Genomic DNA, 57671 nt, shown 5'->3' with positions numbered 1-57671 from the left:
GATGGCAATCGCCATATCGGCAAGGCCGGCGGTGCGGTAATTGGCGCGCGGGCCGTTCGGGCTTTCCTGATTGGCAACACCAAAGGGATGCGTCCAGTCTTCCAGCGGCTGGATGTTCTTGTCGCGGCCGCTGGCCTCCACCACTCCGCCGAAGAAGTTCGGGTCCGGCACGTAGATCGAGCCTTCCGTGCCGTAAAGCTCCATATTGGCGTGGCGGTGCGACCACACGTCCCAGCTGGCCGAAAGCGTGATCGTCGCGCCGTTCACGAATTCCAAGAGCGCGTGGATATTGGTCGGCGTTTCCACCGGAATGATCTCGCCATTCATCGGCTGGCTGGTCACCGTGCGGGTGGGGTTCGCCATCGTCGTCAGCGCTCCCACACGTTTGACCGGGCCGATGAGGTTGATGAGGTTGGCAACGTAATAGGGGCCGAGATCGAGGATCGGCCCGCCGCCCTTCAGGAAGAAGAAGCCCGGATTGGGATGCCACATCTCCATGCCGGGGCTCATCACATGGCAGGTGCCTGAGGTGATGCGGCCAACCTTGCCGTCATCGATATATTGTCGGGCAAGCTGATGCGCACCACCGAGGAAGGTATCCGGCGCGCAGCCGACGGAAAGCTTCTTTTCGCGGGCGATGCGCCGCAGTTCTTCGCCTTCCTCCAGCGAGAGCACCAGCGGCTTTTCCGAATAGACGTGTTTGCCTGCCTCGAGCGCCGCTTTCGACACCGGAAAATGCGCGGCGGGAATGGTGAGGTTCACCACCACGTCGACTTCAGGGTTGGCGAGCAGTTCCTCGATGGACTGCGCGACGACACCGAATTCTTCCGCCCTCAGCTCCGCCGCGTTGCGGTTGAGGTCGGCGCAGGCGAGCACCTTGATGCCCTTGAAGAGCGGTGCCAGCGAAAAATATGCAGACGAGATATTGCCGCATCCAATGATGCCGACGCCAAGATCTCTGGCCATGATGAAACTCCGAAATGTGAGACTTAGTAGGTTTTGAACGAGGCGATCGAGCGGGTGATCAGCCGGTCGATGTCTTTTGGATTGTCGTGTTCGACCACGAAATGTTTCGTGGCGGATTTGGCCTTCAGCGCCGCGACAAGGCCCTTCCAGTCCACCGTGCCATGGCCGACATCCGCCCAGCCGTCCTCATCCGTGTTTTCCCCAGATGGGGCGATATCCTTTACGTGCACGGCGGTGATGCGCTTGCCGTAGCTTTCTATCCAGGCGAGCGGATCGGCATTGCCCCTGATAATCCAGGCGATATCCGCTTCCCATTTCAGGTCCGGTCCGCCGGCAAATATCTGCTCCTGCGGGGTGGAACCATCGGCAAGCGCCTTGAACTCAAAATCGTGGTTATGCCAGCCGAAGGTCAGCCCGGCATCGACGAAGGGTTTGCCGGCTTCCTGCAGCCGCTTGCCGAAGGCGAACCAGCCTGCGGCATCCGCCGGGCGCTGGTCGGGCATCAGGTACGGGCAATAGATCGCCTCCACACCCAGAACCTTGGCAATATTGAGCGCCTTTTTCGGATCGCCTTCCAGAAGGTCAAGGCCGAAATGGCCTGTTGGCATGGAAAGGCCATTGGCATCAAGTTCGGCGCGCAAGTCCTTCAAACCGGCATCATCCAGCGAGGCGTACATGGCGCCATAACCTTCGACCTGTTTGTAACCCGCCGCCGAAAGCTTCTTCAGAATGTTGGAAAAAGGCTGGAAATTGCGGGCGCTGTAAAGCTGGAAACCGAGTTCTGTCATTGTCTCCTCCATAGAGATGTTGGTCTTGGGATTGTGTGTGGGGGGGAATAACCGCGCGCTTAAAGCCGATCCTCGCTCCCGGCGTCGAACAACGAGGCCATGGTCAGGTCGAGGCCGAGGCGAACCTTGGTGCCGGGCGAAAACCGCCGGTGACCGCCGACGCGCACCGACATGGTGTGGCCGGCATGTTTCAGCCAGATCAGATTGTCGGCACCCATCGGCTCCTCGATATCGACGATCGCCTCATGCACCTCGCCACCGACGATATCGGCATCGACACGCACATGTTCGGGGCGAACGCCGAGAACCACGGCGCGGCCCGCGGTGAGCGGTGCTTCCGGCTGATAACCGTCCAGCGAAAAGGTGACGCCGTTGGTGGCGAAGGCCACCTTGCCGTCCTTTTCGATCAGCTCGCCGCGCAGGAAATTCATTGAGGGCGAACCGATGAAGCCGGCAACGAAGAGGTTCTTCGGCTTGTTGTAGATGGTGACGGGATCGGCAAGCTGCTGGATGACGCCGCTTTTCATGATGGCGATGCGGTCGGCCAGCGTCAGCGCCTCGATCTGGTCATGCGTCACATAGATCATGGTGTTCTTCAGCGACTGGTGCAGCCGCTTGATTTCCACACGCAGTTCCGAGCGCAGCTTGGCATCGAGATTGGAGAGCGGTTCGTCGAACAGGAACACGTCAACATCGCGCACCAGCGCCCGGCCAATCGCCACGCGCTGGCGCTGGCCACCGGAAAGCTCGGCCGGCTTGCGTTTCAGCAGCGGCTCGATCTGCAATATGCCGGCCGCTCTTTTGACGCGCCGCTCGATTTCCTCTTTCGGCACCTTGGCGACCTGAAGGCCGAAGGACAGGTTCTTCTCCACCGTCATCTGCGGATAAAGCGCATAGGACTGGAACACCATGCCGATGCCGCGATCCTTCGGCTCCTCCCAGGTGACGTTGCGGTCCTTGATGAATATCTGCCCGTCGGTTGGCTCTAGAAGGCCGGCGATGCAATTAAGAAGGGTCGACTTGCCGCAGCCGGAAGAGCCGAGCAGGACGAGGAATTCGCCGTCGTAAATATCGAGATTGAGGTCCTTCAGTACGGTGACGGCACCGAAGGACAGGGATAGATCGCGGATGGAAACGCTTTTGTTCATATAGCTCAACCTTTTACTGCGCCTGCGGCAATGCCGCGGACGAAAAGCCTGCCGGAGACGAAATAAACGATCAGCGGCACGGCACCCGTCAGAAGGGTTGCGGCCATGTTGACGTTGTATTCCTTCACGCCCTGCACGGAGTTGACGATATTATTGAGCTGCACCGTCATCGGGTAATATTCCGGCCGCGTGAACACCACGCCGAACAGGAAGTCGTTCCAGATGCCGGTCACCTGCAGGATCATCGCGACAACGAAGATCGGCAGCGACATGGGCAGCATGATGCGGAAATAGATCTGCCAGAAATTGGCGCCATCAATGCGCGCCGCCTTGAACAATTCTTCCGGCAAAGAGGCGAAATAATTGCGGAACAGCAGCGTCAGGATCGGCATGCCGAAGATGGTGTGCACGATGACGAGACCGGTCAGCGTGCCATAAACACCCATTTCCCGCAGTACGATGACAATCGGATAGATCATCACCTGATAGGGGATGAAAGCGCCGATGATGAGGATGGAGAAGAACAGCTCCGACCCCTTGAACTTCCAGTTGGCCATGGCGTAGCCGCTGACGGAAGCAACGACGATCGAAATGACTACGGAAGGAACGAGAATGCGCACCGAGTTCCAGAAGCCGCGCGAAAGTCCGTCGCAGTTCAGGCCCGTGCAGGCATTCGCCCAGGCTTTGACCCAGGGTTCGAAAGTGATTTCCACCGGCGGTGCGAAAATATTGCCGAGCCGGATTTCCGGCATGCCCTTCAGCGAGGTGACGACCATCACGTAAAGCGGCAGCAGGTAATAGGCGGCGGCCACAAACAACGTGCCGTAAAGAATGATGTTGCGGCGGGAAAAGGTTTTCCTCGGCTTCCTGCCGCGCGGGCCGGAAAGGTCTTTGGCAACCGCATCGGTGGCGGCCACGACCGTATTTAATGTGCTGATATTAGCCACGCTTCTTGCCTCCGAATTCGAGGTAGGCCCATGGAATGACGATGATCGCGACAGTCAGAAGCATCATGGTCGAGGCGGCAAAGCCCTGCCCCAGGTTCTGCGCCTGAAACATGTAGTCATAGACATATTTCGCCGGCACTTCAGATGCGATGCCCGGCCCGCCGCTCGTCTGCGCCACGACGAGATCGTAGACCTTGACAATGCCGCTGGCGATGATGACGAGGGTGGTGATGAAGACGGGCCGCATCATAGGAATGATGATGAGAATATACGTCTTCCACATCGGAATGCCGTCAACGCGCGTCGCCTTCCAGATATCCTCGTCTATGCCGCGAAGACCCGCCAGCATCAGGCACATGACGAGCCCAGTGCCCTGCCAGAGCGCCGCAATCAGGATGCCGTAGATGACAATCTGCGAATTATAGAGCGGATCGAAGGTGAAGCTTTCCCAGCCCATCGAGCGGACCACGGACTGGATGCCGAATTCCGGGTTCAACAGCCATTGCCAGACAAGGCCGGTAACGATGAAGGACAGTGCAAAGGGATAAAGGAAAATGGTGCGGAAGGTGTTTTCGAACCGGATTTTCTGGTCCATCAGCGCCGCCAGCACGAAGCCGATGACGAGACTGAAGATCAAAGACAAAATGCCATAGATCGCCAGATTCTGGATGGAAACGATCCAGCGTGGTGCTGCCCAGAGCCGCTCATACTGATCAAAACCGATGAAGCTCGCCCGTGGCAGAAGCTTGGAATTGGTGAAGGAATAAATCACCGTCCAGACCGTGCCGCCGAGGAAGATCACCATGGCGGTCAAGATCATGGGAATGGAGGCAATCTTGGAATTGAGATTGCGAAAAAGCTGATTTGGACGCCTGGAGCGCGTTTGACCTGCCATGTTACCTCCTCCTGTAACGTTACAGTAAACGGTCAGGCAAAAGCCTTACCGCATGAAACCTCTGCCCGCACTGGTGATTATCGCACGGACCGGACGTTGGAGCGGGGAGCGGCGAACCGCTCCCCAACCCGGAGAGATCACAATCAGTCAGCGGAACCGATGAGGTCCGCGAAGCGCTTCTGGCCATCTGCCGCCGACATCGAGCCAGCGAAGAATTCGGCCATCAGGTCTTCCTTCTGTTTCTGCGTATCGGCAGAAATCAGCTGGTCGGTGCTGGTGAGCGCATTGCCCTTGGCCAGAATTGCCAGCCCCTTCTTCATGCAGTCATTGGCGGCGTTGAGATCGACGTCGCCGCGGATCGGCAGCGAGCCTTTCTTCAGGTTGAAGGCGACCTGCGTTTTCGGATCGACGATGGTTTCAGCCAGCACGTCCTGCGCCTTGGTTTTCGCCTCGTCCTTCAGGACCGGGAAATAAAAGGCGTCACCACCGGTGGTGATGTAGTCATTGAGACCAAGACCCGGCAGGCAGGAGTAATCCGTACCGGCCTTCTGATTGGCCAGCTGGAATTCACCCTGCGCCCAGTCACCCATGATCTGGCCGCCGGCCTTGCCGGTTATGACCAGGTTGGTCGCCTGGTTCCAGTCCTGAACATTGGTGCCCTTGGCCATGTCACGCGCCTCGACGGCCGCCGCAAAAATCTTTGCCATATCAGGCCCGGCTGCCGCTTCGGCATCCTTGTCGCCATAGACTTTCTGGTAGAGATCCTTGCCGCCAATCGAAAGCGTCAGCGTGTCGAACAGGCCGTTGGCCTGCCATGCCTGTCCGCCCAGGGCGAGCGGCTGGATACCGGCCTTTTTCAGCGCCGGTGCGGCTGCAACAAATTCCGTCCAGTTCTTTGGAACCTCAACGCCCGCCTTCTTGAAGGCTTCATTGGAAAGCCACAGCCATTGCCAGGAATGAATGTTGACCGGTGCGCAATAGATCTTGCCATCAATGGTGCAGCTATCGAGCAGGCTTGCGGGCTTGATGACCTCTTTCCAATTGCCCTTTTCGGCAACATCGGAAAGGTCGCGCATCAGGCCGGCCTGCACCAGCTCTTCCGCTTGCCGGCCGTGGTTGAACTGGGTGGCGCCCATCGGGTCACCGCCGGTGATGCGGCTGATCATGATCGGACGGGCCGTACCGCCCGAACCGGCAATTGCGCCATCCACCCATTTATTGCCGGTCGCATCGAAAGCCTTGGCAAGCTCGGCCACCGCTGCGGCTTCGCCGCCCGATGTCCACCAATGGGTCACCTCAAGATCGGTAGCCCCGGCCATGCCCGCCGGAATCATGACACTGGCCAAAAAGGCCGCAGAAATAACACGCATTCGCATGAGTCTCCTCCCTCACTGAAACGTTGCAGTTGGAACGTATGCGAAGATTTTTGATTAGGCAACCGCCTAAAATACGAATCTATTCAGGGTCATTTCGGGGCTTTTACAGGCCGGGAAACCGTGCCGGCTAGCGGTGGGGAAATCCTCATCTCATCGCGTAACTTACTGGCAATGCTGGCTCTTTAAAGTCTGAGGCTGTGGCCGTCTCCCACATCGATACCGGGTCCGCGGATCAATGGGCAAAGCGAAAATGAAAAACTGGCACATTCTTTTGATCATCGGCCTGGCGGGGGTCGCCTCGCTATGGCTGGCAAGTTTCGCGCAGCTTGTGCCGGGAGAGCAGCTTTCACACATGATGCGCGGGCTGATACTTGTGCAACCGACGATACTGACCGTTGCTGCCGTTGCGGTCGGTCAGGCTTTTGCGGCAAAGGTCGGGCTCGGTACACCGTTGATCGACGCGTTGCTGCGGGGAAATAACCACCGCATCGTGCTGCAAAGACAGTTACCAGTCGCGCTGCTCACCGGGCTTACCGTCGGCCTCCTGATGATCGCCTATGCGCGGGTAATCCTGCCATTGGTGACGGATGCGGCCACCATGGCAAAGATGACAGCTTTTCCCGTTCCGTTGACGACCCGAATTCTTTACGGCGGCATCACGGAAGAGTTGCTGACCCGATGGGGCCTGATGTCGTTTTTCGCTTGGGTACTCTGGCGTCTGACAGGCAAGGGAGAAGTCCGTCCGTCGATTTTGTGGGCCGCTGTCATCATGGCAGCCGCCCTCTTCGCCGCCGGTCATCTGCCGCTTCTGTTCGCGATCGCCGCCCAGCCGCAACCGGCACTGATCGCCGCGATCCTGCTCACCAATTTCGCACCCGGCCTGTTGTTCGGGTGGCTGTTCTGGCGCCGGGGACTGGAGGCAGCGATGTTTTCCCATGCCTTTGCCCATTGCGTGAACGCACTGGCATCGTGAACGGGAAAAGGCGAGCCGGACAGCACTCCGGCTCGCCTTCGATCATACGGATTTCATACGGCCGGCAATATTATTGCCGCTTGTAGTCATCCTCGATGCGGATGACATCGTCCTCGCCGATATAGGCTCCGGTCTGGATTTCAACCAGTTCAAGCGGGATCTGCCCCTCATTGGCCAGCCGGTGCGGCTGACCGATCGGGATATAAACCGACTGGTTTTCCGTCAGCAGCTTGGTTTCTTCGCCAATCGTCACCGTCGCCGTTCCCTTGACGACGATCCAGTGTTCCGAGCGATGATAATGTTTCTGGAACGAGATGCGGTGGCCGGGATCGACCGTGATATGACCGACCCGATAGCGCTCGTCCACATACATGTGTTCGATATAACCCCAGGGACGATAAACGCGTTTGTGCGCCTGCGTCTGCGGCGCATGGTCGCCGTCCTTCAGCGTCTCCACCAGCCCCTTCACATCCTGCACCCGGTTTTTCGGCACCACCAGAACTGCATCCTTGGTGGCCACCACCACCAGATCCTTGGCGCCCACCACCGTCGTCAGCAATTGCGTGGAGTGAATGAGGCAGCCCTCGGAATCGATGAACACGCCATCGCCCTCGAGCGCATTGTCATTGCCGCGCTTGTCGGCAATTTCCCAGATCGCGTCCCAGCTGCCGATATCCGACCAGCGGAAATGGCCATGCACAACCGCCATGCGTTTGGTTTTTTCAATCACCGCATAATCGATGGAGTTTTTCGGCGAAGCCTCGAAGCTTTGCTGATGCAGGCGCACGAAGCCAAGGTCGCTTTCATATTGTTCGACCGCCTGTGTCACTGCCGAAAGAATCTCCGGCGCGAAGGCCTTGAGTTCGGCGATCATCACGTCGGAGCGGAACAGGAAGTTGCCGGAATTCCAGAGATACCCTTTTTCCAGATAGGAAATCGCCGTCTTCATGTCAGGCTTTTCCACGAAGGCATCGACGGTGCTGAGATCGGCCTCACCGTCGATCGCCTCACCTGGCTTGATATAACCATAGGAAGTGCGCGGCTCGGTCGGCACCAGACCGAAGACGACGATATTGCCCTGATCGGCAGCTTTTGCGCCGAGTTTCACGGCATCGGAAAACTTGTCGGCATCGAGCACCACGTGGTCGGCGGCAAGCGCCAGTACCAGGCATCCTGGCTCACGGCGCTCGGCCAGCACGGCGGCGGCAGCCATGGCGGCGGCGCTGTCGCGGCGGGCGGGCTCCAGCACCACGGTTGCCGGCAGATCGATCTCTTCGGCCTGACGGCGGGCGAAGAAACGGAAATCCTCATTGGTGATCACCAGCGGCTCGGCATAAAGCCCCTTGTCGCCCACCCGCATCAACGTCTGTTGATAGGTCGAAAGATTGCCGACCAGCGGCTGGAACTGCTTGGGCAGCTGGTCACGAGAAACAGGCCAGAGCCGCGAACCAGCACCGCCAGCAAGAAGAACCGGCGTGATCTTTCGAGAGTGTTCCTTCACAATAAAACCTTTCCAACTCTAAAAAATTTCCCGGCGCGCCGGACAATATACATATTTGCCAATGCTGCCATCATCGGTTCACGGGCACACAAGCGCAAGCTCATAAATTCGCCCTGTGAAAGCTTGGTGAATAGATGGCGGGGGCAGCTGGAGGGCATGTGTATTGCCTGCGGATCCCTTCCGCTAACGCAAGGTCGCTTGTGAGGTTCCATCCGATCCGGCACGAAAATATCGCGGAAAATGAAAAGCCCCATCGGCAGCGGGAGCACTGATTCACCGAACCTGCAGATTCCGCGCCAGGCGAAGAATATTGACTTAATCGATTGAATCGGCCGCAAATTTCATCACGCTTAAATTTGCTGCACTGAACAACATTCAAGGCTTGGCAGGCGTGCAAAAAATACCATAACAACAACGAATATTTTTATACTGATAACGACAGGAAAGCGCACACAGCCCATGTCCGATACGCCAAAAACCGCCAGCACCAGAACATCGGTTACGGATCAGGAAGCCCTGGATTTTCACTCTGAGGGCAGACCGGGGAAACTGGAAATCACCCCGACCAAGCCGATGGCGACGCAGCGGGATCTGTCGCTCGCCTATTCGCCGGGCGTGGCTGTTCCGGTGAAAGCCATCGCCGAAAATCCGGCAACGGCTTACGATTACACAACACGCGGCAACATGGTGGCGGTCATCTCCAACGGCACCGCGATCCTCGGTCTCGGCAATCTCGGCGCGCTCGCCTCCAAGCCGGTCATGGAAGGCAAATCGGTCCTCTTCAAGCGCTTCGCCGATGTCGATTCCATCGACCTCGAGGTCGATACCGAAGATGCCGATGAATTCATCAATTGCGTGCGTTACCTCGGCCCATCCTTCGGCGGCATCAATCTGGAAGACATCAAGGCGCCGGAATGTTTCATCATCGAAAGCCGCCTGCGCGAATTGATGGATATTCCCGTTTTCCATGACGACCAGCACGGCACCGCCATCATCGCCGCCGCCGGCCTCATCAACGCCATTGAGCTGACCGGCCGCGATTTCAAGACCACGAAGCTGGTCTGCAATGGCGCGGGCGCTGCTGCCATCGCCTGCATGGACCTCATCAAGGCCATGGGCTTCAACCCCGAAAACATCACGCTTTGTGATACCAAGGGCGTGATCTATCAGGGCCGCACCGAAGGCATGAACCAGTGGAAATCCGCCCATGCGGTGAAAACCAATGATCGCACGCTGGCGGAAGCGATGAAGGGTGCAGATGTCGTCTTCGGCCTGTCGCAGAAGGGCGCTTTCAGCGAAGACATGATCCGCTCCATGGCGCCGAAGCCGATCATCTTCGCCATGGCCAATCCGGACCCGGAAATCACGCCGGAAGAAGTCTCACGCATCCGCGACGACGCCATCATGGCGACCGGGCGTTCGGATTATCCCAACCAGGTCAACAACGTCCTCGGCTTCCCCTATATCTTCCGCGGCGCGCTCGATGTGCGCGCCCGCCAGATCAACGACGCGATGAAGATCGCTGCCGCGCAGGCGCTGGCCGATCTTGCCCGTGAAGACGTGCCTGATGATGTCGCAGCAGCCTATCAGGGCAACCGCCCGCGTTTCGGGCCGCAATATATCATTCCGGTTCCGTTCGATCCGCGTCTGATCTCGGCCATTCCGGTGGCCGTGGCGAAAGCCGCCATCGAGACCGGCGTCGCCCAGCGCGAATTGCCTGATCTCGACGCCTATGCCCGCGAGCTTTCCGCCCGCCGCGACCCGATGGCCTCGACAACGCAGCGCCTTTACGAGCGCGTGCGCCGCTCGCCAAAGCGCGTGGTCTTTGCCGAAGCGGAAGAAGAACAGGTCATGCGCGCGGCGATTTCGTTCACCGCTCAAGGTCTTGGCACCGCCATCCTGCTCGGCCGCGACGATATCATCAAGGCCAATGCGGAACGTGCCGGCATCGATCTCGACCGCGCCAATATCGAGATCACCAATGCCCGCCTCTCCAGCCGCGTCGATGCCTATGTCGATTATCTCTATGCGCGGCTGCAGCGTGGCGGCTTCCTGCTGCGCGATGTGCAGCGCCTGATCCACAATGACCGTAACCACTTCGCCGCCTGCATGGTGGCGATGGGCGATGCGGATGCCGTGGTGACAGGGGTTACCCGTAACTATTCGACGGCGCTCGAGGATATCCGCCGCTGCATCAACACCAAACCCGGCCACCGCGTCATCGGCGTTTCGCTGGTTGTCTCGCGCAACCGCACCGTATTCGTCGCCGACACCGCCGTGCATGACATGCCGTCGGCCGAAGACTTGGCTGATATCGCCGAAGAGGCAGCCGGCCTCGCCCGCCGTTTCGGTTACGAACCGCGTGTCGCCATGCTTGCCTATTCCACCTTCGGCCAGCCGACCGGCGAGCGTTCCGACAAGGTGCGCGAGGCGGTGAAAATCCTCGACCGGCGCAACGTCAATTTCGAGGTCGACGGCGAGATGTCGGCCGATGTGGCGCTGAACCATCATCGCATGCAGAGCCAATATCCCTTCGCCCGCCTTTCCGGCCCGGCCAACGTTCTGGTCATGCCGGCCATCCATTCCGCCTCCATCTCCACCAAGATGCTGCAGGAACTGGGCGGCGCAACCGTCATCGGCCCGTTGCTCGTCGGCCTCGACAAGTCGGTGCAGATCACCTCGATGGGTGCGAAGGACAGCGATATCGTCAACATGGCCGCGATCGCGGCTTATAACGCCGGGAGATAAGCACAGGGCGTGCCGCTTGTTTCTTCTCCCCGTCGGGGAGAAGAAACAAGCGGCATTCGTTCGTTTTCCCATTGGCCATTCGGTCGACAAACGGCGTCCGGATTGTCCTGCGCGCCCTTACGGCAGACGCAGACACAGAACAGGATTCTACGATTTAAAATTATTAGGATATTTTTTCGCCCTCAAAGCTTTATTGGAACACGATTTTATTCATAGTATTTTTTGCGCAATGCCAATTCTCGCTCTTGGCGGGTGCCTCATGTAGTTTCCATCTACAATCAAAAGGAAATACCCATGGCCCTCTCTTTTTCCAGATTTGCCGCAAAACTCATTGCCGGAACCGTCGTCATCGCTTCGATGGCCACTGCCGCCCATGCGGATGCAACGCTTGACCGTATCAAGGGTCGCGGCAAGCTCACCGTCGGTGTCATCCTCTCTGGTGCGCCTTTCGGTTTCATCGATCCGAAGACGCAGGAGCAGAAGGGCCTCAACATCGATGTCGCCAAGGCGCTGGCTGCCGGCCTCGGCGTCGAGCTGGTCACCGAAACCGTGACCCCGCCCAACCGCGTACAGTTCCTGCAGCAGGGCAAGGTCGACATTCTCATCGCCAACATGCAGTACACCGAAGAACGCGCCAAAACCCTCGATTACGTGCAGACCCCCTATGACCGCCAGGGTGGCGCCGCCATCGGCCGCAAGGACAGTGGCATCAAGGACTGGCCGGACTTGAAGGGCAAGATTGCCTGCGTATCGCAGGGCTCCAACTACACCCAGCCGCTGATCGAGCAGTATGGCGCGCAGGTTAAGGCTCTGCCGAGCCAGCCGGAATCGCTGCTGGCGCTGAAGGGCGGCAATTGTGATGTCTCCGTTCACGTCAACGGCACGCTGAGCCTGATGCTGCAGGACCGCGCCGACGAGTGGAAGGATTACGGCATCCTTATCCCCACCGACCTCATCCCTTCCGATTCCGTGATCTGGCTGCGCAAGGGTGAGGCTGACACGCAGGCCGCTCTGGACAAGATCGTCAAGGAGCTGCACGCTTCCGGCAAGATGATCGAATTCGCCAAGGCGAACCGCCTGCCAAGCATCGGCTACATGGAAGAGCAGCAGAAGAAGCTTTCCGCCGCACAATAAGACAAACGCAGGGTCTATCCGTTTCATGCCTCTCCTCACCGCAGGGTGAGGATGATGCCGAACAGGCGGAGTGATTTCCCGTGACCATCAGGAACGGCCGGTTTCGCCTGCCGTTCTTTTCTGCTTTATAACAAGGCAGGCCATTCTGGCGCCGCCCGCCGGGCGGTTCCGCGATAACAGCATGGATTTCCGATGCAGGATTCATTTACAGCGCGCTTCATTGAACTCGCCGCGCATCTCGGCCTCAACTATGATTTTCTGAACAGCGGTTACGAGGTTCAGATCTGGCTTGACGGCATGAAGATGACGCTCATCCTCGTCGTCGTCACTTTGCCGCTCAGCCTTATCTTCGGCTTCATTTTTGCGGCCATGCTGACATCGGGCAAAGTCTGGCTCGCCGGCCCGGTGCGCGCCTATGTGGAACTGACGCGCAACACGCCGACGCTGGTGCAGCTGATGTGCGGTTTCCTCGTGCTTAACATGCTGATTTCCAACATGCTGGGCGGCGCACAGAACAACCCGCTGACGCCATTCTTCTGGGTCGTCGCCATCACCGGCCTGCATATCGCCGCCTTCCATGCGGAGGCCTTGCGCGGCGGCATCGAGGCGGTTCCAGCCACCACCATCGAGGCGGCACGCGCGATCGGTTTCAGCTCCTTTGAGATTTTGCGTTACGTGGAGTTTCCGCTGGCGATCCGTACGGCGCTGCCCTCGATCATCAATAATCTCGTCAATCTGGTGAAGCTCACCACGGTCGGTTCGGCAATTGCGGTCGGTGAAATCACCTATGCCTCGATCCTGATCTGGACGCAGCGCGACAATGTGGTCGAGCTGATGCTCGTCATCCTCCTTTTCTTCAGCGTCATCAATTTCATCGTCGCAAGGGCCGGTCTCTGGCTTGAGCGGCGCCTTGCGGTTCCGGGGTTCGGTCAATGAGCGCGGTGGTTTCTCAAACGCGGGCGGCAAAAAAGTTGCCCTTCGGCACCATTCTGCTGCTCGGCGTGCTGATATCAGTCATTCTGTGGCTGATCCTCGATCCGTCGCTTGGACAGGTGCTGCTGCAATGGCTGCCCTATCTGGCCAAGGGTTTCGCCATGAACGTGCTGATCAGCATCCTTGCGATCGCCATCGGCACCTTCATCGGCGTCCTGCTCGGCATCATGGAGCTTGCGCCCTATCGCCTCGTGCGCGCACCGGCGCTCACCTATGTGCAGATCTTCCGCAACGCCCCGCATCTGGTGCTGATCTTTGCCGCGACCTACATCTTTCCCTTCGAGATCGTCGCCTTCGGCAATTACATTCCGTTTCCGGACTGGATCAAGGCCGTGGTCGGGCTTGCCATTCCGGCCAGCGCCCATATCGCCGAAATCACCCGCGGCGCCATCCAGTCCATCCCCACCGCGCAATGGGAAGCCGCCCAGGGTCTTGGCTTTTCACGCAATCAGACCCTGCGCTGGATCATCCTGCCGCAATGCGTGAAACGTTCGCTGCCGCCATGGATGAACCTTTATGCCTCGATCACCATGGGCACGGCGCTTGCCTCACTGGTTGGCGTGCATGAGTTGCTGCATGCCGCAACGGACGCCAGCACCGCCGTGCAGCGCAACGATTTCACCGTCGTGGTCTATCTCACCGTTCTGATGGCATTCTTCCTGTTCTGCTATCCCGTCTCCCGTTTCACGCAGCGCCTCGAGCGGCGCTTCGCTTCCCGCTGATTGGAACAAGCCATGTCCGCACCCACACCACAAACCGCCCAAGCGCTTGTCGAACTTGAAGGAATTCATCTCTCCTTCGGCGACAACCAGGTCCTGAAAGGCATAGACCTCACGGTCAACAAGGGCGACGCCGTTTCCATCATCGGTCCTTCCGGTTCCGGCAAGTCCACGATCCTGCGCTGCATCAACGGTCTGCTCATCCCGCAATCCGGCAAGATCACCGTCGGTGGCACCCGCGTAGACCTGTTAAAGACCGAAGCGGAGCGTATCGCGCTACGCAAGCGCATCGGCATCGTCTTCCAGCAGTTCAATCTCTTCCCGCATCTGACCGTCATGGAAAACATCACCATCGCGCCGATCAAAATCCTCGGCACGCCAAAGACGGAAGCCGAGCGGCATGCTCGCGAACTGCTGGAAAAAGTCCGCCTGTCGCAGAAGGTGGATGCCTATCCCGGCCAGCTTTCCGGCGGCCAGCAGCAACGCGTGGCGATTGCCCGCGCTCTTGCCATGCGACCGGAACTGGTGCTGTTCGATGAGGTCACCTCGGCGCTGGACCCGGAAACCGTGGGCGAGGTGCTCGCCGTCATCCGCGATCTCGTCAATGACGGCATGACCAGCATTCTCGTCACCCATGAAATGCGCTTCGCCGAGGAAATCAGCGACAAGATCGTGTTCACCGAAAACGGCCTGATCGTTGACCAGGGCACGCCTGATCATATCTTCTACAAGTCGACCAATCCGCGCATCAACGCCTTCGTCAAAGGTCTGGGAGGACAGGCGGCACGGCTCAATGATGGCGAGGGGATCTGACGCCATGGCCACCGAAGAAAAACTCACCCTTCAACTGGCCGAAGCCATCGCCGCGTCTGATCCGCTGCGCGACGATGAGGCGGTGACGATTGCCCGCACGGCGTTGATCGATTTTTTCGCCTGCGTACTGGGCGGTGCTGCCGACAGAAGCACGAAAATTCTGATCGATACCTTCACGACAGGCACGCAAGGCACGGCCGGCATCATCGGCCATGACCTGCGCACTGACGTCTTTACCGCCGCCCTCATCAACGGCCATGCCGGCCATGTGCTTGATTATGATGATGTGCATGGCAGCGTGCGTGGCCACCCCACCGTCGCCATCATTCCCGCACTTCTGGCCGTTGCGGTCGAGGAAAATTCGACGGCGGACGCCTTCATCGCCGCCTATATTGTCGGGCTGGAGACGATGGCGCGGATTGGCCTGTCGCTTGGCACCAAACATTACGAAAATGGCTTCCACGCCACCGCCACGCTCGGCCCTATCGGCGCTGCCGCTGCCATCGCCCACCTTCTGAAATTCGATCCGCAGACCACAGCCGTCGCACTTGGCCTCGCCGCCACGCAATCGGCCGGGCTGCGTCTGCAATTCGGGTTCGATGCCAAGCCGCTGCATGCCGGGCTTGCCACCCGCGCCGGCCTCACCGCCGCGCGGCTGGCACGCTCAGGGTTTCAGGGCGCACCGGATTTTCTGGAAAACCCCATCGGCTTTTATTCCGCCTTCGCCTTTGGTGCAGAGCAACCCAAACGGGTCCTGTCTGGCTGGGGCGCGCCCTGGCAGATCGTCTCGCCCGGCTTGACGCTGAAGGCCTTTCCCTGCTGCACCGCCGCCCACCCCGTCGCCGTCGGCGCGCTGGCACTACGCAACACGCATGATCTGACGCCGGACGAGATCGAAACTGTTATCATCACCTTCCCGCCGGGCGGCGATGCCGCCCTTGTCGGCACCGCCACGCCCGCTACCGGCATCGATGCGCGCTTCAGCCCCGAATATGTTTTTGCCGCAGCGCTTGCGGATGGAGCACTCGGGATTGGCCATTTCGACGAGCGCCCTGTTCGTGCCGACCTGCTTACACTTTCGGCAAAAGTCGCGCGCCGGCATGATGAAACAGCCCGCCGCCTGTCCCCCGATCCGACCACCCGTTTCGTGGTCATCGATGTGACAAAGAAAGACGGAACATTGCTGTCACGCCGCATCGACGGCCTGCCCAGTATCGACGATCCGACGGAGAAATTCGCCGATGCCACCGGCGGCAATGAGAAATTCGCCGAAATTCCGGCACTGGTGCGGTCCATGAAAACCGCAGCCGATCTCAGGAAGCTCGAAACGCTTCTGGCAACTGAAATATAACACGACCGACATGAAGGCATGACCCCATGACCAATACGACCCGCAAAAGACAGATGCATCTCGGCCTTTTCCTGCAGGGCGCCGGGCACCACGTTTCCGGCTGGCGTCACCCCGATGCGGAAGCTGGCAGCGAGAATTTTGACCTGCTCACCCGCGTCACGAAAATGGCGGAAGCAGCGAAGTTCGACATGGTTTTTCTGGCCGACGGACTGACCAGCGGCGTTGACGCGCACCCTTCCATGATTGCCCGCTTCGAGCCGCTGACCCTGCTTGCAGCGCTTGCCATGGTGACGGACAAGATCGGGCTGGCCGCCACCGCCTCCACCACCTATGGCGAGCCCTATCACACCGCCCGCGCCTTCGCTTCCATCGACCATCTGAGCCATGGCCGCGCGGCCTGGAACATCGTCACCACGTCCTATGCCCGAACGGCGGCGAATTTCTCCAAGGACCATCCCGAGCATGACGAACGTTATGCGGTGGCGGAAGAATATGTGAATGTCGTTCGCGGACTGTGGGACAGCTGGGATGACGACGCCTTCGTCAAGGACAAGCAGGCGGGCCGTTACGTCGATCCGGAAAAGGTCCATATCCTCAACCATGAGGGCAAATATTTCACGGTCAAGGGACCGCTCAATATTCCGCGCTCGCCACAGGGACACCCGGTCCTCATCCAGGCCGGCTCCTCCGGCCCGGGACAGGATCTCGCCGCCCGCACCGCCGATATCGTCTTCACCGCCCAGCAGGCGATTTCCGAAGCGCAGGCCTTTTATACGAGCCTTAAAGCCCGCGTGGAGAAATTCGGCCGCAATCCGGCAAGTGTGGCCGTGATGCCGGGCTTCATGCCGATCATCGGCAGCAGCTTCGAAGAGGCCGGTGAAAAGCTGAAGGAACTGAACCGCTGGACGGACATCAAGAGCGCCATGCCGCTGCTTGAAGAACGCATCGGCCACAGCCTTGCAGATTACGATCTCGATGGCCCGCTGCCGGACCTGCCGATCTCCGACCAGCTGCGCAGCCGCGCCGAACTTCTGACCGAACTGGCGCGCCGTGAAAAGCTGACGATCCGCGAACTGGCTTTGCGTGTCGCCGCCGGTCGCGGCCACCACATTGTCATGGGTACGGCGAAAGACGTAGCCGACCGCATGCAGCAATGGTTTGAAAATGGTGCGGCCGATGGCTTCAACGTCATGCCGCCCTTCTTCCCCGGCGGGCTGGAAGAGTTCAACCGCGAGGTCGTGCCGCTTTTGCAGGAGCGCGGCCTGTTCCGCAGGGATTACGAGGGCACGACGCTGCGTGACCATCTCGGCATTGATCGTCCGGCATTGCGGGCATAACGGCTTACGGGTGCCTTTGACCAAAGGCACCCGCATCACCATATCTCATCGATAAGTCAGGGCGGGCAGAAGCCCCGCCTGTCACGCGGCAGCGCGTCCCGGCTGTTGATCGCGCCGGCCGGAATTTGAAAATTCAGACCGGACGGACGATCCGTCTTCACGCTGAATGTTACGACGGTTCAGTTTGAACAGGCTGACAAGCTGCGCGAGCACATCGGCACCCTGAGCCAGCGTGGCGCTGATTGCGGTGGTGCGCGCGCTCATCGCGGCATTTTCCTGCGTCATCCGGTCGAGCCGGTTGACCGCCTTGTTGATTTCGCTGATGCCGACAGCCTGTTCGTCGGCCGCCTTTGAAATCATCTCGACATTGCCGTCGATGTGCCTGACCAGCGCGTCGATCTGCTTCAGCGCCTCACCGGTTTCGCCGACCAGCCTGACGCCTTCCAGAACCTCGCTACCGGAATTGTTGATGAGTGCCTTGATTTCCTTGGCGGCATTGGCGGAACGTTGTGCAAGTTCGCGCACTTCCTGTGCGACGACGGCGAAACCCTTGCCGGCCTCACCGGCGCGGGCCGCTTCTACACCGGCATTCAGTGCCAGAAGGTTTGTCTGGAAGGCAATCTCGTCGATAACGCCGATGATCTGGCTGATTTCCCGCGATGCCGTCTCGATGCGCTGCATGGCATCCACCGTCCGTTCGACCACTTCCGTGGAGGCCACCGTGGATGTCCGCGCGCTCTGCACGAGTTTGCGCGTTTCCTTCATGTTCTCGGTGGAGGAGCGAACCGTCGCGGTTATCTCTTCAAGGGCCGCTGAGGTCTCTTCCAGCGCCACTGCCTGCTCGCGGGAGCGTTCGGCGAGATTGACGGAGGCTTCGCTGACTTCCTGGCTGCTGCGGGTCAGGTCGCCGGTCTGGCCGAGAACATTCTCCAGCGTCTTCTGGAATTCCGCGATGGACTTGTTGAAGTCCCGCCGCAGCCCCTCGAACTCGCCGACGAACGGCTTGTCCAGCGTGACGCGGATGTTGCATTGGGAAAGCCGCTCCAGCGCCGCGCCGAGCTCTTCCACGGCATGCACCCGATCCGACACGTCGAAGGCGAATTTGGCAACCTTGAAGACCTGTCCCCGATCATCGAGGATCGGGTTGTACGATGCCTGGATGAAGATGCGTTTGCCATCCTTGCCAAGCCGCATGAACTGGCCGGTGGAGAAACGGCCGGTTCGCAGGTCTTCCCAGAAGGTGCGGTATTCCATCGACCCGGCATAAGAGGGTTCGCAGAACATCGAGTGATTCTTGCCGATGATCTCCTGCGCCTGATATCCCATCGCTTCGAGGAAATTTTCGTTGGCGTTGAGGATCGTTCCATCCGGCGAAAATTCGATCATGGCCTGGGCACGGGAGAGCGCCGCAAGCTTGCCGTTATCATCGGCGCTCTGGCGCTTGATGGCCGTAATGTCGGTTGCGATCTTGACGACCTTGTAGGGTTTGCCGAAACGGAAGACCGGATTGTAGGAGGCTTCGATCCAGATATCCGCGCCGCTTTTCGCACGCCGACGATATTGACCCTTGTCGTGCTCGCCGCGGGCCAGTTTTTCCCAGAAAGTCTTGTATGACGCAGACGCTGCATCTTCGGCGGAAAGGAATGTGCGGTGATGGAGCCCGACGATCTCGTTTTGGCTATAGCCGATGGCCTTGCAAAAATTATCGTTCGCTTTGAGCACCTTGCCGGTCAGATCAAACTCGATGATGGCCTGTGAGCGGTTCAGGGCTTCCAGCACCGCAGATGCATCCAAACCAAATTTAGAAAAATGAGACATGCTTTCGAACCCCCAACAATGACCAGTTTGCGGACCTCCTCAACCCTGAATTAGACAAGAGATGAAACTGATCGGTCTGCCCGCACGCAAACTAGCTCGACACCGTTAAATAGCGATTAATGATGAGCTATAACCATCGTCTCACAGGTCTAATCTGCCGCTAAAAAACCGAAAGGCCCGAACCCCTCCGGCATGCGGCATCCCCCAGATGTGGACCGCTTATTTGCCACAGTGCTGATATTTCTGCGGCTGCGGCGCAATGCGGCCTTTCATTGAAACCGCATTCATTGTTATGGCGGGCCTGAAAGATTTGTGTTGCAGGAGCGCTAATGACCAAAACCCTGAAATGCGACGTGCTGGTGATCGGCACCGGCATTATCGGTTCCATGGCGGCGCTTTACCTGCAAAATGCCGGACGAGAGGTTGTGCTTCTCGAACGTGGCGAAGTTGCCGGCGGTGCAAGTTCCGGCAATGCCGGCATTCTGGCCTTTCCGGAAATCATCCCCATTCCCTCCCCCGGCATCATGAAAAAAGCGCCGCGCTGGCTTTTCGATCCGCTCGGCCCGCTCAGCGTGCCACCAGCCTATGCTGCAAAGATCGCCCCCTGGCTCTGGCGTTTCTGGCGTGCCAGCGCCGAGCGCAACTTTCGTCATGGGCTGAGGGTACTCAGCGAGATCAACCGGCTGGCAGCCAGTGAAATGGCGCATGTCGCCGCCATGCCGGAGCTTTCGTCCCTCGTTTCGAAAACCGGTACACTCGATCTTTATGACAGCGAAGCAAGCTTGAACGCCGCGGCGAGGGGCTGGGAAGAAAAACAACGCGCCGGTTTCTCCTTTGAGCGTGTCGGCCGCAGTGAGATAGACGAGCTGCAGCCGGGCCTTGCCCCGCAGTTCCGCCACGCCATGTTCTCCCCAGATGGCCTGCAGGTCTCCGACCCCCTTGATTTCACCCGCGCCATTTTCGATCTGGTGATTGCCCGGGGCGCAAGCCTGCGCAAGGGTGAGGCGGAACGCATCGACGCCGTTGGCGAAAGCACGATCGTCACCCTCGAAAATGGCGACAAGATCGATGCCGACAGGGTGGTAATCGCCTGCGGCGCCTGGTCGAAGAAACTTGCCGCGACGCTTGGCAATATCGTGCCGCTGGAAACCGAACGCGGTTACAACACCACCCTGCCCGTCGGCGCCTTCAACCTGACGCGCCAGCTCTATTTCAACGATCACGGCTTTGTCGTGACGCCGCTGTCTTCAGGCATCCGCGTCGGCGGTGCGGTCGAGCTTGGCGGGCTGGAGCTGGAGCCGAATTTCAAGCGGTCGGAAGCGATGCTGAAAAAGGCGGGGCGTTTCCTGCCCGGTCTCAAGGTGGAAGGCGGAACGCAATGGATGGGTTTCCGTCCGTCAATGCCGGACTGTCTTCCCGTCATCAGCACAGCGCGTACCACGCCCTCCGTCATCTACGCCTTCGGCCATGGCCATCTGGGACTGACGCAATCAGCAGCCACGGCCCGCCTCGTGACCCAGTTGGCAAACGGCGAGGAAACCGCGATTTCGGTCGATCCTTTCCGACCGGGGCGTTTTTCGTAAGTGAAGAGCGTGAAGCCCGCTTTGAAGCGGTGCTGACAACAATATGCGGGTTACTTCACCGGCTGCATGGAATCGTCAGGGAATTCCACCGTAGCGAAGGACGGATAGACTTTTCGCAGGATCGTAACCTGCTGCTGATCGCTCACGCGTAGCAGATACCAGTCCGTGCCATCCATCAAGGCGAGTGTATGGGATTTCGCCTCAATCGTCTGGCCGCCGGTTTCCATCACCGTCTTTGTCGGAATGAGCGCATAGGGCGTTCCATCAGGCGTCTGCTCAACGCTGATCGCCCCTTTATCCATGGTAAATTCGGTTATCTTGACCGCCGCGAGCGCCATCTGCATCTGCGTCGTCAGGGCGCTGCGCAATTGTTCGACGGTCACGCCTGCATCGCTTGCGATAAACTCGAAGATTTTGGGCGGCACCGTCTTGCCGACGGTGTCGAAATCCTGCCCGTTCAAGGCAGCGCTGAACCGTTCAATCTGCGTATGCAGCCTGTCTTGCTCAGACGGCAAAAGATCCCGCGACAGAACGGGCTGCGAAAGCGCCGCAAACAGGATGAGGCAGGATAACAGGCGCTTCATGACTAGCCTTTCCGATGTCCGGCGTCGCCCGGTTTCCGCACCGGGAAACCACTCGCGAAGGAGATCGTTCAGCGCAACAGAATGAAGCCTGCGGCCGAGAGCACCAGAAATACGATAAGACCACCAAGAAAACCCGCAGAGGTGAAGAAGCCAGCGACCATGGCCAGCATCAGCACGCACAGGAGCATGGTGCCGTATTTCGTCAAAGCCAGAAAGCCGTTATAGGTCTTTTCGTGCTCGACGTAATTCATCTCGGCGCCAACTTCGACCGGACCCGTGTGGTGTTCGCTCATTCCGCTTCCCCTTTGCTCCATCCGTCATGCCGTCATAAAAGACGATTTGTCCCGCCTATGATTACGGGCTCATGCCGGACTCTCCGTAGCCAGAGGTAACATGAAGTCGTCGAAAAGCGCAATGCGTTCTCTGTGAAAGAACATCGCGTAGCCAGGGCGATACGGAACAAACAGAACAGCACCGGCAATTAAACAATGGTCCTACGCCAATAGTCGAATAGAGGCGTTATTTGGACCGTTTTGTGGCGGTTTTGGTTGCTTTTCAAGCAGCCTGCCCATACACGGATTCCGTGGGGAGGAATCTGGAATTTGCAGGAGCGGACAGGCGTGGAAGCGCGGCCGCCCCGAGGAAGTTCCCGGCTTTCTTCTTCGCCATAACCCGCAAAGGGCCCGGCAAGGGAAGAGGGGAAAGTCATGAAATCGCTTTTAAAAATAAGTGCTTTGATAGACCTTGCGAGCGAAGCTCTGGGCAAGGTCGCCGGTTACCTGGTGCTCATCTGCTGCCTCGTCAGCGCCGGCAACGCCATGGTTCGTTATGCCTTCAATTATAGTTCGAATGGCTGGCTGGAAATCCAGTGGTACATGTTCGCCTTTATCGTCCTGATCGGCGCATCCTATACGCTGCGCATGAACGAGCATGTGCGTGTCGACATCATCTATGGGGCGATTTCGCCGCGCAACCGCATCTGGGTGGATATTATCGGCATCGTGCTGTTCCTGCTGCCCGGCTGCTTTTATCTTGCCTGGCTGTCCTGGCCCATGTTCACGCTCTCCTGGCATCAGGGCGAAATGTCCTCCAATGCCGGCGGCCTCATCCGCTGGCCCGTGAAACTCGTCATCTTCGCCGGTTTCGCCCTGCTGGTTCTTCAGGGGTTTTCAGAACTCATCAAGCGCATAGGCGCCCTCAACGGGCTTTATGCGCTCGATACGAAGTATGAAAAGCCCCTGCAATGATCGCGCCGATCTGAACCTTCAGGATATTTCCCATGTTTGAATATGGTATTCTTCCACCTCTGATGTTCCTCGGCATGATCATCTTCATGCTTTACGGATTTCCGGTTGCCTTCTCACTTGCCACTGTCGGCCTCGTCTTCGGTGTCATCGGCATCTTCACCGAGCATTTTTCGCCGGCCTTTCTGCAGGCCTTGCCGTTGCGCATCTTCGGCATCGTCTCCAACGACCTTCTGCTCGCCATCCCCTTCTTCACCTTCATGGGCGCAATCCTCGAGCGATGCGGATTGGCGGAGGATCTGCTTGAAGGAACCGGCAAGCTGTTCGGCGCCATTCCCGGTGGTCTCGCCTATGCCGTCATCATCGTCGGCGCGATCCTCGGCGCAATCACCGGCACGGTTGCCGCCTCCGTCATCACCATGGGCGTCATCTCGCTGCCGATCATGCTGAAATACGGTTATAATCCGCGGCTTGCCACCGGCGTCATCGCCGCATCGGGCACGATCACCCAGGTCATCCCGCCGTCCCTCGTCCTCATCGTTCTCGCCGACCAGCTCGGCAAATCCGTCGGCGACATGTATCTCGGCGCGATCGGCCCATCGATCCTGCAGGTGGCGATCTTCATGCTCTTCATCTTCGTGATGTCGATGTTGCGGCCGAAGGATTTGCCGGCGCTGCCGCCGGAAGCGCGTGGAGAACTCAACCGGGCGCTGGTGTTCCGCGTGCTGGCGGGCATGATCCCCTCCATCGTGCTGATCTTCCTCGTGCTCGGCACCATCTTCCTCGGCCTTGCCACCCCGACGGAGGCCGGCGCGCTCGGCGTCGTCGGCGCCATGGCGCTCGCCGCCGCCCACCGCCGCCTCACCTGGGATCTCGTCAAACAGGGCATGCATTCGACCATGCACATCACCTCTATGGTGGTGTTCATTCTCGTCGGCGCCACCTGCTTTTCCCTTGTCTTTCAGGGCATGGACGGCTCGCTGTGGATCGAGCATATGCTCTCAGGCATTCCGGGCGGCCCAATCGGCTTCCTGATCTTCGTCAACATCTTCATCTTCTTCCTCGCCTTCTTCCTCGATTTCTTCGAGATCGCCTTCATCGTCATTCCGATGCTGGCGCCGATCGCCCAGTCGCTCGGTATCGACCTGATCTGGTTCGGCGTGCTGATCTGCATCAACATGCAGACGAGCTTCATGCATCCGCCCTTCGGTTTTGCCCTGTTTTATCTGCGCTCCATCGCGCCGCGCTCGGTCAAGACATCGGACATCTACATGGGCGCCATACCGTGGCTCGGCATGCAGCTTATCCTCGTCGCCATCGTGATCTTCTGGCCGGAATCCGTCACCTACTGGCTCGACAAGGCGCCCGATGTGGATCTGAACTCCATCAAGATCGAAATCCCCGCCTTCGGCAATCAGGGCGGCAACACAATGCCCAATTTCGGCCTGCCTGGAGGCCAGCCGGGTGGATTGCCGGGCATGCCAAACCTCGGTGAACCGCCGAAGATCGGGCCGTAAGAGTCGTCTTGTAAGGGCTGGGCGAAACGCCTATGATTGTGGAGTGGAAGACAGGGTAGCAGCCCTGCCTTCCGTTTGTTTATCGTTTGAAATGAAGCCGGACAGTCACTGACCAGCCTGTCCGGTTTTTCCTAATGACAAACGTAATGCTCAGTGGTTTCCACATCACATCACCTCCACAGTTGAGAGCAAGGCCTTTGCCGAGGTCGGCGTGGCCAATCCTCGCCGACACTCCGGCTGGCCCCGGAGCCTGCTGCTTTTGCGCCCAACAGCCTTGATCGTAAATCACCCTTTCTTGTCGGGCGCATGAAGGCCGACACGCAAACAAAAACCCCGGAAACCGAAGTTTCCGGGGCCTTTGCCAGGTCCGCCGCCGTCACTGAATAATCAGAGCTTACCGTTACGTTGCTGGATCATCATGAACGTATCAAAGGTGTATTCCGCAAGCTGCATCCACAGGTAACCTTCGCGCTTGAACGCGACCTGGTCCTCGTAGATCTTCTTGAAGTCTGGATTGGTGGCCGAAATATTGGCGTAGACTTCCAGTGCCGATTTGTAGCAGGCCTCGAGGATTTCCTGGCTGAACGGCCGCAATACGGCACCTTCCGAAACCAGCTGCTTGATGGCGATGGGGTTCTTGGCGTCGTATTTCGCCATCATGCTGGTGTTGGCGAAGGCGCAGGCATCCTGCAGCGCCGTCTGGTAGTTCTTCGGCAGGCTGTTCCACTTGTCCAGATTGACGAAGGAGTGGATGACAGGGCCGCCTTCCCAGAAAGCCGGATAATAGTAATATTTCGCCACCTTCTGGAAGCCGAGCTTGTGGTCGTCGTAAGGGCCGACCCATTCGGCGGCATCGATAGTGCCTTTTTCCAGCGCCGGGTAGATGTCACCGCCGGCGATCTGCTGCGGCACGACGCCGAGCTTTTCCACCACCTTGCCGGCGAGACCGGCAATACGCATCTTCACGCCCTTGAAATCCTCAACGGTATTGATTTCCTTGCGGAACCAGCCACCCATCTGGGCACCGGTATTACCTGAGATCATGCCGTAAAGATTGTGCTTGGCGTAAAATTCGTTGAGCAGCTTGTTGCCGTTGCCTTCGTAGAACCAGGAATTGGTCAGGCGGGCATTAAGGCCGAAAGGTATCGCCGTGCCGATGGCGAAGGTCGGATCCTTGCCGACGTAATAATAGGAGCAGGTGTGGCACATTTCCACCGTGCCTGACGACACGGCATCGGCCGCCTGCAGGCCGGGCACGATTTCACCGGCAGCAAAGGGCTGGATGGTGAAATTGCCATCCGTTGCCGCGGCAACGTGTTTGGCTATGTCCTCGGCGCCGCCATAGATCGTGTCGAGCGATTTCGGAAACGACGACGTCAGACGCCAGTTAATCTTGGTATTTTGCTGTGCAATGGCGGGCGCGGCCAGAGCCGTAACGGCTCCCGCAAGCGCACCTTTTTTCATAAAGGAACGGCGATCCATCTATATCCTCCCAGATATGAACGCTGCCCGCAGCTTGAATTCCCCTCTTTGCTGTTCAGGCATCGCAGCAAAGTAAGCACGGTTACCGCCCGGCTGACAAGCACCCGCCCCAAGAATTAATCGCGGAAAACCGGCCTTTTCGGAAAGTCTCCTTCGTATTTTATTTGCAACTGAAATATCCTCGCGCCGCCTTATACTTTAGGCGCATCCACTACCGGCAAAATGCAAAACACCTGCTTGACTTGGCTCACCGGCAGTCGCACAAATTTCGAAGATTCGCCCCGGAGCCAACATGCCAAAACCCATCATTGCCGTTCCCGCCGACATCAGGCATTTCACCGGAGCCGACTGGCACGCCGCGCAGAACCAGTATCTTTCCGCAGCCCTGAAGGTCGCCGGTGTCATGTCCTTCATCGTTCCGGCCTTCGAGGACGGTAACGAGGTCGACGCCATTCTGGACCGGGTGGACGGCCTGCTCGTCTCCGGCTCGGCAACCAATGTTCACCCTGCCCTTTACGGAATGGAAGCACGGGAAAGCGATGGCCCCTTCGATCCCGCTCGTGACGCGACCAGCCTGCCGCTCATCGACCGCGCCATCGAGCGCGGCATTCCGATGCTGGCGATCTGTCGCGGCATTCAGGAATTGAATGTCGCGCTTGGCGGCACACTTGCTTCGGAAATTCAGGAACAGCCCGGCGTGTGGGATCACCGCAAGCCGGAACATGACGACCGCGACGTGGCCTTCGCCATTCGCCAGCCCGTGCAGGTGCGCGAAGGTTCGTGCATTGCGCAGCATCTTGGCATGTCGGGTGAAATCCAGATCAACTCACTGCACCGCCAGGCAATTGCCGAGACCGCGCCGCGCCTGCAGGTCGAAGCCACGGCGGCGGATGGCACCATCGAAGCCGTTTCCGTCATCGACGCCAAGGGCTTTGCGGTCGGCGTGCAATGGCATCCGGAATATTGGGCCGAGACGGATGCGCCGTCGCGCGCCCTGTTCGAGGCCTTCGGCAAGGCTGTTCACGAATACCGAAACAGCAAGGCGTAAAAATCGGCCCTTCCCTTCAAGGGTCGCCCCGGCCCTTCAAGGCAAGCCGCATCTCCGACGCTAGCGCAAAAAAAGGGGCAAGCCTGAAAGCCTGCCCCAAGTCCGGGAGGAGGAGTGCTTAGCGCTTCGCGCGTTTCTTCTGTCGGTAGACGTCGGCGACGACGGCAGCCACGATGATCAGGCCTTTGACGATCTCCTGGTAATAGGCATCGACCCTGAGGAACGTGAAGCCGGATGTCATGACGCCGAGAATGATGGTGCCGATGACCGTTCCGGTGATGCGTCCAGCGCCGCCGGCAAGCGATGTGCCGCCGATAACGGCTGCGGCGATGGCGTCGAGTTCATACATCACGCCCATGCCGGCCTGCGCCGTCTGTGCACGGGCTGCGGTGACGACACCGGCAAGACCGGCCAGCATGCCGGCAATGGCATAGACCTTGATCAGATGCGCCTCGATATTGATACCGGAAACGCGTGCCGCCTGCTGGTTAGCGCCGATCGCATAGGTGAACTTGCCATAACGCGTGTAACGCAGCGCGATATGGAAGATGATGGCGACGACGAGGAAAACGACGACCGGCCAGATGCCCGTACCGATGAAGTTGAAGCCATCGGTCAGGCCGGAGATCGGCTGGCCTTTGGTGTACCACTTGGAAAGACCGCGTGCCGTCACCATCATGCCGAGTGTTGCGATGAAGGGCGGGATTTTCGTTCGCGCGATAAGCTGCCCGTTGATGAACCCGGCCAAAGCCCCGGCCAAGATACCGACAGCAAGCGGTATGAAGAATGGCAGGTCGGTGAGGCCCGGATAAAGCGCCCGCGGCCAGGTCGAGGATTGCGCCACACTGGCAGACAACATCGCTGTCAGACCGACAACCGAACCGGAAGACAGGTCGATGCCGCCGGTAATGATGACCTGCGTCACGCCAACGGCGATGATGCCGATCACTGACACCTGCAGGATCATGATCGTCAGGCGCTGCTGGTTCATCAGGAAGCTCTGGCCGATGAAAATCCAGCCGAGAATTTCATAGACCAGCGCGATGCCGATCAGCACGAAAAAGATATTGGCTTCCGGCGGTATGCGCCTGTGCGGCTTGCGTCCGGATTTTGCATCCAACTCTGCGTTGGCGGTGGCGTTCGTATTCATAGTTGTTCCTCCTCGAGAAATCCCGGCGCGCCTCACCGCGATGCGAGATCCATCACCTTCACCTGCGTGGCTTCACTTCTGTCAAGGAAACCCGTCACCCGACCCTCATGCATGACCATGACACGGTCGCTCATACCCAGAACCTCCGGCATTTCGGAGGAAATCATGATGACGGCGACGCCTTGACGCGCCATCTCGCAAACCAGCTTGTGAATCTCCGCCTTGGCCCCGACATCGATGCCGCGCGTCGGTTCATCCAGAATGAGGATGCGCGGCTTGGTCAGCATCCAGCGGCCGATCAGCACCTTCTGCTGGTTCCCGCCGGACAGGTTTTCGATACGCTCGTATAGATGCGGCGTCTTGACCCGCAGCTTGCGGCACATCTCTTCGCAGGCGTCCGAAAGGGCGTTTTCCTGCACGAAGCCATTGGCGACATATTTGTCCTGCAGGACGGCGATCTGCATGTTCTCCAGAATATTGAGGATCAGCAGACATCCCGTATCCTTGCGGTCCTCGGTCAGGAACGCCATGCGGTGGCGGATTGCCTCGGTCGGGCTGTCGATCGCGACCTGTTTACCGTCGATTGCAACGGTACCCGAGGAGGCCGGCGTAACACCGAACACCGTCTCGGCAACATTGGAGCGTCCCGAGCCGACAAGACCCGCAACGCCTAAAATTTCGCCGGCGCGAACATCGAACGACACGTCATCGAACACACCATCAAGCGTCAGGTTCTTGACCGACAGCACCACATCGCCGATCGGAACCTCTTCCTTCGGGAACATCTGCGTGATTTCGCGGCCCACCATCATGCGGATGATGTCATCGCGCGTCACATCGGTGGAAGCATGGGTGCCGATATATTTGCCGTCGCGGAAGACGGAAAACTCGTCGGCGATCTCGAACAGCTCGTTCATCTTGTGGGTGATGTAGACGATGCCGATGCCACGTTCCCTGAGGTCACGAATAATGCGGAAGAGATGCTCGACCTCGCGTTCCGTCAGCGCCGATGTCGGCTCATCCATGATCAGAACGTCGGAATCGTAAGAAACCGCCTTGGCGATCTCGACCATCTGACGGCTCGCGACCGACAGCTCGCCGACGCGCGTTTCCGGATCGAGGTCGATGCCAAGCCTTTCCAGCAGCGTCTCCGTGCGGCGGTACATTTCGCCATGGTCGATGAAACCAAACCGGTTTTTTGGCTCGCGGCGGATCCAGATGTTTTCGGCCACCGTCATATAGGCCATCAGGTTGAGTTCCTGATGGATCATGGCAATGCCGTTTTCGAGCGCGTCGAGTGGGGAATCGAGGCGTATCGGAGCACCTTTAAGGCGGATTTCACCAATGTCCGGCTGATAGATACCAGCGAGAATCTTCATCAGCGTCGATTTGCCGGCACCGTTCTCGCCCATCAGCGCATGCACGGTGCCGCGCTTGAGGTGGAACGACACATCATCAAGCGCCACGACGCCGGGAAATTCCTTGCGTATACCATCCGCTGCCAGAAGAAATTCTGCATTCGGCACGGCGCCGCTGGCGCGCACGGCGGCCATTGTCGATGGACTGACGACCATCTCACCCTCCACAATAGACAAAAATGACCGGAAAATTGGCCTGCAAAATCGCGGCCGTCCTCCGGGGAGGCTTACAGCGCCGTGTCACCGAAGACAGGCATGGGCGCTGTAACACTTTGAATTCAATGAAATTATATTCTCTGCATCAGCCCGCAGGCCGCGCCTTCAGTTGCCGTCCGGGTCCGGCATCTGCTCCCGATATTATTTCAATCGAGCGCAAATGCCGGAACGGGATCGTCAGTTCTTGGCCACGTAATCCTTGACGTTCTCAGGCGTGACGAGCTGGAAGGGAATGTAGACCTTCTTGTCGACCTTGTCGCCCTTGACGAGCTTCAGTGCCGCATCGAGAGCGCCCTTGCCCTGACCAGCAGCGTCCTGGAACACCGTCACATCAAGATCGCCGGCGCGCATGGCGGCAAGCGCGTCCTGCGTGGCGTCCACACCGGCAACGACGTAGTCCTTCATGTCCTTGCCAGCGGATTTCAGCGCCTGAATGGCACCAATGGCCATTTCATCATTGTTGGCGATGACCGCGTTGAATTCGACACCACTGGAGAGCCAGTTGGTGACGAGGTCGGCGCCCTGCGTGCGCTGCCAGTTGGCCGTCTGCTCTTCAACCACCGAAATACCCTTGCATTCATCGGTTTTCAGAACATCGTGCACGGCCTGCGTGCGCATGCGCGCGCCCTGGTTGGAAAGCTCGCCCATCATGACAACGGCTTTGCCTTTACCACCGAGAAGGCGGCAAACTTCCTTGGTTTCCAGCGTACCGGCCACGGTTTCTTCAGATGCCACGAAGGCCTGACCTTCCGGCAGGCTGTCCACGTTCACCGGCTGGCGGTTAACGTAAACCAGAGGGATCTTGGCTTCTGCCGCAAGTTTCGACATGGCCGCCGTCGCGTCGGTATCGACCGGGTTGACGATGATCGCATCAACCTTGGACGCGATGAAATTCTGGATCTGGCTCTGCTGCTTGGCAACGTCGTTCTGCGCGTCTTCAACCTGCAGGGTAACGCCCTTCAGTTCCTTGGAGTAATCCTGCATGCCGTTGCGCAGCACGGTCAGGAAGTTGTCGTCGAACTGGGCCATCGAAACACCGACGGTTTCTGCATGTGCGGCCGTGCCCAGAAGCACAGACATGGCTGCACCAATAATAAGCTTCTTCATTGTTTTCTCCTCCACAGTGTCCGGCGCCACCTCTCCCAGCCGGAAGCGGACCCGAAAGCCCGCCGCTACCTCCACACTCAGAAAACGGAATAATGAAACCGATTTTCTGCTGTTCGATATATTTATTCCATTTTTGGTTCGAACGTCAATGTTTTCTTCGCAGCTAGGCGACGAAGCGGCACACAAGGCGGTGATGACGGGAGATTAAGGGAAACGGAGCTTCCTCCCCGCCCTTGCGGCGAAGAGAGATAAGCCATTGAAATCATGGATCCCCGGAGCAAGCCTGAGGATGACGCCAAGTTTGATGGCAGGTCGAATTCAATCGCAAGCTCGCATATCATCCAGCGAAATGGATGCTGGAACGGTACGTTCTATCTGTGCGAACTGGGCATGACATCTGCAGGAATCGGGCAGACGTAATCGCTGCCTTCGGTTTTTTCCTGCCATTCCTTCTTTGCGCTGGCGAGCAGTTCCGGTGAGGTCATCAGCGCAAGCCCGGTCGATGCAAGCGTCTTGGCGGCATGCGCCATGGCCTTGTGAGCGGCGGGGCTTTTGCCCTGCGCTACCACCTGCCAGGTATGCGGATTGGTCCCGATCGCCCAGGCCGGCGTCCAGCACTGCGCCGTCGGCGTGATCCAGCTGACGTCGCCGACATCGGTGGAACCCGCCCGGAAATGCGACTCGCCCTCGAAAGCGCGCAGGCCGAGATGCAGGGGCGTCGAACCATCAATCTTCCGGTTGGAAAAAACATCACCCTTTATCTGATAGAGCCGGATGCTGCTTTTGATCGCCTCGTCGGTGAAAGTATCCTGAATGCTCTTTGCGAAAGCAATATCCGCTTCGTCGAAGGCGATGGGGCCGAGCGCGACCATGTTTTCATGCATCGCCGTTTCCAGCGTGATGTTAGGCAGAAGGTTGGTGGAGGCGGTATCGAAGACGATCTCAACCTCGGTCTCGGTCATCATCGCCGCGCCGCGCGCCACCTTGTCCACCCGTGCAGCAAGATCGAGCGCCTGGCGCATTTCCGGGGCGCGGATCAGGTAAAGCACTTCTGCCTTGGCCTGCACAACATTCGCCGCTTTGCCGCCGGTATCGGTGATTGCATAATGCACCCGGCAATCCTGCGGCATGTGTTCGCGCAGGAAATTGACGCCGACATTCATGAGTTCGACGGCATCAAGCGCCGAGCGGCCGAGATGGGCGGCGTTGGAGGCATGGGCCGCAACACCCTTGAAACGGTAGAAATATTCCAGCACGGCAAGATTATTGGTGGAACGCACGCCGTTGAACGGGGCCGGATGCCAGGTCAGCGCCGCGTCGACATCATCAAACAGGCCGGCGCGCACCATGAAGGTCTTGCCGGAACCGCCCTCCTCACCGGGGCAACCGTAATAACGCACGGTGCCAGGCAGATTATTGGCTTTCAGATGCCGGGCGAGCGCGATGGCGCCCATCAGCGAGCCGACGCCGAGGAGGTTATGGCCGCAGCCATGGCCGGTGGCGTTCGCCTCGCGCGGCTGCACCTGCGCCACATCGGCCACCTGGCTCATGCCGGCCAGCGCATCGAATTCGCCGAGGAAGGCAATGACCGGCTGGCCGCTGCCGAATTCGCCAATGAACGCCGTTTCCATGCCTGCCACGCCGCGGCGAACCGCGAAGCCGTTTTCCTCAAGAGCGGTTGCCAGAACGCCAGCGGATTGCCGTTCTTCGAATTTAAGCTCGGCAAAATCCCAGATGCTGTCGCTTAAGGTGGTGAAGTCGGGCTTCATGGCCTCGACTTCGGCGGCAATCGACATCACGGCATCATGGTTCATGGCTTGTCCTCGCATTTCCGCCCTTTACGGGCACGCGCAAGCTCTTCGGCGGATGCACCGCCAAATCCTTGCACCCTATAATGGAAAGCCCGCGCCGGGGTCCGCCTCCGGCGCGGGCAACAGTGGATCAGTTGTCGACAGAGACTTCCCAGAGGCGGGCGTTCGACTGCCAGACCGGCTGGCCCTTGAGTTTCTTCGTGGCGCCCCAGACATCGACCATGTCGTAGAGGAAGATACCCGGCATTTCCTTCAGCATCAGCTCATGGAACTCGTCGAAAATCTTCTGGCGCTTCGTCTGGTCGGCCTCGACATAAGCCGCCTTCATCAGCTCGATCGCCTTCGGATCATCCCACATCAGCGAAGCGTTCTTGTCCTTGTTGCCGACATAGAAGGCATACATCAGCGCCGGGTCGAGACGCGGGGCGACCGACTGCGAGATCACCTGATAATTGCCGGAGCGACGGCGATCGACCTGAGTGGCATAATCCAGCACCTCGATCTGCACGTTGAGACCCGCCTGCTGCATCATGGCCTGCGCCATGACGGCGGCCGGGAAGCTCGGCACGTTGCCACGCTTGTTGGCGATGATGGAGATCGGCTCGCCCTTGTAACCGGCGGCCTCCAGTTCCTTCTTCGCAGCCTCGATGTCATAGGCTGGACGCTTTTTCTGGGTCTCGTCGAAATAGACCGAGTCCTGCGAGACCATCGAGCCGTTGGCTTCACCCGTGCCGTTCGATGCGGCAGCAACCAGTTCATCGAGATCGAGCGCCATCGCCATGGCCCGACGCACCCCGGGGTTGCTCAGCACCTTGTCGCGGGTCTGGATGTAGAACAGGTTCTTGCCGTTGTTGCGGGCAACGATGAGCTGCATCTTGTCATTGGTCTTGAATTCCGGAATGAGATCGGGAGAAATCTCGGCCGTGTCCAGCACGCCGGATTCAAGGCCCGCTTTCACCGTCGAAGCATCTGGAATGACCATGAATTTGATGCCGTCGGCCAGCGGCCGCTTGGAGCCGACCATGCCATCAGGCTTGCCGTCATTTGCCGGCGAAACATAATCGGCAAATTTGGCGAGGCGGATATATTCGCCTTTCTTCCACTCGTCCCACTGGAACGGACCGGTGCCGATCGGCTTGACGAAACTGCCGTCGGCAGCAACCGATTCCGGCGAGATCATGCCGGTATAACCGCATTCCGGCCGCGACATCAGGCCGAGGAAAACGGCGGAGGGTTTTTCAAGCGTGATCTCGACCGTGGATGCATCCGTGGCCTTGACGCCGGTGACGTGCGCTGCCCCGCCTTCCGCGAAATCGTTGAGGCAGGTCCATTTTGTTTCCGGCTTCAGATAACGTGTCCAGTTCCAGGCAACATCCTCTGCGGTGAGCGGCTTGCCATTGTGGAATTTCACGTCCTTGCGCAGCTTGAACGTATAGGTCAGGCCGTCAGCCGAAACATCGACGCTTTCGGCCAGAAGCGGCTTCACCTCTCCGGCATTGTTATAACCGACGAGGCCTTCGACGATGTGCAGGATCACGCCATCCGTATTGCCGTCGCGGTTAACGCCCGGATTGTTGCTGCGCAGATCCGAGCTTTGCGCGATGGTGATATCGCGGGCCGCCGCGATATTGGCCGTTACCAGCAGGGCAACGCCTGCAAGGAGAAATTTTTTCACTGTTCTACCCTCTTTGTTGTCGTTGATTGCAATTGATTAAAAACCGTCCCAGCAGGCCTGTGCCAGCCGGCCGATCGTCTCGAGCGCGATGGTGTATCCCGGCGTGCCGTCAGGCATGGTTTGCGGAACCTCATCGGTATAGGTGGTGATGATGAAGGACGGTGCGCTGTTTCTGTAGACGATGCCGGCATCCATGCGCCCACGCTTGCCGCGGCCACTCTTGCTGGCCACCACGGCCTCGAAAGGCAGGCGGGAGCGAATTCCATACCGCAAAATCTGGTTTTTCAGCGTCTGCATCGCCCACTCGCACAATTGCGGGCTGCAACCGAGCTTTGCCTGCGCCTCCGGCGAAGATTGCGCATCGAGAATGGTCTGCAGCAGAAGCACCTGATCCGCCGCCGAGGTGGTCGTAACTGTCTTCAACGGATGGTCGGCCGCCAGCGCCAGCGGCGGGATGAGGAAACGGTGGTGGGTATTGGCCATGCCGAGCGACTTGCAATAGCCGTCGACCTCTTCCAGCGTCAGCCGTTCCAGCACCATCTTGGTGCAGACATTGTCGCTCAGCACCATCATGCCGGCGACGGCATCGCGTAGCGAAATGACGATACCCGGCGTCATATAACGGAACATGCCGCTCGCGACCTCTTCCGCCAGCCGCTTTTCATAGGTGACGGGCTGATCGAGATCGATCCGCCCTTCGCTGGCGGCTTTCAGCACAGCCATCATGATCGACGTCTTGCGGGTGCTGCCCGATGGCGTCTCCTCGTTTTCTCCCCGGCCGATCTCTTCACCGGTCAGGAGATTGCGCACCATGAAGCGCGTCACGAAAGGCTGTGCATCACAGATCGCATTTAATTGGGCAGCCACAGTCATTGTCATCTTCCTGTTAAACTTCATCTTCCAGACGCCATTTCAGTGTCACACCGCCCTTTTCATTCTGGTCGAGGGCGGGAATGGCCGAGAGCAGCCGGCGCGTATAGACCTCTCTCGGACTGTCGAAAATCGTGTCGCGGTCACCCTCTTCGATGATGCGGCCGTCCTGCATGACGACGACACGGTCGGCCACCTGCTCCACCACGCCGAGATCGTGGCTGATGAACAGGCAGGAAAAGCCGTAACGTTTCTGCAGATCGGAAAAGAGATCGAGCACCTGCGCCCGCACCGTCACGTCGAGTGCCGAGACCGGTTCGTCGGCGATCAGGAACCGCGGACGGCGGGCAATGGCGCGGGCAATCGCCACGCGCTGGCGCTGGCCGCCGGAAAGCTCATGCGGATAGCGGGCGGCAAAATCGGCGCCGAGCCCCACTTCCTCCAGCGTTTCCAGCGCCCGCTTGCGCTTGGCGGCCTGATCGAGGTCAGGCACGAGGCGCAATGCCTCCTCCACCAGCGCCTGAATGGTCATGCGCGGATCAAGCGAGGAATAGGGATCCTGAAACACCATCTGGCAGTTGAGGCGATAATCCTTCCAGTCCTCGTTGCGCTCGCGGCCCTGAAAGCGGATATGCCCTTCGCTCTCCTGCACAAGCCCGGCAATGGTGCGGCCAAGCGTCGTCTTGCCGGAACCGGAACCGCCGACGAGCGCCACGACCTCGCCCTCGTGAATATCGATGCTGACGCCGTGCAGCGCACGCTTCGGTTTGGCTTTCTTCAGCAGGGATTTGCGGCCGGCATAATCCACAACGATATCGCGGGCCGAAACCATTGGCGCCCTGGAGGTGTCGATACTGCGCGGCTCACCACGAAACGGCAGGGAAGAAAGAAGTTTCTTCGTATAGGGGTGCTGCGGCGCGTCCAGCAGGTCCTCGGTGCGGCCCTGTTCGACAATCGTGCCTTTTTCCATCACCACGATACGGCTGGTATAACGTGCCACCATCGGCAGATCGTGACTGATGAGGAGAACAGCGGTGCCTTCCGCACGTGTCAGTTCCACCATCAGTTCCATGACATCGCGCTGGATGACCGCGTCAAGTGCCGTCGTCGGCTCATCGGCAATCAGCAGGGCCGGTTTCAGCAGCATGACAGAGGCCAGCATGATGCGCTGGCGCATGCCGCCGGAAAACTCGTGCGGATAGGCCGTCAGCGCACCTTCGGGATCACGGATGCCGACCCGGCGCAGCATGTCGAGAATTTTCTCGCGGCGCTCTTCGGGCGACAACTTCGTGTGAAGGATCAGCCCCTCTTCCAGCTGCCGGCCAATCGTCATCGATGGGTTGAGGGAGGTCATCGGCTCCTGAAACACCACGCCGATCTCCGCGCCGCGCAAACGCCGAAGCTCCCTCACCGGCAGGGACATGACATCCTGCCCCTTGTAGATGATCGACCCGCCGGTGACGGCGATGGCCGGCGGCAGAAGCGATATGAGCGCGCGGGTGGCAAGCGTCTTGCCCGAGCCGCTTTCGCCGACGATGCCGAAGATTTCACCCGCAGCAATATCGAAGGAGACATCCTTGACCACCCGGTGGCCGGTTCTGGCGACTTCGAGCGAAAGGCCGCGAACAGTGAGAAGTGTATTGTCTGTCATTTGAGACCTCTCATGCGCGGGTCAAGCCTGTCGCGAAGGGCATCGCCCAGAAGATTGATGCCAAGCAGCGTTAGCGCGATGCAGAGACCGGGGAAAAGCCCGAGCCACACGGCCTGCTGGATGAAGGGCCGGCCGGCGGCCAGCATGTTGCCCCAGGTGGGCGCCGGCGGCGGCACGCCGAGGCCGAGGAAGGAGAGCGCGCTTTCCGACAGGATGGCCCAACCGAACATGGAGGTGGCAAGAACCGTGATCGGCGCGATGCAATTGGGCAGGATGTGGCGGAACATGGTGTAGATCTCGCCATTGCCCATCACCAGAGATGCCTCGATGAATTCCCGCTCGCGCAGAGAAAGCACGGCACCGCGCACCACGCGGGCCATGGATGGCGTATAGGCGATGCCGAGTGCGAAGATGATGCCATACTGGTTTGCGCCGAAGACCGCGAGCAGGCCGAGCGCCAGCAGAATGCCCGGAAAGGCCAAGAGCGCATTGTTGATGGCCATGATGACGCCATCCACCCAGCCCCGCGCATAACCGCTGACAAGGCCGATCAGCGTACCGAAGATCGTCGCGAAGCTGACCGTCAGGAAGCCGATCCAGACACTGGCCCGTGCGCCAACCATCAGGCGGCTCAAAACATCGCGCCCGAATTCGTCGGTGCCGAGAAGATGGCTGGCGCTTGGGCCGGCCAGACGCGAGGCAAAGCCGAGCTTCATCGGGTCATAGGGGGTCCAGAACAGACCGGTTGCGGCAGTGATGAGCAGGAGGGCGATGAGAAAGCCGCCGATAAGCCCGTTAAGTGTGAACTTTTTCATTCGGCAACCACACGCGGATCGAAGAGGGGATAAAGAAGGTCGACGAACAGGTTGACCAGCACATAGGACAGCGAAACGAACAGCAGGCAGCCCTGTATGACCGGATAGTCACGGGCAAAAATACTGTCGACCATCAGCCGTCCGAGGCCGGGAATAGTGAACACCGTCTCGATGACGGCGATGCCGCCGAGGAGATTGCCGAGGATGAGGCCTATCATCGTCCAGGTCGGGCCGAAGGCGTTCTTGAAGGCGTGCCGCCAGAGCACGGCGCTTTCCGAAAGGCCCTTGGCACGGGCATGGGTAATGTAATCCAGCCGCAGCACTTCCAGTGTCGAGGCGCGCGCCATGCGGATCAGAACACCCATTTCATGGATGACAAGCGTCATGACGGGCAGGACGAGATAAAGCATGCCGCCGACGAGATTATCGCTGATCGACACATATCCCAGCACCGGCAGCCAGCCGAGCTTGAGGCCGAAAAACAGCAGAAGCAGCAGGCCCAGCCAGAATGTCGGGATGGAGAGGAGCAGCGTTGCCGTTCCCACCAGCGCAAGATCGGTCAGGCTGTTCTGTTTCCAGGCGGCGATCACGCCGGCCGGAACCGCAATCAGGCTGGCGAGAAGCACCGCGATCACGACGATCTCGGCGCTGACGAGGAAGCGCGAGACGACCAGCGGCAACACCGCCTCGTCATTAACGATGGAGCGGCCGAAATCGCCCTGCACCACATTGCCGGCCCAGATGAAGAATTGTTGCGGCATGGACTTGTCGAGGCCGAGTTCGGACCTCATGGCTTCGATCTGTTCCGGTTGCGCCATGTCGCCCAGCATCAGGGCAGCCGGATCACCCGGAATGAAGCGGATGAGCGCAAAGACCGTGATCGACACGAATGCGATCGTCGGCAGCGCCATCAAAAGACGGCTCAGTATGAATCTTATCATCGGTTCCCCACGATTGATGGCCGGGAATGACATCCCGCCTCTATCGGTTTCGTTGCTGGTGACTATGACGGATTGAGAAATATCACGCAATATTATGCGTAAATGTCATATGTCTATGCAGAATGGCGGCGCGTTTCATCCTGATGAAGGCAATGAGATTTCCCGCCCAAAATCCCGTTTTCAGTCGATTTTTTGCGAAAGCTGGATTTCCCGCTTCAGGGCATCGCTCAGTGCCTGCGCCGCGATGGACAGGGGTGCACCGGAAGCGCGGGCAAGACCGAATTCCTGTGTGGCCTGCGGAACGAATGGTCGGGCGACAACGGGAAGGTGCCGGTAGAGGTTAGCATAAAAACTGCTGATGATCGTTACCCCCAACCCGTGCGCCACATAGGCGCAGGCGGAACTGTTGGTATGGGTCTCGATCTTCACCATCGGCTTGACGCCGGCCTTCTTGAACACCTGATCGAGCGCCATACGGTTCGGCCGCTGCCGGCCGATCAGGATGAGCGGAACATTGCGCAGATCCTTGACGGTGATTTCGGTGAGTTCAGCCAGCGGATGATCCTGCCGGACCACGCAGACGCTCTTGCCGGTTGCAACACGTTCGACATCGATGCCCGGCCCGATCTCGCCTTCCATCCGCAGGAAACCGAGATCGATCACCCGTTCGCCCACCAGCTTGTTGATGGCGGTGGTCGTCTCGAAGAAGGTTTCGATACGCACGCCGGGAAAATCCCGGACATAATCGATCAGCATGGCGGGCGCGAAATTTTCCCACATGCTGCTTGGCAGGCCGATGCGAACAATTTCCGGGCCGGCAGCACCATTGCGCAGATCTTCGGCGTGGCCGGACATGCGATCGACGGCGAGCAGCACGTTTTCGGCATCACGGGCAAGAAGTGCAGCCTCCGGCGTCGGAATGAGCCGCCCTTTGTCACGGGCAAACAGTGTCAGCGACAGATCCGATTCGAGCTGCGCCAGAAGCCGGCTGACACCGGACTGGCTGAGACCCATGGCCTTGGCCGTGGCAATGGTCGAGCCGGTGGAAAGAAGCGTGCGCAGGACTTCGAGCTGCTTGATGTTCATGAGGCCAGCACCATGGATGAAAAACGCGCCTGTATCGGTTCAAACCTTTTGCCGCCGATAGCGCTTCCTGTCACCGGTTTTTTATCCTACCCGCGACAGCGACCTACAATTTCACCTCATAGACCATGTCATGGGTGGCCACGCGTGCCTCTCCCGATGGCGTCACCCAGCCGCGAAACATGCCGGATGTATTATAGGGTGCGGATATGCCGCCTTCGGCATCGATCGCCACTAGCCCGGCACCGATATTGTAGGGAGCCAGATCCTTGTGCACGAGATTGCCGGCGGCGGTCTCCAGATCTTGCTCAAGATAGGCAACGCGGGACGCGATCTCGTGGCCGACGACATAACGGATGAAAAACTCGCCCTTGCCGGTGCCCGAGACCGCACAGGCGCCATCCCGCGCATAGGTGCCGGCGCCGATTACCGGGCTGTCTCCCACGCGGCCGTCCGGCTTGTTGGTGTAACCGCCGGTCGAGGTGGCCGCAGCAAGATGCCCCGCCGCATCGAGCGCCACTGCGCCGACAGTCCCGTGCTTTTCGTTTTCAGTTGCTTCCGTGCCTGTGGCGGCGTGGCGCTTCATCGCCGACAGTGCCTCCACGCGCTTTTGCGTGGTGAAGTAGGATTGAGGCTCGGTGGCTAGCCCCTTTTCCCTGGCAAAGCGGTCGGCCGCCTCACCCGTCAGATAGACGGCACGTTCATCCACCATCAGCGCACGCGCCGCCTTCACAGGGTTGCGGATAGCGCGGGACGCGCTGATCGCGCCCGCCGCCAGTGTGGCACCATCCATGATCGACGCATCGAGTTCGTGAATGCCGTTTTCGTTGAGTGCAGCACCATGCCCGGCATTAAAATGCGGGCTGTCCTCCATGACGACGACCGCCGCCTCGACCGCCTCAAGCGCGGTTCCGCCAGCCTTCAGCACGCCATAACCGGCACGCAGCGCCGCTGCCAGATCGTCGCGCGCAGCAGCCCACTCCTCAGACGTCATGCTGTCTTCCGGCATCACGCCGCAACCACCATGAATGGCCAGTGCGATCTTCGTCATGTGCTCACTCCTTCGTCACCCCACTCCGGCAGGGCCTCTTACCATCAATGAAAGGCGATATCGCCGATGACCCGTACGCGCACCCTGCGAGCACCGCCCGGCAGATAGGCGATCGGGATATCCTCGACCTCAAGCGTCTTGAGGCTTGCCCTCTCCGCGCGAGACGCAACGGCTGCGTTCTGCGCCTTGGTCTCGGCTTTTGCAAGCAACTGTTCCGCAAGCTGGATTGCAAACGCCGCGCGGAGGCGATCCGCGCGGCGAAAGCACTGGACTGGCTGTAAGGCTCAGCGGTTGTTCTTCTTGCGCCATTCGGCAAAAGCCGTCTGGTGTTCTTCCTTGGTGCAGGGGTAAAGCCCGATGATCGTCTGGCCGGCCTTGACCTGCTCCACCACGAAATCCTCATAAGCCGTCATTTCCACCGCCTCGGTGGCGATCTCGTCGGCAATGCCAGCGGGAATGACGATGACGCAGTCCGCATCGCCAACGATGATATCGCCGGGAAAGACAGGCGCGTCGCCGCAGCCGATGGGTCCATTTATTTCGATGGCTTCGTGTTTGGTGAGGTTGGTCGGGCTGGAAGGCCGGGTGTGATAGGCCGGAATATCCAGTTCGGCGATGGTGGCGGCGTCGCGGAAACCCCCATCGCTGACGATGCCGGCACCGCCGCGCACCATAAGGCGCGTTACCAGAATATCGCCGGCCGAGGCGGCGCTCGCATCCTTGCGGCTGTCGATCACCATCACATGGCCCGGCGGGCAGGTTTCGATGGCAACCCGCTGCGGATGGGCGGGATTGCGAAATTCGACCAGCTGGTTGCGGTCTTCGCGTGCGGGCATGTAACGCAGCGTAAATGCCGGCCCGACCATGTTGGTGCCCTTGTAGCCGAGCGGATGTACGCCCTGTATGACCTGGTTTCGCAGGCCACGCTTGTAAAGCGCTGTCGCCAGCGTGGCGACGGAAATGGTCTTCAGCTTGTCGCGGGTCTCTTGGTTCATCCCGGTCTCTCCTGTCATTCTATATCATTGGCGAGGGCTCTGCCCTGCTCATGGCTTCAATAAATATCGGGCTCACCAGCGGTGCGGCCGAAATCGGTCTGCAGGAAGTCGAAATCGCACCCCTGATCGGCCTGGCTCACATGTTTGGAAAAAATATAACCGTAGCCGCGCTCATAACGCGGCGGCGGCGCCTGCCAGGCGGCCCGGCGGCTGGCGAGCTCCTCATCGCTGACCAACATGTCAAGGCGGCGCTGCGGCAGGTCGAGCCGTACGATATCACCTGACTTCAGCAAGGCGAGCGGCCCGCCGATGAAACTCTCCGGCGCGACATGCAGCACGCAGGCGCCATAAGAGGTGCCGGACATGCGGGCATCGGAGATGCGCAACATGTCGCGATGGCCTTTCTTGATCAGCGCCTTGGGGATCGGCAGCATGCCCCACTCTGGAAAACCGGGGCCGCCGAGTGGACCGGCATTGCGCAGCACCAGCACATGATCCGGCGTCACATCGAGATTTTCATCGTCGATTGCCGCCTTCATCTCGGGATAGCTGTCAAAAACCAGCGCCGGGCCTTCATGGATGTGAAATTTCGGATCGCAGGCGGCGGGTTTGATGACCGCACCATCAGGACAGAGATTGCCGCGCAAAACAGCGAGTGAGCCTTCCGCATAGACCGGATTGTCGAGCGAACGGATCACATCGTCATTATAAACCTTCGCGCCCTCGAGATTTTCACCCATGCTGCGGCCGGTCACCGTGAGAGCCGAGCAGTCAAGCCGGCTTTCAAGCTGCTTCATCAGGGCGCGCAAACCGCCCGCATAATAAAAATCCTCCATCAGATAGTCTTTGCCCGAGGGGCGGACATTGGCGATGAGCGGCGTGACACGGCCAAGCTCGTCCAGCTCATCGAGCGTCATCGGCACACCGGCGCGGCGCGCCATGGCGATGAGGTGAACGACTGCATTAGTGGAGCAGCCGGTTGCCATGGCAACGATGGCGGCATTGCGGAATGCAGCCGCCGTCAGAATGCGATCCGGGGTCAGATCTTCACCCACCATTTCCACGATGCGGCGGCCGCAGCCTGCCGACATGCGCTGGTGTTCGGCATCGACAGCCGGAATGGAGGATGCACCCGGCAGCGTCAGGCCCAGCGCATCGGTAATCGCCGTCATGGTCGATGCCGTGCCCATGGTCATGCAGACACCGGCGGAACGGGCGATGCCGCCCTGCAGCCCACGCCATTCCTCGTCACTGACATTGCCAGCCCGGCGTTCGTCCCAATATTTCCAGGCGTCGGAGCCGGAACCCAGCACCTTGCCGGCATAATTGCCGCGCAGCATCGGCCCGGCCGGCAGATAGATCATCGGTACGCCGGCCGAAATCGCGCCCATGACAAGGCCGGGCGTCGTCTTGTCGCAACCGCCCATCAGCACCACGCCGTCAAGCGGATGCGAGCGGATCATCTCTTCCGTCTCCATCGCCAGCATGTTGCGATAGAGCATCGAGGTCGGCTTGGTGAAACTCTCATCGACCGAAAGCGACGGCATTTCCACCGGGAAGCCGCCCGCCTGCAAGACACCGCGCTTCACATCCTTCACGCGTTCGGGAAAATGCGAATGGCAGGTGTTCAATTCGGACCAGGTGTTGAGGATGCCGATGACGGGTTTGCCGACAAAATCCTCCTCCGCATAACCGAGCTGCATCATGCGTGAGCGGTGGCCGAAACTGCGCAGGTCATCGGGTGCGAACCAGCGGTCGGATCTCAATTTTCTGTCGGTCATGTCAGACTTTCCGCGAAACGGGCGTCTCAGGCGCCCAACCTTTATAGAGATCGTCACCCTCGCTCAGCGGCAACCGCACGGGCTGCCCCTGCCGTACCGACTTATAGGTGGCGGTGACGAGTTCGATGGAGCGCAACCCGTCGGCAACGGTCACTTCATTGCCACCCCTGCCCTCGATCGCATCGGCGATGGCTTCGAGGAAACCGGCAAAACCATCCAGCCCCGTACCGACCCGCGCCAGAACCGCATCGATCTCCTGCTGCGTCGTCGGCGCGCGGGCGGTGAAGTGCCACGTGTCCTCGGCCGGCGCATAGGGTTTGGTGCCGCTTTCAGCAGTCAGCCCCTCGAAACAGAAACGCAGCCGCGACGTGTCATTGCCAGCGCCAAGCGTCACGGAGCTCGTCACCAGCGCACCGCTTTTCATGCGCAGGCTGATGGCTGCACAATCTTCCGTTTCAATGGTGTTCACCCGCGTATCGGCGAAGGCAAACACCTCCTCGACCGGGCCGAGCACATGGCAGATAAGATCATGGGCATGGATGGCATGCCCGAGCGTCGCGCCGCCACATTCGCCCTTCCAGGTGCCGCGCCATGGAATTGAATAATAGTCGGCACCCCGGTTCCAGTGCACTTCGGAACTGGCAACAAAGGCTTTGCCGGCAAGGCCGGCATCGATCAGCGCGCGCAGCTGCCGCATGGCATGGCCGAATCGGTACTGGAACACAGGAAACACCTGACGGCCGGTGTTTTTCACCGAAACAAGCAGGGCATGCGCCTCCTCCAGCGAGCGAACGAGCGGCTTTTCGCAGATCACATCCTTGCCGGCGGCATGGGCCTGCAGGGCAACCGGAAAATGCAGGTGCGGCGGCAGGCAGATATCGATCAGCGAGATGCTGTCATCCGCCAGCACCTCCTCAAGGCTTGCCGTCACCTTTATCGAGGGGTCATCCTCGGCGAGCTTGCGCGCCCGCTCCAGGTCGAGATCGCAGATGGCCTTTACCGTAAAGCGGCCTGGAAGCGCGCGATAGCCTTTGAGATGCAACGCGCCGATGCCCGCGCCGATGATTGCAACGCCGATCATGCCGTTCTCCCTTCGGCTTTTGCCTGCGCCTTCAGCGCCAGTTCACACACCCTGAAAGCGTGAGCCTGAGGCATGGCGGTTTCGGTGCGGTTGCGGATATCGGCGGACAGGCGGTCGAAATAGGGCAGGCCGGCATCCGAGGCATCTATGTATTCGCAGCGATCGCCATTGACGAGAATAAGCCTGTCGGTGCCCGGCTTGTTGCCGAGATCGACATATTTCCGCAGCTCGATATAGCCTTCCGTTCCCAGAATGGTCAGGCGGCCATCGCCCCAGGTGGGCAGCGAATCCGGCGTATACCAGTCGACACGAATATAGCCATGGCCGCGATCACCGCGTAGCAGCACCTCGCCGAAATCCTGCAAGCCCGGATCGCCGGGATTGGCATAATTCGCAACTGTCGCAGAAACGACTTCCACATCCGTCGAGCCGGTGAAAAACATGAACTGGTCGATCTGGTGGCTGGCAATATCGGTAAGGATACCGCCATAGGATTCCAGATCGAAAAACCAGTCGGCGCGCAGCGCCCGGTTGAGACGGTGCGGCCCCGTGCCAATGGTCTGCACCACCCGGCCGATGGCGCCCGCCGCCACCAGTTCCGTGGCCTTCGTCACACTCGGCACTTCGAAACGCTCCGAAAAATTCACCGACCAGATGCGTTTCGTGCGGGCCACGGTGGCGCGCAGCTGCTCCAGCTGGGCAAGCGTGGTGCATCCCGGCTTGTCCGACATCACATCCTTGCCCGCTTCCATGGCACGAACGGCAAGGTCGGCGCGCTTCTTCGGAACATCGGCAATCAGGACGAGATCGATGGTCGGATCGGCAAGAATCTCTTCAACGCTCCCCACACGCGGAACATCGGGGAAGCGTTTCAGGAAACCCTCGACAATTTCGGGTTCGCCCTCCGTCCACCAGCCGGCAAATTCCGCGCCGGCATTCAGCATGTTCTGTGACATGCCGAAAATATGCCGGTGCTCGATACCGAGAGCCGCAAACTTGATCGGTTTAGTCATTGCGCAGTTCCACTTCCTTGCCGCCTTCGGCAGATTTGACGATTGCATCGATCAGTCGGTGAGAAAGGAGCGCGGCCTCACCGGTCACCACCGGCTCCCGCTCCAAAACAAGGGCATCGACAAAATCCTCGATAATACCCTGATGCCATTCATGGGTGAACGCCATGGGATCGGCGCCGCCACCCGTGCCGGATGCCGCCCCGCCAAAGACCTCGCTGCGCCCATCCCGCCAGTCGACTTGCAACACGCCGGAGGCAAGCCGCAGACTGGCCTTGTCGAAATGCAGGGTAATGGTTTCGGCACTTCCGGGAAAACTGGCCGTGCTTGCCATCAGCGAACCAACAGCGCCACTTTCGAAACGCAGCCCGGCCGAGACGAAATCCTCCGTCTCCATCCGATGAAACCGCGTCGTCGCCGCCATGGCCTGCACGCGTGCCACCGGCCCGGCAAGGCTGAGCGCCAGATCGATCGTATGGATCGCCTGCGATATCAAGACACCGCCGCCATCCCGCTCCCGCGTTCCGCGGCCCGGCTCGTCGTAATAGGCCTGCGCGCGCCACCACGGCACGGAGATTTCGCAGACGCCCAATGCACCGAGGGCGCCGCCCGCAACAAGTTCCTTCGCCTTGAGCGGAGCCGCGCGCATGCGGTGCTGGAAAACAATGCCGAGCGAGATGCCAGCGCTTCGGCAGAAGGCAACCAATGCGGATGCTTCCGCCGTGTTACGGGCAACCGGCTTTTCAAGCAGGACATGTTTTCCGGCGCGGGCGAGCGGCTCCACCACGCCTGCGCGGGCATTTGGCGGCGTCACCACGATGGCGAAATCCACTCCGGGATCAGCCGCCACATCGTCAACGGAGTGATAGACTATGACCTCATGGCCCATCAGCGCGGAAGCTTCCTGCGCCAGACGGGCGGCCCGGCCGGAGCCGCCATCCACGATGCCTTTAAGATTGACTTTGTCAGGAGATGCAGCGGCGGCAAGTAAATGCGTTCTGGCGACCATTCCGGCACCCACAATGACACAAGTTTTGCCTGTTCGCATGATCGCGAGCCTCCCAACCCACGTTTGGTCGTTAAAGTGCATACCGGTATGCCGGTTGTCAATAAATTTGCATTCCGGTAAACAGGTTCATGAAAAATTGCCGGACGCAGGGGGGAAAATGCGAAAAGGCCTGACAACGGAATATCCGACTCCGGAAATGGAGCCGCTGGATCTGAACCGCCCGGCGGTGGACCAGATTTATGCCGCGCTGAAAGCGGCAATCCTTGACCGGCAGCTTGCGCCGGGTCAGGCCGTCTCGGAAAACGACATCGGCCAGCTTTTCAATTCCAGCCGCACGCCGGTTCGTGAAGCATTGAGCCGCCTGCGTGACGACGGCCTGATCGTCACCCTGCCGAGCCGGGGCACCTATGTCTCCAAGCTCTCTGAACTGCAGATCAGAAGTGCGCAGTTCATTCGCGAGGCGCTGGAAGTGGCGGCCATACGCAGGCTTTGCCAGATGGACCTGTCGGGGCGGGCCATGCGCGACATCGAACAGGCTCTGGCTGCGCAGCGCCAGGCGATGACCGACGGTGACCGAAAGGCGTTCCGCCTGCATGACGACCAGTTTCACAGCGCGCTGGCGGCCGCCACCGGCCTCGATCGTCTGGAAACCTTGCTGATGCGGGAAAAAGCCGCTCTCGACCGGTTACGGGTGCTTGCCATCACCGACGAGGCGCATATGGCCCGCCTGCTTTCCGAACACGAGGCCGTTTATGACGCGGTCAAGGCGAAGGACGAGGACCGTGCGGTGGAATGGCTGCGCCAGCATCTGCGCCGCGTCCTTGGCATCCTGTCGCAAATCTACGAGGCTCATCGCGAATATTTCGAATAGGCCACCAAGATACGTCGAATATCAGCCCCAGTGAAATGAGAGTGCCATGGCAAAAATGATGCTGAATATGGAACGAGCGCAACTCGTCTGCGATGTGATCGGCACTCTTGCGGAATCACCCGTATGGGACGAACGGCGGCAGACGCTTTTCTGGTGCGATATCATGGAAAAGAAGCTCCATTCCATCGTGCCCTCGAGCGGCAAACACTGGACACGCGCACTTCCAGATACGGTATCCTGTCTCGGGCTTTGTGAAAGCGGCAAGCTGATTGTTGCCTGCGGCATGCAGATTCTGCTGGTGGACCCGGAAAACGACACGATAGAGACGCTTGCCACCATTCCCGCACCCGACGACCTGCCCTGCCGGCTGAATGACGGGCGTGTTGGTCCCGATGGGGCCTTCTGGGTTGGCACGATGGACGCCGGTGCCTTCAGCGATATTCGGCCGATGGGGCAATTATGGCGGGTCACGGCGACGGACATTCGCTGTACCGAAACGGGGCTGACCTGTCCCAACGGCCTTGCGTTTTCCGCCGATGGCACGGTGATGTGGCACAGCGATTCCGTGCAGCGCTGGATCCGCCGACGGCATTTCGACCGGCGGACCGGTCTCTTCGACGAAGGCCGGATCATCGCCAGGCCGACAAAGGAAGACGGGCGCCCGGACGGCGGTTGCGTGGATGGCGACGGCCGCTATTGGAGCGCCGGCGTTTCCGCTGGCGTGCTGAACATTCACGGCAATGACGGCACGCTGCTGGAAAAAATCCCGATGCCGGTGCCGCACCCCACAATGTCCTGTTTCGGCGGCCCGGATTTCCGGACACTTTTCGTCACCTCACACCGCAACAACATGGACGAAGAGACCCGCACACGCTTTCCGCGCTCGGGCGGCGTATGGGCCATTCCGGCCAATGTTGAGGGTTTTCCGGCCTTCCGCTTTGCGGATGGAGCTTGAGCCGGCTGCTGCCTTTCCGAAAACCTAATCCTCCCGGAAGGCGCGGCTGATCTGGTCCGTCAGCGGTTTGGCGATATAGGAGAGCGCCGTGCGCTCGCTGGTCTGGATGAAAGCCTCTGCCGGCATGCCCGGCACCAGCGGCGCGTTGTTCAGCTTTTCCCGCTCTGTGACCGGCACGGAAATCCGCGCCAGATAATAGGAGAGACCGGTGCGCTGATCGGTTGTGATATCCGCCGCAATGCGGCTGATATGGCCTTCCAGTTCCGGCGTGACGCGCTGGTTGAAGGCGGTCATGCGCAGCATGGCCTTTTGCCCCACCTGCAACTGGTCGATATCTTTCGGCACGATCTGCACCTCGAGCGCCAGCTCGTCTCCGTCGGGGACAATAAGCATGATCGGGTCAGCCGGCGTTACCACCCCGCCGACGGTGTGCACGGCCATTTCATGCACCATGCCGGATTGCGGCGCGATGATATCGATGCGTTTCAATTCATCTTCGGCGGCGACCTTGCGCTCGACAAATTCGCCCATCTGGGCCTGTATCTCACGCAGCTCCCGCCCGACTTCGGTGCGCAATTCCTGATCGATCTGCAGAATTTGCAGCTTCGTTTCAGTAATCCGGCCGGCTGTCTGCGCCTGATAGGCAATTTTTTCGCCACGCTCGCCGCCAAATGTCGCGGCCTGCGTCTGCAGGCTGTTCAGCCGCTGCACGGACACGACGCCCTGTTCCCGCAAGGATTTCTGCGAGGTGATTTCAGCCTGTAAAACCGCAAGGCCGTTATCATAGGCGACTTCCTGCGCCTTCAGGCCTTCGATTTCATGCTCGAATTGGGTAATTCGTTCGGAAAGCTGCGCTTTTCGACCCTCACGATAGGACTTGCGGAACTCGAACAGCTTGGTTTCACTACGCATGGAAGAAGCGACATCGGGATCGTCCCTGCGTGCCACCAAAGCCTGCGGGAAGACCAGTTCAGGCATATCGTCCCGCTCGGCTTCCAGCCTCGCCATACGCGCATTCAGCTCATCCAGCCGTTTGGTGACGATGGCGAGATTGGCGCGGGTCTGCGTCGCATCGAGACGCATGACGACATCTCCGGCCTTCACCCTGTCGCCTTCATTCACCAGAATTTCGCCGACGACGCCACCGCTCGGGTGCTGCACTTTCTTGCTGTAGGAATCCACCACCAGATGACCGGAGGCGACGACGGCACCGGCAAGATTGGTCGTCGCAGCCCAGCCGCCGACACCGGCCAGCAACGCAACACCTGCGGCAAGACCGGCGAGCAGATGTGTGCGAATGGAACGCGACACATGGGTGCGCTGATCAGTGTTTGACATCCGCATCTCCTTCCTGGCTGTTCTCTTCCCGGGCATCGTCCAGCGCCACTGGCTGGGCCTGAGCATTGGCCACGACACGCAACGGCGAGATCGTCTGGGCGGATGCGGCATATCCCTTGGGAGCCTGCCCTTTTTGAGCCTGCCCCTGGGGAACACGCAGTACCTTCGAGAGCACCTCGTCGCGCGGGCCGAAAGCCTTCATCCGCCCCTCTTCCATCATCAGAATGAAATCAACGACGCCGATGGCGCTCGGTCGGTGGGCGACGACGACGGCAATACCGTTGCGCGCCTTGACCGACGCAATCGCCTTGACCACGGCGGCTTCGCCTTCCGCATCGAGATTGGCGTTCGGCTCGTCCAGCACCACGATGAAGGGATCGCCGTAAAGTGCGCGGGCAAGACCGATACGCTGGCGCTGCCCGGCAGAAAGCGCGGAGCCCGCCTCACCGATATCGCTGTCATAGCCCTTTTCGAAACGCAGGATCAGTTCATGCGCTCCGGCAGCTTTTGCCGCAGCGATAATCGCCTCGGGATCGGGATTGTCCTCGAAACGGGAGATATTTTCGCCGATCGTGCCGTCGAACAGCTCCACGCCCTGCGGCAGATAGCCGATATGGCGACCAAGAGCCTCGCGATCCCATTGATCAAAGCTCGCGCCATCCAGCCGCACCTTGCCGGCCGCCGGCATCCAGGCTCCGGTGAGAATACGCGACAGGGTGGATTTGCCGGAGCCGGAGGGGCCGATTACCCCAAGCGCATTTCCGGCAGTGATGACAAAGCCAAGGCCGGTGACAGTCGGCTTTCTCTCGCCCGGCGGAACAATGGTGGCGTTCTCTACCCGCAGTTCCTTTTCAGGTTTCGGCAGCGCCATGGCCGTGGCATTGGCCGGCATCTGCGCGAATAGCTCCCTCAGCCGCGCCCAGCTATGCCGAGCGGCCACGAAGGACTTCCAGTTGGAAATGGCAAGATCGACGGGCGCCAATGCCCGACCCATCATGATCGAGCTGGCAATCATCACGCCGCCCGACGCCTCCTGGTTGATGACAAGCCACGCGCCGACCGCAAGAATGGCCGATTGCAGCACGACCCGCAGCGATTTCGCGATATTGCCAAGACCGCCGGCCACATCGCCCGCCTTGCGGTTGGCGGCGAGATAGGCCTCGTTGGAGTTTTGCCAGCGTTTGCCGAGCCGGCCGGAAAGCCCCATGGCCTGCACAACCTCAGCATTGCGGCGCGAGGCCTCCAGCTGGCGATTGCGGGCCATGTTTTCGACCATCGTGTCGCGGATCGGCTTCTGGGAAAAGATGTTGGTCAGGATCGTCAACGATATGAGCAGAATGGCGCCGGCAAGGGCCGTCACGCCGATCCAGAAATGAAACAGAAAACATATGCCGAGATAAAGCGGCATCCACGGCAGATCGAAAAAGGCGGTCGGCCCGGTGCCGGAGAGGAAGCCGCGCACATTGTCGAGATCGCGCAGCGGCTGTAACCCGTCGCCCGGCATGCGGTTGACGAGCGGCAGGCGCACGACGGCATCATGCACCCTGCCTGAATGGCGCATGTCGAAATCTTCGCCGATACGGATCAGAACACGGGCGCGGATGATATCAAGCAGGCACTGAAAACCGTAAAGGCCAAGCGCCAGAAGGGCGAGCCCGACCAGTGTCGGCAGGCTGCCGCTGGCCAGCACCCGGTCATAGACCTGCAGCATGAAGAGCGGCGAGGTGAGCGCCAGTATGTTGACCACGCCGCTGACGAGCGCGATACCGAGAAACGTACTTTTAAGGGGCGAAACAACCGCCGCAGTGAGGGACTGCGGCGGTGTCTGCTGGTGGTTTTGAAAGCCCACAGCCTGTTTTTCCTTTACGCGGCAAGCGCCGATGCGCTGGCGAAAATGAAGTCCGATGCGTCGAGTACGCTTGCATCGACACCGACGAGTGTGATCGAAACGGAGGCGTTGGAGTCGGATTCCACCACCGCATTGCCGTTGAGGTTGTACCAGAACAGGTCTGCGACCGAGGTCGAACCCCAACCGGATACGTCAAGCTTATCAGTACCATCCTGATAACCATAGGTGCCGGTTGGTCCAGCGGTTACGATATCGTTACCCCCGGAGAAGACGAATGTATCAGCGCCGGCAAAACCGGTCAGCGTGTTCGAAGATGCAGTATCTTCGACTACAGTGCCGGTAGCTGCGAAGTAGTCATAAAAACCGGCAAGCGAGCCAAAACGGGCAAGCTGGTAAACGGCGAGATCGAGCAGATCGCGCGCGCCGGCAAGCGAGTAAGCGCTGTCGGGATCGATCAGCAGTTCCTGCTGGCTGACGGCAATGCCGCTGGTGGACTGGCTGTAGCCGGTGCCGAGAACGATGCTGTCGACCGAACCCGTCAGGTTGCCCTGGGAGTACTGCAGAGCGCCGCTCATGACGATGCCCTTGCCGCCGTTGCTGCCATCACCCCACGCCTCATAGGTCGTGTTCGGGTTGATGGTGGTCGTGGCGAGAGAGCTGGTCTGAGCGTCATAGAACGCACCATAGGTTGAACCGAAACCGCTCGTCCAACCGTTGAGGTAGCCGATCAGGTCGGAGGAAGACTGCGTCAGTTGAATTGTGGTAGCCATAGGTGTACTCCTTTGCTGGCCAATAGCGATACCTTCGTTCTGTGACGAAGGCGTTTCATCTCCGGGACGGGCTGCAACCCAGCCCGGAGAATCTCTTCCGCGCCTCAGAACTTCACGTTCATCGTCGCGATAAAGGTACGGCCAGGCGCGGTGTAGGCGCTTGTTGCCGGAATATATTTGCGGTCCGTCAGGTTGTTGACGGCGAAACGAAGTGTCGCCTTGTCATTGAAAGCGTAGGACCCATAGAGGTCGACCGTCGTGTAGGGATCGGTCACCTCACGCAGATTGCCCTCCGTATCGAGCGAGCGCGATTGTGTCGGTGTGACGTGGTTCAACCGTGCGCCGAGAGCGAATTTCTCTTCAAAGAAACGCATACCGCCATCGAGCGTGAGCTTAACCTTTGGAGCCACATCGCCGGGCCAGGCGACGATCTCGCCGCTCGTTGTTGTGGTACCGTTGGAAAAAACCTGCGTTTTGTCCGGCCAATCGGTCTTCAGCAATGTTGCCGAACCACCAAGCCAGAAGCTTCGCGCATCATAATTGCCCTCAAATTCAAGCCCGCGCATATAGGTCGTGCCGTCAAGATTGACGAAGCTGGTATAGGTGCGGTCGGGAACCTGATCGGTGACGAGATAACCGAGCGCGATGTAATCTTTCACCTCGCGGCGAAAGGCAGCCATTTTGATGCGCACGGAATCGTGGTCCAGCAACACGCCGTCGAAGCTCATATTCGCGCCGATTTCATAGGTCGTGGCTTTTTCGGCCCGGAGGGACTGGTTCGGGGCATACTCGTAACCAACGGAATCTCCGGGGCGAGCACCGGCAAAAAAAGCCTCCAGAGTTGTCGGCGGACGCAAGCTTTGAGAATAGCTCACATAGGGGCGAAGCCAGTCGAATGGCTTGAATTCTACTGTGGCCGAGGGAAGCCACGCACTGTACGTACGATCGATATCCACCTCATAGGCAGGGTTTTCGACAACGGGATCATATCGTGTGGCCGAAGGCCCGGTTCCTGGCATACAGTTCGATGAAACAGTGCTCCAGACTCGGCTGAGAAATCTTGCCTCAGTGATATTAGTGCCGGGATTTTGCGGGAGAAAAACAGCGTAATAATATTGCGACGCAGTGTAATTGTTGCCGATAGGATCGCATGCAACTGTAATCGTTCGCAGGTACGAAATCTCATCGTAATATGTCGATTTGCCTTTCAGGCGCGACCAGTCATATCGCACGCCGCCACTTACCGTTACCCAATCCGCAGGTTCAAGTTCACCGTTTAAAAACAGGCTCGCGACATCGCGCCGCCCGGGCGGACTAAAAGCGGTGTAGCTGCTGGCGAAGGCGGGGTTGTTCGCAATGGCGGAACTCGTGGCAACCGATGAGGAAATGTCCCTGAAAGCTTCCGCCCCGTAACTCAAGCTGAGGGCACCCGCTTTGGTGTCGAAGCGACTCGTATTCTCCACGCTGCCGCCGAAACTGCGCAGGCCCATATCAAGGTTCGTTTCAACCGCATATCCGGGACGCGCCGACCGGAGCTCATGCGTCATATTATCGTTCAGCCATAGCGACGACTTGAAGTCGATGAGTTCGCTTTCCGGATCCCAGTCCAGCTTGGCCACGATGCTGTCGTTGCGTACGCTTTCCCGGTCAACCTGCTCGGCCGCGCCCTGCACGAAATCATTCTGCTGATGCATCCACGACAATGAAGTCTGCACGTCCCCAAAATCGCCTTCTCCCTTGAAGAAGGTCGACCAGCCGTCCCGGCCGAGCAGGTCTTTCATTGTCAGTGCGGTGCTTCGGGCCTCACCTTTCGTTCCGATCTTGTATTCGTCCATGATCGTGCGGCTGTAACCTGCGACGAAAGAAAGAGGGCCATCCGGCTCTCGAACGGCAGCCAGAACCGAGCCCTGAAAGTCGTAACCGTTGGTGCCGCGGGAAATATTGACCTCACCACCCTTGTTGGCGCCTTCGGGGATCAGATCGGCGGCGCGGATGGTGCGGAACTCAACCTTGCCACCCAGAGAACCGGCATTACCGGAGGTGGCGTTGGTCATTTTCTCGACTTCGACCGCACGGATAAAGGCTGTGTCCACATAGGCCTGGCCATTATTGGCGGAATAAATCGAGGCGCCGCCAGTGCTGAAACCACGCTGCGCATTCTGCCGCGCTCCATCGATGGAGACGACCACACGGCCGCTCTCCTGCAAACCGCGCACATTGGGCGAAACTGTCGGGAAGCTGCCGTTGCCTTCACCGGCATAAACACCGGACACGCGGTTGAAAACATCGCGCGTATTGCGCACGCCGGCGGATTGGATCGCCTCGCGGCTGACGATACTGATGCTGGCAGGAGTTTCATAAACCCAGTCCGGCGTCCCCTGATAACCGGTGCCGGCAATGGAATTGCGCCCGGTTTTACCGGTGACGGTGATTGCTTCCAGAACGGTCGTGCCTTCAGCCCCGGAAAGATCGGCCGCCGCCTGCCCCGTGCCGATGACAACAGCTCTGCCATTTCCGGCGATGCGGAAATTGACGCCGGTGCCGGCCAGCAGCCGTGACAGTGCCTCCCGCACCGTGAAACTGCCGGTGACGGCATTGGTGCGCACATTGCCGGCAGATGGCGTGGCAAGCGTGACCTGAAGGCCGGATTGCCGCCCGAAAGCGCCGACGACCGACGATAGTGACTGGGCGGGAATATTGAATGGCCGCGTTGCGCCCTGCTCACCACCGGCGCGCTGCCCATTTGCGGTATTCGTTGCGGTCTGCGCAAAAGCCGGCATCGAAATTGACACCGCGACCACTGTCGTGGCCAGCAGGGCGGCCCTGCGCGCCCGCTGCCCCGCTTTTTTCTGTGAACCGGTCGTACGTATCTGGAGGCGCATGCTGGCTTTGTCTTCCTGTCTTTCACTCCGGACATATGTTGACCGGATTACTCAACAAAAAGACGATTGCCTCGGCAATTTTTTTCAGGCTTTCGGAAGAAATTTTATAAATTACTGAAAATAAATACGTTTTTGTTTCAGAAGGTTTCAGAAGCGGGTAATGATGCGGGCGCTATCGCCAATCGCGTGAACTTTACCCTTATAGGGCTCCACCAAAGCTTCCAGCGCGCGGTCAGGGTCGCGTAGATCGTAAAAACCCGTCACCCGCTGCCCGGCAAGCGTCTTGTCGGCCATTGTCAGCCACGCCGGATGGTAACGCTGGATCTGTTCCACCACAGAACCGATCGTCGCGTCCACAACGTAGAGCTCGCCGTTGCGCCAGCCGCCAATATCCTCGACGGAAATATTTTCTTTCCGGATCGCACCTGAAGCGTCGACGATCAGCATCTCGCCCGGCACAAGCCGGGTTGGCGGTGCATTGCGGAAGGAGGCCTCCACGGAACCATGGGCAAGCGCGACTTGCGTTACACCATCCGTGAGGTCAACGTCGAAAGCCGTGCCCAGCACCTGAACGGTGACGTTTTGCGCCTCCACGGTGAAGGGGCGTGTGGTATCCGGTACGACATCGAAGAAGGCTTCGCCCTTCAGCACTTTCACAGTGCGGCGGCCATTGCTGAAATCCGTGGAAAGCGCGCTCGCCGCCGCAAGCTGTACCCTGCTGCCATCATCGAGGGTTATCGTGCGGCTTTCAGCGGTGGTAGTCTGATAATCGGCCTTGATACGGACGAGAGATGCCGGGACGAACAGCACGGCAAGACAGAGAGCCGCCGCCGCCATCGCCGCACCGGCATAATGCCGCCCGGACCAACGTCGCCGCGACATCGGTTTCATAGCCTTTTCCGGCAAATGCGGCGCGTCTTCCCAGAGGTTCTTGAATTCCGGCTCTACCAGACCAAGGTTGCGCCACGTCCTGCAGGTCCGCTCCCAGGCAAGACGGTTTGCCGCAGACGCTGCCAGCCATCGGTCGAATTCTACCTTCAGCCGCGGTTCCACTGCGCCTGCCTGGAGGCGGAGCAGCCACTCGGCCGCTTCTTCCGCCTTCCCGTTCGGTAATTCTATTTTGTTATCTGGATCAATGGTCATTGAACCCGGCCAGTTCCTTTGGGCAGGCGGAGGTGCCGCCTCGTCTTCCGCGTTGTTATAAAGACGTTTGAGAGAGCGATTTTTTTCACGGGATGTGACAAGCAGGGCAATTTTACTTCATTTCTTTGGTAATCGCGGCAATGCTGCCCTTGATCAGACGGTGAGCGCTGGCCACGGACACCCCGAGGTGACGCGCGATCTCTTCCATATTGTAACCACCGAATCTGTGCATTTCCAATGCCACACGTGCCTGAACCGGCAGGGAGGCCAAAATCGTCTGCATCTGCCGAACTTCATCGCAGAACAGCGCATGCTCCTCCGGCGTACCATGATCCTGCGGCATCCCCCAGAACGGCGTGTCATCCGGCCGCTCCCGCAGGTCCTGCCGGCTGCGCCGGCGATTATCAAGGGCAAGGTTGCGAACGATCCGGAAGAGATAGGATTTGAGGTTGGAGGGATTGCCGGAGGCTTCCGGAACGAATTTCAGGAATGCCTCCTGAACAACGTCTTCCGCATCCGCCCGGGACCCCAGAATGAGGGTGGCGTATTTGATCAGGTCGACCCTATGCGCGACGTAAGCGTTATAACGCTTGTCATCTTCCCGTATGCCCATGTCTCAACCGAGAGAAATTTCAAGGATCAACGAAACTGCAAGCCGCCGATTGGCAGCGCAGATTTCCGGTAAAGACCTCTAGCACCCAAACCGTCAGCCGAACAGATATTTCATGACAATTATCATCAAGAATCACAGTTTTTGTCGCAATGTTGATCGGAGTGCTTTGAATTCCAACCCGATTGCATCCACGCCTGACCTGGTCAGAATGAGATCGAGGCGGTCAGCCAGAAGTTTCGGGATAAGGCGGATCGATTTGCCTTTCACGAGTTGGGTCAGGGTTTCCGGTGAAGGCTCGCGAAAATCCTGAAGCCATTGAGGACGAGGCCCGCCGCCGCACTGTCTATGGCACGAAGCCGCAGAACGTGAGTGGGCAGCGCGTTGCAAGATCGGACGACGCACCGCCATTTCGTTTAGTTATTCTAAACAAAAACGCACGGCCGACGGGATTGTTTCTGCCTATGCCCGCGCAAATAATCAGTTTTGTCAGAGGGATAAATCGAGGTCCGGCGTGGGACGATAGATTGGTCGTGGCCAATCAGCAAACACAGTCTTAACGGGCTCGCGCCTCCCGCCAAAACCTCGGGCCTTCTGAAGATTGAATCCAGCCGTTGTCGATCG

Annotated in this window: 47 protein-coding genes and 2 pseudogenes (1 of these 49 only partly in view); 14 read left to right on the top strand and 35 right to left on the bottom strand. The window is 59.4% G+C overall.

Translation table 11 applies throughout. The annotated features are described in order from the left end of the window. From QSV77_RS17040 to QSV77_RS17015, 6 genes are all read right to left on the bottom strand, one after another. Positions 1–966: the 5' portion of a Gfo/Idh/MocA family protein gene (locus tag QSV77_RS17040; protein WP_302734389.1), read on the bottom strand. 168 nt of this gene lie to the left of the window's left edge; the window shows 966 of its 1134 coding nt (coding positions 1–966); the start codon lies at positions 964–966; its stop codon lies beyond the left edge, outside the window. Positions 967–989: 23 nt separating this feature from the next. After that, on the bottom strand, positions 990–1754 hold the full coding sequence (locus QSV77_RS17035; RefSeq protein WP_302734388.1) for a sugar phosphate isomerase/epimerase: 765 nt from the start codon (positions 1752–1754) through the stop codon (positions 990–992). A gap of 59 nt (positions 1755–1813) precedes the next feature. Further along, positions 1814–2902 carry an ABC transporter ATP-binding protein gene (locus QSV77_RS17030; RefSeq protein WP_142842669.1) on the bottom strand — a complete coding sequence of 363 codons (1089 nt, stop codon included), beginning with the start codon at positions 2900–2902 and terminating at the stop codon, positions 1814–1816. Between the two features lie 5 nt (positions 2903–2907). After that, positions 2908–3849 (bottom strand): carbohydrate ABC transporter permease, encoded by a 942-nt coding sequence (locus QSV77_RS17025; RefSeq protein WP_003525110.1) that lies wholly within the window; start codon positions 3847–3849, stop codon positions 2908–2910. After that, positions 3842–4744, bottom strand: a complete 903-nt coding sequence (locus tag QSV77_RS17020; RefSeq protein WP_142842667.1) for a carbohydrate ABC transporter permease — start codon at positions 4742–4744, stop codon at positions 3842–3844. The genes QSV77_RS17025 and QSV77_RS17020 overlap by 8 nt, the downstream gene beginning before the upstream one ends. A 143-nt stretch (positions 4745–4887) precedes the next feature. Then, positions 4888–6120: an ABC transporter substrate-binding protein gene (locus tag QSV77_RS17015; RefSeq protein ID WP_142842666.1), complete on the bottom strand. Its 1233-nt coding sequence runs from the start codon at positions 6118–6120 to the stop codon at positions 4888–4890. A gap of 250 nt (positions 6121–6370) precedes the next feature. Between QSV77_RS17015 and QSV77_RS17010 the strand changes: the two genes are divergently transcribed. Beyond that, on the top strand, positions 6371–7093 hold the full coding sequence (locus QSV77_RS17010) for a CPBP family intramembrane glutamic endopeptidase (protein ID WP_302734387.1): 723 nt from the start codon (positions 6371–6373) through the stop codon (positions 7091–7093). 70 nt (positions 7094–7163) lie between these two features. Here the strand turns inward: QSV77_RS17010 and QSV77_RS17005 are convergent, their stop codons facing one another. Continuing rightward, a complete protein-coding gene (locus tag QSV77_RS17005) occupies positions 7164–8594 on the bottom strand; it encodes a mannose-1-phosphate guanylyltransferase/mannose-6-phosphate isomerase (RefSeq protein ID WP_302734386.1) in 1431 nt (476 codons plus the stop codon). Between the two features lie 459 nt (positions 8595–9053). Here QSV77_RS17005 and QSV77_RS17000 point away from each other — a divergent pair, with 459 nt between their 5' ends. The 7 genes from QSV77_RS17000 (at position 9054) to QSV77_RS16970 (ending at position 17689) form a co-directional block, all read left to right on the top strand. After that, positions 9054–11342, top strand: coding sequence for an NADP-dependent malic enzyme (locus QSV77_RS17000; protein ID WP_142842664.1), 2289 nt, complete (start codon positions 9054–9056; stop codon positions 11340–11342). A gap of 294 nt (positions 11343–11636) precedes the next feature. Further along, positions 11637–12476, top strand: a complete 840-nt coding sequence (locus QSV77_RS16995; RefSeq protein ID WP_302734385.1) for a transporter substrate-binding domain-containing protein — start codon at positions 11637–11639, stop codon at positions 12474–12476. A gap of 192 nt (positions 12477–12668) precedes the next feature. Next, positions 12669–13412, top strand: a complete 744-nt coding sequence (locus QSV77_RS16990) for an amino acid ABC transporter permease (RefSeq protein WP_302734384.1) — start codon at positions 12669–12671, stop codon at positions 13410–13412. Beyond that, a complete protein-coding gene (locus QSV77_RS16985; RefSeq protein WP_142842661.1) occupies positions 13409–14191 on the top strand; it encodes an amino acid ABC transporter permease in 783 nt (260 codons plus the stop codon). Before QSV77_RS16990 ends, QSV77_RS16985 begins: the two co-directional genes overlap by 4 nt. A 12-nt stretch (positions 14192–14203) precedes the next feature. Continuing rightward, positions 14204–15001: an amino acid ABC transporter ATP-binding protein gene (locus tag QSV77_RS16980; RefSeq protein WP_302734383.1), complete on the top strand. Its 798-nt coding sequence runs from the start codon at positions 14204–14206 to the stop codon at positions 14999–15001. A 4-nt stretch (positions 15002–15005) separates the two neighbouring features. Beyond that, positions 15006–16352, top strand: a complete 1347-nt coding sequence (locus QSV77_RS16975) for an MmgE/PrpD family protein (RefSeq protein ID WP_302734382.1) — start codon at positions 15006–15008, stop codon at positions 16350–16352. Between the two features lie 26 nt (positions 16353–16378). Further along, positions 16379–17689: an LLM class flavin-dependent oxidoreductase gene (locus tag QSV77_RS16970; RefSeq protein WP_271361485.1), complete on the top strand. Its 1311-nt coding sequence runs from the start codon at positions 16379–16381 to the stop codon at positions 17687–17689. Positions 17690–17770: 81 nt separating this feature from the next. Here QSV77_RS16970 and QSV77_RS16965 read toward each other — a convergent pair whose 3' ends face one another. Next, positions 17771–19507: a PAS domain-containing methyl-accepting chemotaxis protein gene (locus QSV77_RS16965; RefSeq protein WP_302734381.1), complete on the bottom strand. Its 1737-nt coding sequence runs from the start codon at positions 19505–19507 to the stop codon at positions 17771–17773. A gap of 329 nt (positions 19508–19836) precedes the next feature. Between QSV77_RS16965 and QSV77_RS16960 the strand changes: the two genes are divergently transcribed. Then, positions 19837–21090 (top strand): FAD-binding oxidoreductase, encoded by a 1254-nt coding sequence (locus QSV77_RS16960; RefSeq protein WP_302734380.1) that lies wholly within the window; start codon positions 19837–19839, stop codon positions 21088–21090. Positions 21091–21140: 50 nt separating this feature from the next. Here QSV77_RS16960 and QSV77_RS16955 read toward each other — a convergent pair whose 3' ends face one another. Both QSV77_RS16955 and QSV77_RS16950 read right to left on the bottom strand, forming a co-directional pair. Further along, the gene (locus tag QSV77_RS16955) at positions 21141–21674 is read right to left on the bottom strand and encodes a hypothetical protein (RefSeq protein WP_302734379.1); all 534 of its coding nucleotides are present in this window, start codon (positions 21672–21674) and stop codon (positions 21141–21143) included. 68 nt (positions 21675–21742) lie between these two features. After that, positions 21743–21967, bottom strand: a complete 225-nt coding sequence (locus tag QSV77_RS16950; RefSeq protein WP_161991423.1) for an aa3-type cytochrome c oxidase subunit IV — start codon at positions 21965–21967, stop codon at positions 21743–21745. A 414-nt stretch (positions 21968–22381) separates the two neighbouring features. On the opposite strand from QSV77_RS16950, the gene QSV77_RS16945 reads away from it, so the two are divergent. After that, complete coding sequence (locus QSV77_RS16945; RefSeq protein WP_142842653.1) at positions 22382–22921, top strand: TRAP transporter small permease subunit; 540 nt, start codon at positions 22382–22384, stop codon at positions 22919–22921. Between the two features lie 32 nt (positions 22922–22953). Continuing rightward, the gene (locus QSV77_RS16940; protein ID WP_142842652.1) at positions 22954–24435 is read left to right on the top strand and encodes a TRAP transporter large permease subunit; all 1482 of its coding nucleotides are present in this window, start codon (positions 22954–22956) and stop codon (positions 24433–24435) included. A 387-nt stretch (positions 24436–24822) separates the two neighbouring features. Here the strand turns inward: QSV77_RS16940 and QSV77_RS16935 are convergent, their stop codons facing one another. Further along, positions 24823–25917 carry a TRAP transporter substrate-binding protein gene (locus tag QSV77_RS16935; protein WP_302734378.1) on the bottom strand — a complete coding sequence of 365 codons (1095 nt, stop codon included), beginning with the start codon at positions 25915–25917 and terminating at the stop codon, positions 24823–24825. A 292-nt stretch (positions 25918–26209) separates the two neighbouring features. Between QSV77_RS16935 and QSV77_RS16930 the strand changes: the two genes are divergently transcribed. Next, complete coding sequence (locus tag QSV77_RS16930) at positions 26210–26965, top strand: gamma-glutamyl-gamma-aminobutyrate hydrolase family protein (RefSeq protein WP_302734377.1); 756 nt, start codon at positions 26210–26212, stop codon at positions 26963–26965. A gap of 118 nt (positions 26966–27083) precedes the next feature. Here QSV77_RS16930 and QSV77_RS16925 read toward each other — a convergent pair whose 3' ends face one another. The 17 genes and pseudogenes from QSV77_RS16925 to QSV77_RS16845 all read right to left on the bottom strand — a co-directional run bounded on the left by QSV77_RS16925 (position 27084) and on the right by QSV77_RS16845 (position 46668). Continuing rightward, on the bottom strand, positions 27084–28115 hold the full coding sequence (locus QSV77_RS16925; RefSeq protein ID WP_142842649.1) for an ABC transporter permease: 1032 nt from the start codon (positions 28113–28115) through the stop codon (positions 27084–27086). A 32-nt stretch (positions 28116–28147) separates the two neighbouring features. After that, positions 28148–29689: a sugar ABC transporter ATP-binding protein gene (locus QSV77_RS16920; protein WP_302734376.1), complete on the bottom strand. Its 1542-nt coding sequence runs from the start codon at positions 29687–29689 to the stop codon at positions 28148–28150. 237 nt (positions 29690–29926) lie between these two features. Further along, the gene (locus QSV77_RS16915) at positions 29927–30856 is read right to left on the bottom strand and encodes a sugar ABC transporter substrate-binding protein (RefSeq protein WP_142842647.1); all 930 of its coding nucleotides are present in this window, start codon (positions 30854–30856) and stop codon (positions 29927–29929) included. Positions 30857–31227: 371 nt separating this feature from the next. Next, positions 31228–32670, bottom strand: a complete 1443-nt coding sequence (locus QSV77_RS16910) for a M20 family metallopeptidase (RefSeq protein WP_302734375.1) — start codon at positions 32668–32670, stop codon at positions 31228–31230. A gap of 127 nt (positions 32671–32797) precedes the next feature. Next, a complete protein-coding gene (locus QSV77_RS16905; RefSeq protein WP_271361493.1) occupies positions 32798–34342 on the bottom strand; it encodes an ABC transporter substrate-binding protein in 1545 nt (514 codons plus the stop codon). Between the two features lie 36 nt (positions 34343–34378). Then, complete coding sequence (locus tag QSV77_RS16900) at positions 34379–35215, bottom strand: serine hydrolase (protein ID WP_302734374.1); 837 nt, start codon at positions 35213–35215, stop codon at positions 34379–34381. 13 nt (positions 35216–35228) lie between these two features. Further along, positions 35229–36863, bottom strand: a complete 1635-nt coding sequence (locus QSV77_RS16895) for an ABC transporter ATP-binding protein (RefSeq protein ID WP_302734373.1) — start codon at positions 36861–36863, stop codon at positions 35229–35231. Then, the gene (locus tag QSV77_RS16890; protein WP_003524591.1) at positions 36860–37678 is read right to left on the bottom strand and encodes an ABC transporter permease; all 819 of its coding nucleotides are present in this window, start codon (positions 37676–37678) and stop codon (positions 36860–36862) included. The genes QSV77_RS16895 and QSV77_RS16890 overlap by 4 nt, the downstream gene beginning before the upstream one ends. Beyond that, the gene (locus QSV77_RS16885; RefSeq protein WP_302734372.1) at positions 37675–38619 is read right to left on the bottom strand and encodes an ABC transporter permease; all 945 of its coding nucleotides are present in this window, start codon (positions 38617–38619) and stop codon (positions 37675–37677) included. The genes QSV77_RS16890 and QSV77_RS16885 overlap by 4 nt, the downstream gene beginning before the upstream one ends. Positions 38620–38799: 180 nt before the next feature. After that, entirely contained in the window at positions 38800–39705 is a 906-nt protein-coding gene (locus QSV77_RS16880) for a LysR family transcriptional regulator (protein WP_135397249.1), read from the bottom strand. 103 nt (positions 39706–39808) lie between these two features. Beyond that, positions 39809–40753: an isoaspartyl peptidase/L-asparaginase family protein gene (locus tag QSV77_RS16875; protein ID WP_302734371.1), complete on the bottom strand. Its 945-nt coding sequence runs from the start codon at positions 40751–40753 to the stop codon at positions 39809–39811. A gap of 44 nt (positions 40754–40797) precedes the next feature. Further along, positions 40798–40968: pseudogene (locus tag QSV77_RS16870) on the bottom strand (hydantoinase/oxoprolinase family protein); the annotation flags it as partial. Between the two features lie 69 nt (positions 40969–41037). Continuing rightward, a complete protein-coding gene (locus QSV77_RS16865; protein WP_142842640.1) occupies positions 41038–41748 on the bottom strand; it encodes a ribonuclease activity regulator RraA in 711 nt (236 codons plus the stop codon). Between the two features lie 56 nt (positions 41749–41804). Then, the gene (gene araD, locus QSV77_RS16860; protein ID WP_302734370.1) at positions 41805–43529 is read right to left on the bottom strand and encodes an L-arabinonate dehydratase; all 1725 of its coding nucleotides are present in this window, start codon (positions 43527–43529) and stop codon (positions 41805–41807) included. 1 nt (position 43530) lies between these two features. Beyond that, a complete protein-coding gene (locus tag QSV77_RS16855; RefSeq protein WP_302734369.1) occupies positions 43531–44610 on the bottom strand; it encodes a Gfo/Idh/MocA family protein in 1080 nt (359 codons plus the stop codon). Further along, the gene (locus tag QSV77_RS16850) at positions 44607–45623 is read right to left on the bottom strand and encodes a Gfo/Idh/MocA family protein (RefSeq protein ID WP_302734368.1); all 1017 of its coding nucleotides are present in this window, start codon (positions 45621–45623) and stop codon (positions 44607–44609) included. The genes QSV77_RS16855 and QSV77_RS16850 overlap by 4 nt, the downstream gene beginning before the upstream one ends. Continuing rightward, positions 45616–46668 carry a Gfo/Idh/MocA family protein gene (locus QSV77_RS16845; protein WP_302734367.1) on the bottom strand — a complete coding sequence of 351 codons (1053 nt, stop codon included), beginning with the start codon at positions 46666–46668 and terminating at the stop codon, positions 45616–45618. The genes QSV77_RS16850 and QSV77_RS16845 overlap by 8 nt, the downstream gene beginning before the upstream one ends. Before the next feature lie 118 nt (positions 46669–46786). Here QSV77_RS16845 and QSV77_RS16840 point away from each other — a divergent pair, with 118 nt between their 5' ends. Next, positions 46787–47500: a GntR family transcriptional regulator gene (locus QSV77_RS16840; protein ID WP_142842635.1), complete on the top strand. Its 714-nt coding sequence runs from the start codon at positions 46787–46789 to the stop codon at positions 47498–47500. 46 nt (positions 47501–47546) lie between these two features. Next, a complete protein-coding gene (locus QSV77_RS16835) occupies positions 47547–48455 on the top strand; it encodes an SMP-30/gluconolactonase/LRE family protein (protein ID WP_302734366.1) in 909 nt (302 codons plus the stop codon). A gap of 24 nt (positions 48456–48479) precedes the next feature. On the opposite strand, the gene QSV77_RS16830 is transcribed toward QSV77_RS16835, so the two are convergent. The 7 genes and pseudogenes from QSV77_RS16830 to QSV77_RS16800 form a co-directional block, all read right to left on the bottom strand. Continuing rightward, positions 48480–49793 (bottom strand): HlyD family type I secretion periplasmic adaptor subunit, encoded by a 1314-nt coding sequence (locus QSV77_RS16830; RefSeq protein ID WP_302734365.1) that lies wholly within the window; start codon positions 49791–49793, stop codon positions 48480–48482. Continuing rightward, a complete protein-coding gene (locus tag QSV77_RS16825) occupies positions 49780–51642 on the bottom strand; it encodes a type I secretion system permease/ATPase (RefSeq protein ID WP_302734364.1) in 1863 nt (620 codons plus the stop codon). The genes QSV77_RS16830 and QSV77_RS16825 overlap by 14 nt, the downstream gene beginning before the upstream one ends. A 14-nt stretch (positions 51643–51656) precedes the next feature. After that, complete coding sequence (locus QSV77_RS16820) at positions 51657–52412, bottom strand: hypothetical protein (RefSeq protein ID WP_302734362.1); 756 nt, start codon at positions 52410–52412, stop codon at positions 51657–51659. Between the two features lie 104 nt (positions 52413–52516). After that, the gene (locus tag QSV77_RS16815) at positions 52517–55294 is read right to left on the bottom strand and encodes a TonB-dependent receptor (RefSeq protein WP_302734361.1); all 2778 of its coding nucleotides are present in this window, start codon (positions 55292–55294) and stop codon (positions 52517–52519) included. A gap of 147 nt (positions 55295–55441) precedes the next feature. Beyond that, positions 55442–56437, bottom strand: a complete 996-nt coding sequence (locus QSV77_RS16810) for a FecR family protein (protein ID WP_302734360.1) — start codon at positions 56435–56437, stop codon at positions 55442–55444. 112 nt (positions 56438–56549) lie between these two features. Beyond that, positions 56550–57050 (bottom strand): RNA polymerase sigma factor, encoded by a 501-nt coding sequence (locus tag QSV77_RS16805; RefSeq protein ID WP_271361507.1) that lies wholly within the window; start codon positions 57048–57050, stop codon positions 56550–56552. 210 nt (positions 57051–57260) lie between these two features. Then, positions 57261–57415, bottom strand: a pseudogene (locus tag QSV77_RS16800) (LysR family transcriptional regulator); the annotation flags it as partial. Positions 57416–57671 lie beyond the last annotated feature (256 nt).

It is taken from the genome of Agrobacterium sp. V1, assembly GCF_030518355.1.
GTDB classification, from domain to species: domain Bacteria; phylum Pseudomonadota; class Alphaproteobacteria; order Rhizobiales; family Rhizobiaceae; genus Agrobacterium; species Agrobacterium cucumeris.
Note: the sequence above shows the minus strand (reverse complement) of the source record. Positions and strands in the feature narration are given on the sequence as shown.

Coding starts and splice junctions, on each gene's coding strand:
- QSV77_RS16950 (WP_161991423.1), bottom strand. CDS start 21,967: ATGAGCGAACACCACACGGGTCCGGTCGAAGTTGGCGCCGAGATGAAT.
- QSV77_RS16955 (WP_302734379.1), bottom strand. CDS start 21,674: ATGAAGCGCCTGTTATCCTGCCTCATCCTGTTTGCGGCGCTTTCGCAG.
- QSV77_RS16910 (WP_302734375.1), bottom strand. CDS start 32,670: ATGAACCATGATGCCGTGATGTCGATTGCCGCCGAAGTCGAGGCCATG.
- QSV77_RS16850 (WP_302734368.1), bottom strand. CDS start 45,623: ATGACTAAACCGATCAAGTTTGCGGCTCTCGGTATCGAGCACCGGCAT.
- QSV77_RS16830 (WP_302734365.1), bottom strand. CDS start 49,793: ATGTCAAACACTGATCAGCGCACCCATGTGTCGCGTTCCATTCGCACA.
- QSV77_RS16935 (WP_302734378.1), bottom strand. CDS start 25,917: ATGGATCGCCGTTCCTTTATGAAAAAAGGTGCGCTTGCGGGAGCCGTT.
- QSV77_RS16805 (WP_271361507.1), bottom strand. CDS start 57,050: ATGGGCATACGGGAAGATGACAAGCGTTATAACGCTTACGTCGCGCAT.
- QSV77_RS16920 (WP_302734376.1), bottom strand. CDS start 29,689: ATGGTCGTCAGTCCATCGACAATGGCCGCCGTGCGCGCCAGCGGCGCC.
- QSV77_RS16915 (WP_142842647.1), bottom strand. CDS start 30,856: ATGAAGAAGCTTATTATTGGTGCAGCCATGTCTGTGCTTCTGGGCACG.
- QSV77_RS16900 (WP_302734374.1), bottom strand. CDS start 35,215: ATGACTGTGGCTGCCCAATTAAATGCGATCTGTGATGCACAGCCTTTC.
- QSV77_RS17015 (WP_142842666.1), bottom strand. CDS start 6,120: ATGCGAATGCGTGTTATTTCTGCGGCCTTTTTGGCCAGTGTCATGATT.
- QSV77_RS16835 (WP_302734366.1), top strand. CDS start 47,547: ATGGCAAAAATGATGCTGAATATGGAACGAGCGCAACTCGTCTGCGAT.
- QSV77_RS16925 (WP_142842649.1), bottom strand. CDS start 28,115: ATGAATACGAACGCCACCGCCAACGCAGAGTTGGATGCAAAATCCGGA.
- QSV77_RS17030 (WP_142842669.1), bottom strand. CDS start 2,902: ATGAACAAAAGCGTTTCCATCCGCGATCTATCCCTGTCCTTCGGTGCC.
- QSV77_RS16880 (WP_135397249.1), bottom strand. CDS start 39,705: ATGAACATCAAGCAGCTCGAAGTCCTGCGCACGCTTCTTTCCACCGGC.
- QSV77_RS16940 (WP_142842652.1), top strand. CDS start 22,954: ATGTTTGAATATGGTATTCTTCCACCTCTGATGTTCCTCGGCATGATC.
- QSV77_RS16965 (WP_302734381.1), bottom strand. CDS start 19,507: ATGTCTCATTTTTCTAAATTTGGTTTGGATGCATCTGCGGTGCTGGAA.
- QSV77_RS16875 (WP_302734371.1), bottom strand. CDS start 40,753: ATGACGAAGATCGCACTGGCCATTCATGGTGGTTGCGGCGTGATGCCG.
- QSV77_RS16990 (WP_302734384.1), top strand. CDS start 12,669: ATGCAGGATTCATTTACAGCGCGCTTCATTGAACTCGCCGCGCATCTC.
- QSV77_RS16975 (WP_302734382.1), top strand. CDS start 15,006: ATGGCCACCGAAGAAAAACTCACCCTTCAACTGGCCGAAGCCATCGCC.
- QSV77_RS17035 (WP_302734388.1), bottom strand. CDS start 1,754: ATGACAGAACTCGGTTTCCAGCTTTACAGCGCCCGCAATTTCCAGCCT.
- QSV77_RS16945 (WP_142842653.1), top strand. CDS start 22,382: ATGAAATCGCTTTTAAAAATAAGTGCTTTGATAGACCTTGCGAGCGAA.
- QSV77_RS16985 (WP_142842661.1), top strand. CDS start 13,409: ATGAGCGCGGTGGTTTCTCAAACGCGGGCGGCAAAAAAGTTGCCCTTC.
- QSV77_RS16890 (WP_003524591.1), bottom strand. CDS start 37,678: ATGAAAAAGTTCACACTTAACGGGCTTATCGGCGGCTTTCTCATCGCC.
- QSV77_RS16895 (WP_302734373.1), bottom strand. CDS start 36,863: ATGACAGACAATACACTTCTCACTGTTCGCGGCCTTTCGCTCGAAGTC.
- QSV77_RS16855 (WP_302734369.1), bottom strand. CDS start 44,610: ATGATCGGCGTTGCAATCATCGGCGCGGGCATCGGCGCGTTGCATCTC.
- QSV77_RS16930 (WP_302734377.1), top strand. CDS start 26,210: ATGCCAAAACCCATCATTGCCGTTCCCGCCGACATCAGGCATTTCACC.
- QSV77_RS17000 (WP_142842664.1), top strand. CDS start 9,054: ATGTCCGATACGCCAAAAACCGCCAGCACCAGAACATCGGTTACGGAT.
- araD (WP_302734370.1), bottom strand. CDS start 43,529: ATGACCGACAGAAAATTGAGATCCGACCGCTGGTTCGCACCCGATGAC.
- QSV77_RS16845 (WP_302734367.1), bottom strand. CDS start 46,668: ATGCGAACAGGCAAAACTTGTGTCATTGTGGGTGCCGGAATGGTCGCC.
- QSV77_RS16995 (WP_302734385.1), top strand. CDS start 11,637: ATGGCCCTCTCTTTTTCCAGATTTGCCGCAAAACTCATTGCCGGAACC.
- QSV77_RS16840 (WP_142842635.1), top strand. CDS start 46,787: ATGCGAAAAGGCCTGACAACGGAATATCCGACTCCGGAAATGGAGCCG.
- QSV77_RS16980 (WP_302734383.1), top strand. CDS start 14,204: ATGTCCGCACCCACACCACAAACCGCCCAAGCGCTTGTCGAACTTGAA.
- QSV77_RS16865 (WP_142842640.1), bottom strand. CDS start 41,748: ATGAACCAAGAGACCCGCGACAAGCTGAAGACCATTTCCGTCGCCACG.
- QSV77_RS16960 (WP_302734380.1), top strand. CDS start 19,837: ATGACCAAAACCCTGAAATGCGACGTGCTGGTGATCGGCACCGGCATT.
- QSV77_RS16810 (WP_302734360.1), bottom strand. CDS start 56,437: ATGACCATTGATCCAGATAACAAAATAGAATTACCGAACGGGAAGGCG.
- QSV77_RS17020 (WP_142842667.1), bottom strand. CDS start 4,744: ATGGCAGGTCAAACGCGCTCCAGGCGTCCAAATCAGCTTTTTCGCAAT.
- QSV77_RS17010 (WP_302734387.1), top strand. CDS start 6,371: ATGAAAAACTGGCACATTCTTTTGATCATCGGCCTGGCGGGGGTCGCC.
- QSV77_RS16885 (WP_302734372.1), bottom strand. CDS start 38,619: ATGATAAGATTCATACTGAGCCGTCTTTTGATGGCGCTGCCGACGATC.
- QSV77_RS16820 (WP_302734362.1), bottom strand. CDS start 52,412: ATGGCTACCACAATTCAACTGACGCAGTCTTCCTCCGACCTGATCGGC.
- QSV77_RS16815 (WP_302734361.1), bottom strand. CDS start 55,294: ATGCGCCTCCAGATACGTACGACCGGTTCACAGAAAAAAGCGGGGCAG.
- QSV77_RS16970 (WP_271361485.1), top strand. CDS start 16,379: ATGACCAATACGACCCGCAAAAGACAGATGCATCTCGGCCTTTTCCTG.